This window comes from Pseudoxanthomonas sp. JC1303 (genome assembly GCF_058448525.1).
This window is the reverse complement of the sequence record NZ_CP185958.1, coordinates 563387-618656: the sequence shown is the minus strand read 5'-3', so window position 1 is coordinate 618656 and position 55270 is coordinate 563387. Positions and strand designations below refer to the sequence as shown.

Here is a 55270-nt window from a genome sequence, read left to right as displayed (position 1 = left end):
CGTGGAGCCGTCTTCGCCGTTGTAAACCAGGCTGTTGTAGGGCGTGGGCGCTACATTCGGTACACCCGACACCGGATCGTATGAGCCGAGGTAGTCATAGTAGTCGACCGTGTAGTACGAAGCGCTGGCTGCACGCAGGGCGACATTGGCCGCGATCGGCAGCGAATAGCGGCCCAACGAGCCGAACAGCTTGCTGTTGCCGTCGCCCAAGACGTCCCAGGCAAAGCCCAAGCGCGGCTGCCAGATGTCGTCCTGCTTGACGAAGCTGGCACCATTTCCGTTCTTGTTGTCGAACGAGTCGTTGCGGATGCCGCCGTACAGCATGAAGTTGTCGGTGATCTGCCAGTTGTCCTGCAGGTAGAAGGACTTCTGGTCGATCTCGACGCTGCCGCCGGTGCGGTAGTTGATGCGGTAGGCGTCGGGACGCGGCAGATCGTCTGCGTCAAGGTGATTCGGACGAATTACCCAGTATGCGCCGCCGGAATAAGCCGTGCCCTGCCGAGACTTCCAGGTTTCATCGCTATAGCCGAACGCGACCTTGTGGTCGCCCAGCTGCCATTCGAAGTCGGCCTTGTAGCTATCACGGGAGTTCTTGCCGCCATAGATATCGACGCGGCTGTTGACCGCGCAGCCGATCTTGCCGCCGTTATAGACCACGTACGGGCAGGCACCGTCCGGCGATTGGACGTTACCGTCGTAGTAGCTGTAGTCCCCGTCCGGACTGATGGTGAACTGCGAGGCTTGGTTGCGCATCTGACCGTACTGCAGTGCCATGGTCAGATTGTCGGTCAGGTAGCTGGTCCACTTGAAGATGTCGGTCTGGCCACCGCTCTTGCCAACCAGCTGACCGTTGTAGTTGGTCTTGGTGGGCAGGTTGTTGTCGCCGTACTGTGCGGTGTAGTAGTCGTAGGTGTAGCGACTACTGTTGTCAAAACCGGTGTACTCGAAGTGGTTGGCATCGTTGAGATACCAGTCGAGCTTTACCAACCAGTAGGGAGTCTTGTTTTCGTAGTCGTAGGCGGTTGCCGAACGGTCGTCGGCATACTCTTCGACACCAGTGCGCCCGCCGTAGCTGGTGCTATTGGACTGGTCGAATTCGCCCAGGGCAAAAATGAACAGCTTGTCCTTGATCAGCGGGCCGCCGATCCAGCCGGTGTAGGTGTTGGACGACTGGTAGTTGTTGCGGTAGCTGCGGAAGATCTCGCCATTGTTGTCGTTGACGTTGCCGACGTTCTCACGGCCCCAGCTCGGCGCACCGGTCCAGCTCAGGCCACCATGCCACTCGTTGGTGCCGCGCTTGACGTTGACGCTGGTGACGCCGCCTGTGGAGAAGCCGTACTGCGCGCCGTAGCCGCCAGTCTGCACGTCCAACTGGTCAATCGCCTGGAACGGCACCTCGGAAAACGAAAGGCTGTCATAGAGATTGGTGATGTTGAAGCCGTTGACGTAGTAGCTGTTCTCGGCGGCCGAGGCACCGCCGAAGGAGGCGTTGCCGAAGTAGCCTGAGCTCTTGACCGTGCCCGGAGTCAACAGCGAGACACTGGTGATGTCACGGGGGACGGGCAGTGCATTGAGCTTGTCGGCGGTGAATGTGGTGCGCGACTCGACGCTGGACAGGTCGATGCTGTTGACCGACGCCAGGCCCCGAACCTCGACGGTGTCCAGGCTGGTAGCGCCCGTGCCTGCATCGAAGCTCGCATTGGTGGTCTGGCCGGCGACCACATTCACTGTGCGGCTGCTGGAGACGCCATCGGCGCCGGTCATGGTCAGGGTGTAAGTACCGGTCGGCAGGGCCGCGGCGCGGAAGTGGCCGGACGCATCGACGGTGACATCACGTGTCACGCCAGACGAGTTACTCGTGATCTGGACCGTGGAGCCGGCTGCATCGGCGGCCGAGCCGGAAATGTTGCCCGAAGTGCTTTGCGCGTAGGCGGCGCCTTGGGTCAAGGCGGCGCCGAGGAGGACGGCCAGGGCCGTACGTCGCAGGGCGTGGCGTTGGTAGCGTTGGTTCATTGCGTGTGGCTTCCCAAAAAGAACAAAAAGGTCCCGCCAGGCACGTGTGAGCGCGCATCGGGCAGTGACAACGTCTGGCAAATGCCACTCCGCGTAACGCGACAGCAACGGAGCGGCAACGGGAAATTAATGCCGGTGTGCGACGTGGAATTGGCATTACGTGATGCCATGTGTCACGGCCGGCATATTCCGGGATATATGAATTCAAATGAAATGGTTAACGACCTAATCATGTGACAGCCGTCCAACTCATGCCGCGTGACGCTTGCATCCGGGGTTTTCAACAGTTCTGGCGTGGCGGTCCCCAGCGGAGTGACGTTTGCCCGCCCCGTTTGAGCGAGCCGCAGCCGGTGGCAGCCGGTGAGTCATTGGCATTGGCTTGCGCAATACCATGTGAAATGAGCACGCGCTGTTTGGAGACGCCCGCACCATGCGGGGGCTGCCGCAGGCCCACACGCGCCAAGTGCCCGCGCTAAAAGGAGCTGCGCTCCCTTACGGACCGGGCAAGCCAAGCATCGCTGCATGGCTGAAAGCTCTTTTGGGTGAATGAAAAAGGGCGCCATTCGGCGCCCTTAGAAAAGCGGATAGCGCGATTGCGCCCTCGCTCAGGCCTTGCTGTCCTGCTCGGCGTCGCGGGCGATGGCTTCGACCAGGATCTTCTTGGCTTCGTCGGCACCGCCCCAGCCGTCCAGCTTGACCCACTTGCCCTTCTCCAGGTCCTTGTAGTGCTCGAAGAAGTGGCCGATGCGCTCCAGCCAGTGACCACTGACCTGGGCGATGTCGTTGATGTGGGCATAGCCGCTGAAGATCTTGTCCACCGGCACGGCCAGCAGCTTCTCGTCGCTGCCGGCTTCGTCGCTCATGCGCAGCACGCCCACCGGGCGGCAGCGGATGACCGAGCCGGGCACCAGCGGCAGCGGCAGCACCACCAGCACGTCGGCCGGGTCGCCGTCGCCGCACAGGGTGTGCGGCACGTAGCCGTAGTTGCAGGGGTAGCGCATGGGCGTGGAGAGGATGCGGTCGACGAAGATCGCGCCGGATTCCTTGTCCACTTCGTACTTCACCGGCTCGGAATCCTTCGGGATCTCGATGATGACGTTGATCTCTTCCGGCGGATTCTTGCCGGTGGGGACGCTGCCAAGGCCCATGTACTGCTCCAGTTTCGATACGTGATTGTGGGCGGCATTCTAGCGCCCCGGCTGTTGCGCTGCAGCGTGCTGGGGTTAGGACAAATCCGACGGCGATATCGGACCACCGCACCGCCGCGTTGCGCCGTGCGCCGACGGCGTTCGGGCGAATGCCGGGACATCCTGTGATCTCACCGTTACTCGTAGGAGCAGGATCATGAAAAGGAAGACACGCAGCAGGTTGAGCGGGATGCTGGCACTCTCGGTATTGCTGTTGACGGGCGCCGCGTCGGCGCAGGAGCGGTATGTGGATGCGGTGGACTACCCGACCCCCAATGCGGGTTGGGAGGTCTTCCACGACTTGGAAAAGCGGCTGGAAGCCGATTTCGACCAGCTCTGCGGCGATACCTATTGCGAGGGTGAATACAGCGACTATCAACCCCTGCGCTATCGCTGCTCGGTGCGCCAGCGTGATGGCGTCATGGGGGAATGCGTCTGGACCTTTGGCGCCAGCGAGGCCAGCATCGACCCTGCCACCGGCCAGGTGCATGTGGACGCGCAACTCTGGCAATGTCCAACGCCTATCAGGAAGGGCACCCGCCTGAAGGCCTTTTACCTGGCCCTGGCCGGAGAGGGGCCGCTGCTGGCGCCGCTACCCCGTAGCAACGCCAGCATCAATGACGGGCTCATTGGCTGTCTGTAGCGGCTCTGGTGTCCGTTGCCAGTGCCCTTGGTCCCTGGCAACGGACTTTGACGGACGGGCCTGGCGGCCCGTCACCGCTATCGGTCCAGGTGCTGGCGACGGCTGTGCGCAGCTGCTGCGCGTGGCCGGGTGGGCTGCGGCGAGCGAGGGGCAATCGGGGGGAGGCAGTGTCCGCTCATAGCAGTGGCACCAGCAGCAGCGCCACGATGTTGATGATCTTGATCAGTGGATTGATCGCCGGTCCTGCGGTGTCCTTGTAAGGGTCGCCGACGGTGTCACCGGTCACCGCGGCCTTATGGGCCTCGCTGCCCTTGCCGCCGAAGTGTCCATCCTCGATGTACTTCTTGGCGTTGTCCCAGGCGCCGCCACCGGTGGTCATGGAGATGGCCACGAACAGCCCGGTCACGATCGTGCCGATCAGCATCCCGCCCAGCGCCTGTGCGCCGAGCAACAGGCCGACGAGGATGGGCACCACGACCGGTAGCAGTGAAGGCACGATCATCTCGCGGATGGCCGCGCGCGTGAGCAGGTCGACGGCGGCGTGATATTGCGGCTTGCCGCTCCCGTCCATGATCCCGGCGATCTCGCGGAACTGGCGACGCACTTCCACCACCACGCTACCCGCCGCGCGGCCGACGGCCTCCATCGCCATCGCACCGAACAGGTAAGGAATCAGGCCGCCAATCAACAGGCCGATGATCACCTTGTGATCGGACAGGTCGAAGGTATAGACCGAGCCGGGATGGGCCGCGCCCAGGTTGTGGGTGTAGTCGGCGAACAACACCAGGGCCGCCAGCGCCGCCGAACCGATCGCATAGCCCTTGGTCACTGCCTTGGTGGTGTTGCCGACGGCATCGAGCGGATCGGTGACCGCGCGGACCTCGGCGGGCAGCTCGGCCATTTCGGCGATGCCGCCTGCGTTGTCGGTGATTGGGCCGTAGGCATCCAGCGCCACGATCATGCCGGCCATCGACAGCATCGCCGTGGCGGCGATCGCGATGCCATACAGCCCGCCCAGCGCATGCGCGCCCCAGATCGCGATGCACACCGCGATCACGGGCATCGCCGTGGATTTCATCGACACGCCCAAGCCCGCAATGATGTTGGTGCCATGGCCGGTGGTCGAGGCGGCGGCCACGTGTTGCACCGGCTTGTACTGGGTGCCGGTGTAGTACTCGGTGATCCACACGATCGCGCCGGTCAGCGCAAGTCCGATCAGCGCGCAGCCATACAGGGGCATCGCGCCGATGGGCGAGCCGCCCATCAAGGCGGTGGTGACCGGATAGAACACGATGGCGGCAAGGACGGCCGAGACGATCACGCCCTTGTACAGCGCGCCCATGATCGAGCCGCCTGCCTTCACCCGCACGAACAGCGCGCCGATGATCGAGGCGATGATCGACACGCCCCCCAGCACCAGCGGATAGAGAATCGCGTTCGGTCCCGCCTCGCTGGCCATCAGGCCGCCGAGTAGCATCGTGGCGATCACCGTGACCGCGTAGGTCTCGAACAGGTCCGCCGCCATGCCGGCGCAGTCGCCCACGTTGTCGCCGACGTTGTCGGCGATCACCGCCGGGTTGCGCGGGTCGTCCTCGGGAATCCCGGCTTCCACCTTGCCGACCAGGTCGGCGCCCACGTCCGCGCCCTTGGTGAAGATGCCGCCGCCGAGCCGCGCGAAGATCGAGATCAGCGACGAACCGAAAGCCAGCCCGACCAGCGCATGCAGCGCCCGCTCCTGCGGGACGCCCAAGTGATGGGTCAGGAGCGCCCAATAGCCGGCCACGCCGAACAGGCCCAGTCCCACGACCAGCATCCCGGTGATCGCGCCGCCGCGAAAGGCCACGTCCATTGCCGCCCCGACGCCGTGGCGTGCGGCCTCGGCGGTGCGCACGTTGGCGCGCACCGAGACGTTCATGCCGATGTAGCCGGCCGCTCCAGACAGCAGCGCCCCCAGGGCGAAGCCGATGGCCGCCGGCCAGCTCAGGAAGACGCCCACCAGCACGAACAGCACCGCGCCGACGATGGCGATCGTCAGGTACTGGCGGTTGAGGTAGGCGCGCGCGCCTTCCTGTATCGCCGCGGCGATCTCCTGCATGCGCGCGTTGCCGGCCGGGCGCGAGAGCACCCAGCGTGAGGAAAGGATGCCGTAGACGATGGCGATTGCAGCGCAGGCCAATGCCAACGCAAGACCGTAATGTTCCAACATGACCCCTCCCAAGGCTGGTGGACAGGCGCTGCCCTGGCGGTCAGTGCCTGCGAGCTCCGTCCCGTCCCCAAGCGCACGGAGTCGGGCAAGAGTGCAGGCCACGGGGCTCCGGGTCATGACGCAGTGCCGCGCGGGCTCGCGTCAGGGCGGAGCGAGGGGAACGTGTCCCGCGCGCCCTGCCACGACCTGGGCGCGGGACGCGACAGGTTAGGCGCCGACCGTCTCGCCCAGGTCTTGCTGGGTCGGCGCCGTGTCCCGCTCAGGGACAGGCATGCTGTCCGGATCGGCCGAAGAGGGCTTGTTCTGCACGGCCTTGGCGTGGGTCAGCATCAGTTCGGTCGCGCCGTGCCAGCTCAGGACCTTGCTGTTGTCGATCAGGGCACGGTCATAGGCGAGTGCCCGCCGAAGCGCGGCGACGATGCTCTGGGCATCGCCCGGCTCGTAGGCCGCCATGTGGTCAGCGCTGGCGGCGAAGGTCGGGGCGATGATCGGCAGCCGGCAGTAGGTGTACTGCATCATCTTCATGCTCGACTGGCTCAGGTAGTCGGCATTGGGCGCCGGCCGGTAGGGCGCGATGCCGGCATCGGCGTGCTGGATGTAGGGCACGATGTTGTCAAACGGCACCTCGCCATGGGTGACGACGTTGGCCAGGGTGGTGTCCAGGCGGGCTTTCTTGCCGAACAGGTGGAAGTTCACCTCTGGCGCGGCCTGGGCCATGGTGGTGATGGCGTCAGCGTCGAAGAGCATGTCGCCCACGCTGACCACGTTGCGCGTGCCGGCCGGATAGGGCGAGATGCTGGACTCGTCGAACAGGGCCTTGTCCAGCCCGTGCGGGATGTAGCGGACGTTCTCGGCGTGCGGGTAATCGGCCACCATCACCTCGGCCGGCACACGGACCAGATCGAAATACGGCAGGGCCTGATGCTCGGCCTCGAAGATGATCGGGTGGTAGCGCAGCGTGGCGATCCGGTCGCAGACGCTGTAAATGAACGTGGCATTGGGGAAGCGCTTGGCCAGCGAGGGGACCAGGCACAGCCCAGCGCCGTTCTCCACGATGAAGACATCCACATCGGCGATGCCCTCAAGCAGATTGCGAGAGAGCAGCAGCGGATACAGTGAGAACAGCGGCTTGGTCAGCAGATCCACCGCAGCCTGGCCCAGCGACAGGGGGTGGAACATCGGGCGCCATAGGTGCTTGCGCACGCCGGGCGCCACATTGATCCAGGCGTTGTAAGGTCCCTGGAACTGTCGGGCCTGCGGCTTGAACTTGGTCAGTGGGCTCAACCCAATGGTGACGAAGTCCACCTCGTCGCCCCGGGAGGCCAGGACGTCGGTCCAGAAATGGAAATCCACCTTCCTGGCTGACGAAGCCTCGTGCACCGTCAACATGACTACTTTCATCGAGCACCGTTTGGATGACGCTGGGGGGGGCGACTGAAGGCACGCAGTCGCGACACGCCAGGCCGATCGGCCTGTTCGCGTCTGTAGATCAGAACGCAGAATACGTGAGAACCTGGTCACACTACGTCATCGGTTCCGTTCACTCGTGCTGGTCGGGCCGCGATGCCCGACGAACGGTCGCCCATACCGGGCATTCAGCAAGTCCCTGCCAGCCTGCCGGACCTTAGGTTCTTGCGCAGGAGTCGCCGATGTCCGCCCTGGTTCTACGTTGCTGCAGCTTGGTCTTTCTGCTCCCCGCCCTCGCGCTGGCCCAGGCGCAGCCTGAGATTCGGCGCCCGGTCGGCACGCCACAGGCGGTCGGGGCGCTGCACACGGTGCGGCAGATTCCCGAGGCCTGTACCCGGATCGAAGGCACCTTCACCGGAGATGCCGCCAATCCGTATGCAATGACCCTGGTCCGCACCAGTCCCACCTGCCAGGCCCGCGCCACTTTCATGGACTACGACAAGGTGCAGCCCAGCGTCGACACCGGTTGGAAGCTCAACGACATCATCAAGGTGCCCTCGGCCAGTTGCAGTGGCCAAGTGGCCGTGGTCCAGGTCTGGCGCAAACCAGCCGGGCAGGCGCTGAAGCTGGATGGCCAGGAGCGCGCCCGCATCTATCTGCAGGACGCCAAGGCGCAGGCCGCGGCCGGCAAGCTGGCCGCGCTGCCGGCGTATGCGGCCAAGCTGGAGATGGAGGGCACGCCCTGCCGCTGACCTGCCGCGGCGCGGTCAGCGGCAGGCGGCTCAGGCATCCCAGGCCGGGAGGATCTTCTTCACCGGCACGTTCTTCAGGGTCACGTAGCGGGGCAGGCCGTCGCTGCCGTAGGGCAGCGGGGCTTCGCCCTTGATCAGGGGGGCCAGGTAGGCGCGGGCCTTGGAGGTGATGCCGAAGCCGTCCTTGCGGATGAAGCTGGCCGGCATCGTCTTCTCGTGGTTGGCCACCTTGGACAGCGGCGCCGGCTCGATCTTCCAGCGGTACGGCGCGTCCGAGGTACGCACGATCACCGGCATCACTGCGTTCATGTCCTTCAGCGCGTATTGCACCGCCGCGTTGCCGACGGCCTGGGCTTGGGCCCAGTCGGTCTTCGAGGCGATATGCCGGGCCGAGCGCTGCAGGTAGTCGGGCAGGGCCCAATGCACCTTGTATCCCAGCGTCGCCTTGACCTTGCCGGCCAGGTAAGCGGCCACGCCGCCCAGCTGCGCATGGCCGAACGCATCGGCGCCCCCGCCCGCATCGGCCACGAAGCGGCCATCGGCGGTGCGGATGCCCTCGCTGGCCACGACCACGCAGTAGCCGACCTGCTTGACCACCTTGTCGACCTGGGCCAGGAACGCCGCCTCGTCATAGGCGCGTTCGGGGAACAGGAGGATGTGTGGCGCATCGGCCGGCGTCGGGCCGGCCAGGCCGGCCGCGGCGGCCAACCACCCGGCATGGCGGCCCATGGCCTCGTACACGAAGACCTTGGTCGACGTCTGCGCCATCGCCGCGACGTCCAGGGCCGCCTCGCGCACCGAGACGGCGGTGTACTTGGCCGCCGACCCGAAGCCCGGGCAGGTATCGGTGACGGCCAGGTCATTGTCGATGGTCTTGGGCACGCCCACGCAGGTCAGCGGATAGTCAAAGGCCTGGGCCAGCTGGGACACCTTCCACGCCGTGTCGGCCGAGTCGTTGCCGCCGTTGTAGAGGAACCAGCGCACATGATGGGCCTTGAGTACCTCCAGCAGGCGTTCATAGCGGGCACGGTCGGCCTCCAGCGATTTCAGCTTGACCCGGCACGAGCCGAAGGCCCCGCCGGGGGTATGGGCCAGGGCATTGATCGCCGCCAGCGACTCGCGCGAGGTGTCGATCAGGTCCTCGTGCAACGCGCCCAGGATGCCGTTGCGGGCGGCCAGGACCTTGATCTTGTGGCGCCTTGCCTCGCCGATGACGCCGGCGGCGGTGGCGTTGATGACGGCGGTGACGCCGCCGGACTGGGCATATAGAAGCGTGGGTTTCACCATCGTCCTACCTTGGGCGCATGACCGGATGGGGTAAGCTTCCCACATCGATGCGCCGGCCGCGTCGGCGCCGCCGCCAGGCTGGCAGCCCAGGCCCGCTCCCCAAGTTTCCTCATTGAATGTTTGGAGTGACACGATGCGATTGGTTCTCCTGGGACCCCCGGGTTCGGGCAAGGGTACGCAGGCCACGCGCCTGAAGGACTTCCTCAAGGTGCCGCATATTTCCACCGGCGACCTGCTGCGTGGCGAGGTCGCCGCCGGGACCGAACTGGGCAAGCAGGCCAAGGCCGTGATGGACGCCGGCAACCTGGTGTCCGACGAAATCCTGCTGGGCATGCTGGAATCGCGCCTGTCCCAGGGCGATGTGGCCAACGGCTTCATCCTGGACGGCTATCCGCGCAACCTGGCCCAGGCCGATGCCCTGACCCGGCTGCTGGAGCGCATCGGCCAGCCGATGGACGCCGCCGTGCAGCTGGACGTGCCGACCGATCTGCTGGTCGAGCGCATCGCCGGCCGCGCCAAGGCCGAAGGCCGCGCCGACGACAACCCCGAGTCGGTGCGCAAGCGCCTGGAAGTCTACGAAAGCAGCACCGCGCCGGTGATCAGCTTCTACAAGGACCAGGGGCGCCTGACCGTGGTCGATGGCGTGGGCGAGCTGGATGAAGTCACCAAGCGCCTGACCGACGCGCTGGCCACCGACAAGGCCTGAGTGGCGGATTGTCGGTGACGATGAAGGCGCCCGCGGGGCGCCTTTTTCGTTTGCGGCGGTCGTGCCGCTGGGCCTGATCGGCGACAATGCGTGCATGAGCAAACTGCATATCCTGGGCATCGCCGGCACCTTCATGGGCGGCGTGGCCGCGCTGGCCCGCGAGCAGGGCCACACTGTCGAAGGCAGCGATCAGGCGATCTATCCGCCCATGTCCACCCAGCTGGAGCAACTGGGCATCGAACTGGCCCAGGGCTATCTGCCCGATAACATCTCCCCCGATTGCGATGCAGTGATCGTCGGTAACGCCCTCTCGCGCGGGAATGCCGCGGTGGAAGCGGTGCTCGATGAGGGCCGTCGCTACACCTCCGGCGCGCAATGGCTCAGCGAAGCGGTGCTGCCGGGCCGCACGACGCTGGCGGTGGCCGGCACCCACGGCAAGACCACCACCACCACGATCCTGGCCTATCTGCTGGAAGCGGCCGGGCGTGCGCCGGGCTTCCTGATCGGCGGGGTGGCGGAAGATTTCGGCGTGTCGGCCCGGCTGGGGCGTCCTGTGGCTGAACCCGCATCCGGCGCTGCGCGCCTTTCTCTTTCGGAAGGAGAAGGAAGCAAAGTGCCGGCCCTGGCGGACCGGCCACTGTTTGTCGTGGAAGCCGACGAGTACGACACCGCCTTCTTCGACAAGCGCAGCAAGTTCGTGCACTACCGCCCGAGCGTGGCGATCCTCAACAACCTGGAATACGACCACGCCGACATCTTCCCCGACGTGGCCGCGATCCAGCGCCAGTTCCACCACCTGGTGCGCACCGTGCCGGCCAATGGGCGGCTGATCGTCAATGGTGCAGACGCGCGCCTGGACGAGGTGCTGGCGATGGGCTGCTGGACGCCGGTGGAACGCTTCGGCTTCGAGGCGTCGCTGGACTGGAGCGCGCGCCTGATCGCCGCCGATGGCAGCGCCTTCGCCGTGCTGAAGCAGGGCGTGGAAGTCGGTGAAGTGCACTGGCCGCTGCTGGGCCGCCACAACGTGCTCAACGGCCTGGCCGCCCTGGCGGCCGCCGCCGCGGTCGGCGTGGACCTGGCGTCGGTGATGCCGGCGCTGGCCGACTTCCGCGGCATCAAGCGCCGGCTTGAGGTGATTGGCCAGGCGCGCGGCATCACCGTCTACGACGACTTCGCCCACCATCCCACCGCGATCGCGACCACGCTGGAAGGCCTGCGGGCGAAGGTGGGTGACGCACGCATCGTGGTGGCGATGGAACCACGCAGCAATTCGATGCGCCTGGGCGCGCATGCCGAGGCATTGGCGCCGTCGCTCGCCGGTGCCGATGCCGTGGTCTTCCTGCATCGCGCCGCGCTGGCGTGGGATGCGGGGAAGGTGATCGATGCGGTGCGCGGGGATGCGCGCGCGGTGCCGGACAGCGATGCATTGCTGGCCGCGCTGGGTGAGGTGGCACGCACGGGCGACCATGTGGTCTTCATGTCCAACGGCGGCTTCGACGGTGCGCCGCGGCGGTTCCTGGCCGCGCTGCAGGCCTGAGGCGACGTCAAAACAACGTGCAGGACGCCTCCTGCGCGCCTGTTTACACTGAGGCCATGCCCGCGACCGAATCCTTGCCCCTGTTCCCGTTGCACACCGTGCTGCTGCCTGGCGCTGGGCTCGGGTTGCGTGTGTTCGAGCGGCGGTATCTGGATTTGATCCGCGAGTGCGGCCGCAGCGGCAAGGGCTTCGGCGTGTGCCTGATCCTGGATGGCGAAGAGGCTGGCACGCCGGCCGCGCCGGCCGCTTACGGCACCGAGGCCACCATCGAGGACTTCGGCACCGGTGAGGATGGCCTGCTCAACCTGCGCCTGCGCGGTGGTCGGCGTTTCCACGTGCAGCGCACCCGCGTGCGCGACAACGGGCTGGTCGTGGGGGAAGTGGACTGGTGCGAACCGGAGCCTGACGACGAGCTGCGGCCAGAACACGGCCTACTGGCCACCGTGCTGGAAAAAATTTTCGAGAAGGCCGGGGCGACCCCGCCGGGCATGACGCCCCGCGACCTGGACAGCGCAGCCTGGGTCGGGTGGCGCCTGGCCGAATTGCTGCCATTGAGCGATGCGCAGCGCCTGGCGGTGCTGCAGGAAGACGATCCGCATGCGCGGCTGGATCATCTGCTGGCCCTGATGGCCTGAGTCGCCCCTCGCGACCCGATCCTGCGCAGGCGTCAGGGCGGTGAGGTTCTGGCCTTGACCGGTGCCAGCACGGTCGCCGGCTCGCGGTCGGTGCGCAGACGCAGAACGGGCAGTCCGGTGGCCGGGTGCGGGGCGATGGCTTGCGGCAACCCTGAGACCGACGCGGTCACCGCGTCCAGCGAGGCGTTGGCGTCGGCCAACGGACGCCACAGGCCGACCAGGCCCAGCAGGGTCCGATGCTCCAGGGTCTGCGCCCCGCCGATCCACAGCGGAACCTCCCCGGGCTGCAGCAGCAGGGGGGTGGACCACAGCCGCAGCGCGTACTGCTGGTCCGGGCGCGGGCCGGGTTTGAGCATCAGCAGGCTTTCGGCGTGGGTGTCCAACGTGGCCGGCAGGACCGGATGCCCCTGTGGCGGCAGGTCGCCATCGAGCAGCTGCAACGCACGTTCCCAGCCGGCCTGCCGCTGCAGGCGCCAGCCATCGGCCTCCAGGCGACGCACCAGCGGCTGCAGCGGGCCGGCCATCTGCACGTCCAGCGGCCAGCGCTGTTCGTCGTCGAACTCGTTGCGGGTCGCCGGCAGGGTGCGCCATGCGTCGGCCCACCAAGCGTCCAGCGGTAGCGCGATGGGGGTCAGGGAGGCGTCGAACCGGTCCAGGGTCGCGTCCACCGCGCGTGGCGCATGCCATAGGGCGGCCAGCGCGAACACGCCGTAGAACATCCATGCGAGGGGCTTGATCCACAGGGCGCGGCTGGTGCGGCGGCGGTAGGCCACGCCCAGGATCAGCAGCCACACCACGCCCAGCAGCATCCCGCCGATCACGTCGCTCAGCCAGTGGGCGCCCAGGTAGACCCGGGCGAACCCGATCGTGCTGACCACCATCCCGGCGACCATGTAGGGCCAGGCCCGGTCGCGTCCGGGCAACTCGCGCGCGATCAGCACGGCGAAGAAGCCGAAGATGATCGTGCTCATGGTCACCGCGATGGAGGGGAACCCGAACCCGCCGCTGACCGTGGGCGGCTTGGGGATGTCCACCATCGCGCCCAGCCAGGCGGTCAGCGCCAGGCCAAAGGCGATGGCGGCCAGCCAGTGACCTGCCGCCAGCCAGCGCTTGCGCCAGGCCAGATAGCCAAGCACCGCCAGCGCGGCCGGGCCCAGTACATCGGCATCGCCCAGTGCGGCCACCGCCGCGAGCGGCCGGTCGGCCAATGGGTTGCGCAGGCTGTGCATCAGCTCGAACAGCCACAGGTCCACCCCCAACGGTTCGCCGTGGCCCACGACGATCACCAGGAAGGCGAACAGCAGCCAGGCCACCGCAAGCAGCGCGACCGCCAGGACGGCCAGCGAAACGGTTTCCCGACGGCCGGGATCGAAGATGGCTACCGAGTAACGGCCCAGCACCGGGTGCGCGCGCGACCACGCCAGGCCCCGGGCCAGCAGGCTGTCGGCGTGATCGGCAAACCACCGATAGCTGTAGAGCACCGTCGCCCAGATCGCGCCGAGCACGACCAGCAGCAGCCCCAGCACCACCGCCAGGCGGCCGGCCACCGCGGCCACCGCGTCGTAGGCCTGGCCCAGCAGCCAGCCCGGCAGCAGGAACAGCACCGCCCAGGACACCGCCGCGGCAGCGCTGGCCGGCAGATAGCGGCGCAGTGGCATGTCCAGCATGCCGGCCACCGCAGGCACGAAGGGCCGGACCGGTCCCACGTAGCGAGCGATGAAGATCGCCTTGAGGCTGTTGCGGCGGAACAGGCGCTCGCCACGTTCCAGCAACTGGGGATACCGCCGGAAGGGCCCGAATCCGCGCAGTTGGGTGCCCCAGCGTCGCCCCACCCAAAAGCTGACCCCGTCGCCGGCGAAGGCACCCAGCGCCGCACAGGCGATGGCGTAAGGCGCAGAAATCTTGCCTAGCCCGATCATGACGCCCACCGCCGTCAGCAGCGGCAACGCCGGGACGATGGCCCCCACGATCACCAGCGCATCGGCGAAGGCCACGAGCAACACCACCGCGCCGGCTGCGGCCGGATGTGCGGTGATCCAGTCCAGCAGTCCATCGAACCAGGAATCCATCGGCGCGATTATAGAAGGGCCAAGGTGTCCGCCCCGCTAGACTGTGCCGCCGCGGGGCATCCGGCTCCGGCGTGCTGAGGGAGCGTTCATGTCCAGTCTGTCCGGCAAGACCTTGTTCATTACTGGTGCCTCGCGTGGCATTGGCCTGGCCATCGCGCTGCGCGCCGCCCGCGACGGGGCCAATGTCGCCATCGCCGCCAAGTCGGCCGTGCCCAACCCCAGGCTGCCGGGCACCATCCATACCGCGGCGCAGGCGGTGAACGACGCCGGCGGGCAGGGCCTGGCCCTGCAGTGCGACATCCGTGAGGAAGACCAGGTGCGCGCGGCGGTGGCCGCCACGGTCGATGCCTTCGGCGGGATCGACATCCTGGTCAACAACGCCAGCGCGATATGGCTGCGCGGCACGCTGGACACGCCGATGAAGCGATTCGACCTGATGCAGCAGGTCAATGCGCGCGGCAGCTTCCTGTGCGCGCAGGCCTGCCTGCCGCATCTGCTGCAGGCCCCGAACCCCCACATCCTGACCCTGTGCCCGCCGCCGTCGCTGGACCCCAAGTGGTGGGGACCGCATACCGGCTACACGCTGGCCAAGATGGGCATGAGTTTCGTGACCCTGGGCCTGGCGGCCGAGTTCGGTCCACAGGGCGTGGCGGTCAACGCGCTGTGGCCGCGCACGCTGATCTCCACCGATGCTTTGAACATGATTCCCGGTGTGTCCACGGCCAATGGTCGCGCCCCGGCGATCATGGGCGATGCGGCGCATGCGGTGCTGGTGCGCGAGGCGGCCGGCTTCTCCGGCCAGTTCCTGATCGATGACGAAGTGCTGGCGCAGGCGGGCATCACCGATCTGTCCGGCTACGCGGTCGATCCGGATCAGCCGCTGCTGCCGGACCTGTTCCTGGACTGAGCGTTCGCACGGCGGCGCCTACACTGCACGGCCCGGCGGCGCCACGCCGCGTTCGAACGGAGTTTTGCGACACCATGAAATACCTGCACGCCATGATCCGCGTCCACGACCTGGACGCCACCTCGAAGTTCTTCACCGAGGGCCTGGGCCTGGTCCAGACCCGGCGCAAGGACAGCGAGGCGGGCAAGTTCACCCTGGTCTACTTCGCCGCGCCCGGCCAGCCGGAGGCCGAGATCGAGCTGACCTACAACTGGGGCTCGGACGAGGATTACGGCAGTGCCCGCAACTTTGGCCACCTGGCCTTCGAGGTGGACGACATCTACGCTACCTGCGCGCACCTGCAGGCCATGGGCGTGACCATCAACCGCCCGCCGCGCGATGGGCATATGGCCTTCGTGCGCAGCCCGGACCTGATTTCCATCGAACTGCTGCAGAAGGGTGCGGCGCTGGCCCCGGCCGAGCCGTGGTCCTCGATGGAAAACACCGGCGTCTGGTGAACCCGCCGTGCCGCTGCCTTACGGCATCGGCGCGTGCAGGGCGTGGCCGCAGCCGCGGCAGTGGCGGGCGTCGGGCTCATGGCCTTCCAGCCCGCACTCCGGGCAGCCGCGATGGTCGTGGTTGGCGCTGGCCTCGCGCAGGCCAGCGGCCAGTTCGGCGGTATAGATACCGGTGGGCACGGCGATGATGCTGTAGCCGATCAGGATCAGCAGCGAGGTGATGCAGCGTCCCAGCGTGGTCTGCGGGGCGATGTCGCCGAAGCCGACCGTGGCCATGGTGACGATGGCCCAGTACATGCTGGTGGGGATGCTGGTGAAGCCGTGCTCGGGCCCCTCGACCAGGTACATCAGCGCACCGAAGATCACCACCAAAGTCAGCACGGTGCTGACAAACACGGCCACCTTGCGCCGGCTGCGCCACAGCGCGCTCATCAGCACGCCGGACTCTTCCACGTACTGGGTGAGCTTGAGAATGCGGAACAGGCGCAGGATGCGCAGCACGCGCACTACCAGCAGGCTTTGCGCGCCGGGGATCAGCAGCGAGGCATAGCTGGGCAGGATCGACAGCAGGTCGATCACGCCCCAGATGCTCATCGCATAGCGCAGTGGCCGGCGGACCACCACCAGGCGCAGCAGGTATTCGACGGTGAACATCGCGGTGAAGGCCCACTCGACCACGTACAGCACCGTGGCATAGCGTCGATGCAGGTCCTGCACGCTGTCGACCATGATCACCAGGACGCTGGCGATGATGGCCACCACCAGCAGCAGGTCGAAGTTGCGCGAGGGCGCGTCGTCATGCCGGTAAATGATGTCGAACCAGCGCTTGCGCCAGCCGGTCTCGGTTGCCGGGTTGAGTTGGGGATTGGAGAGCAGTCGCATCAGAGCATTGTGGCGCGGGCTGGTCGAAGCGTCACATTTCGCACGCCTTGATCCTTCTTTAGACCGCGGGGCCAGGCTGCACGCAGGCTGAGTGGTCCGGCCGCGTGGCGCGGCCTGCGACCGTATGATGCGCGCCTGTTCGCGGTGCGGGGCTTGCGCCCTCGTGCTGACGCGAACTCCTCCCTCGCCCTGATCGACGCCATGCAATCCATGTCTTCCGCCACCGCCCGTGTGCGCTGGCCTGCCTTCGCTTATGCCGCGATCGTGCTGGTGGCCTGCGTATTCGCCTTCGTGCAGTTGGGTCGCAGCAACTACTGGGCCGACGAGTTGTTCACGGTGTTCGTGATCGGAGGCGACGGCGGTCTGCACGGACTGTGGCAGCGCGCGCTGACTGACGTGCATCCCCCGCTGTACTACGTGCTGCTGCAGGGCTGGAGCCGGCTGGGCGACCTGTCCGAAGCCTGGCTGCGTCTGCCCAGTGCGGTGTGTGCGGTCCTGGCGCTGCTGCTGACCGGCCGCCTGCTGTGGCGGCGCTTCAGCCCGATGGCGGTGGGCTACGCGCTGGCCGTGGCGGCGGTGTCCACGTTCTGGTTCGAACAGGCGCAGAACGCGCGCAGCTACGGCCTGTGCATCCTCATCGCCGCCGGGCTGATGGGCGTGGGCCTCTGGCTGCGCGAACACGCCGCCGCCCGAGTCCGCTTCCCGCTGCTGGCCTTCGCAGCGCTTGTCGTCTTGGGACTGGCCGGCAGTTTCGTGCACTTCTATCTGTTGCTGTTGACCGGCATGGTGATGGCCTGGCTGCTGGCGGTGCCGCGCCTGCGGTTGCCGGTGATCGCCGCCGGGCTGGCGATTCTTGCGGCGGTCGGGGGGTACACCTGGCTGTTGTGGCACGCCACGGCGCAAGACGTGGGGCACACCTGGTACCACGCCGATGTCGGGTTCTTCTGGTCCCAGACCCGCATGGCCAACAAGCACCTGGCCACCGCGGCCTCGGGCTGGGCGCTGACGGGCCTGTGCGTGGCCGCGTTGTGGCGACGGCTCCGCCACGGGCGCGGCAGCCTGAAGGCGCGGGTCCCTGCTGGGGGCTCGGCAGTGGCGCGGCTTTCACTGCTCGTGATGGCCGGCATGGTCGTCAGCGGGATCCTGGTGAGCTGCCTGCTGGCGCCGTCGTATTCGGCCCGGAACCTGCTGACTGCGTTGCCGTTCATTTGCGCACTGCTGGCTTGGCTGTACGACGCGGCCGGCCCGGTAAGCCCGACCCGGGCCAACCGGGTGATGGCCGCGCTGCTCGTGGTCGCGGTGGGCGCGCAGCTTTGGCTATTGAGCGGCCGGTTCGTGCAGCGTAATGAGCCCTGGCGTGACACTGCGGCTTTCGTGGCGGCCATCCCCGGCTGCGCGGGGCAGGTCGTGCCGGTGATGCATCCCTACAAGTTCGGACCGCCGACGCCCGCGTTCCGTCAGTTGGCCGAACGCGATTTCTTCGGGCATTACGCGCCGCCCGGCATGTCGATCCAGTCCTGGATGCCAGGGGAGCTGACCGGCCGTCGCCCCGTCCCGGCGCTGGCCGCGCTCCTGGCCGAGCGTGCGGCCGCCGCGGGCAGCGGTGCCTGTCCGCTGCTGGCCTGGGCAGTGCATGACCTGGACGACGAGGGTGCGCGGCTGCTGGCCCAGGACCTGGCACGCGCACCGGGGATCGCACCGCGCCGGGTGGTCCTGCAGACATTCCTGCGGGCCCGGCGGCATACCGCCGGCTGGCGTCCAACCGAGGACGGCTTCGTGTTCTATGTCCTCCCGCCGGCAGCACCTGGCGTGGCGGCGGTCGATCCCGGTCCGCTGGTGGACATGCCGGCTGGTGTACTGGGCGAACGCGACGTCGTCACCCTGCTGGATCCGCCGACGCAGACGCCGCGCGGCGTCCTGGATCACTTCTTGGTCCAGGCCTGGTCGGATGGTCATCTGCTACGCAGCCAGAGCGTGGCAGCGCGGCGGGTCACCTGCACCGGCCCACTGCGCGCCGACGATGACATCCGTCCGGCCCCAGACTCACCGGCCTGTACAGGCGACGCTGTCCGCTGAAGCGCCGCCCGCGGCCACACGCTGGCCGCGCCGATGCGCGACAATGCCGGGTTCATCCCCCTCGTCAGCACAAGGTTCACCGCCATGACCGCCGCCTCCGACCTCATCGCCTCCGCCAAGCAGTACACGCTGAGCGTGTATCGCCAGCGCGAACTGGTGCTGGAGCGAGGCCAGGGTGTGCGCGTGTGGGATACCGACGGCCGCGAGTACATCGACCTGTCCGCCGGCATCGCCGTGTGCGGCCTGGGCCACAACGACCCGGACCTGACCGCGGCGCTGATCGAGCAGGCCGGCAAGCTCTGGCATACCAGCAACATCTTCTACAGCGAGCCGCCACTGCGCCTGTCGCAGGAACTGGTGGAGGCCTCGCGCTTCGCCAGTCGCGCCTTCCTGTGCAACTCCGGCGCCGAGGCCAATGAAGCGGCGATCAAGCTGGTCCGCAAGTGGGCTGCCGAGCAGGGGCGCGGTCCGGACAAGCGCGTGATCGTGACGTTCCGCGGCAGCTTCCATGGCCGCACCCTGGCCACGGTCACCGCCACCGCGCAGCCCAAATACCAGGAAGGCTACGAGCCGTTGCCGGGCGGCTTCCGCTACGTCGACTTCAACGACCTGGCCCAGCTGGAAGCGGCGATGGCGCACGGCGACGTGGCCGCGGTGATGATCGAGCCGGTGCAGGGCGAGGGCGGCGTGGTCCCGGCCGCGCCAGGCTATCTGAAGGCCATCGAGGCGCTGTGCCGCCAGCACGACGCGCTGCTGGTGCTGGACGAGATCCAGTGCGGCATGGGCCGCACCGGCGCGCTGTTTGCGCACTGGCACGACGGGGTCACCCCCGACATCGTCACCCTGGCCAAGTCGCTGGGCGGTGGCCTGCCGATCGGCGCGATGCTGGTCGGATCGCGTGTGGCCGAGGTGATGCAGTTCGGCGCGCATGGCACCACCTTCGGCGGCAATCCGCTGGCCTCGGCGGTGGCGCGCGTGGCGCTGGCCAAGCTGGGCTCTGAGGCCATTGCGCAGAACGTGGCGCGCCAGGCCGAGGCGCTGCGCGCGGCGCTGGCCAGGATCGATGCCGAGTTGGCGTTGTTTTCCGAGATCCGTGGCCGTGGCCTGATGATCGGCGCGGTGTTGCGCCCCGAGCACGCCGGCCAGGCCGCGGCGATCCTGGACCAGTGCGCCGCACACGGCCTGCTGCTGCTGCAGGCCGGCCCGGACGTGCTGCGTTTCGTGCCGGCGCTGAACCTCACCGAGGCCGAGCTGGCCGAAGGGCTTTCGCGCTTCGAGGCCGCGCTGGGCGCCTGGAAGGCCGCGCGCTGACCCCAACGAAAAGCGCTGGCGCTGAATGGGTGTGAGCCGCCACGGCGGCGATGAAGCTTTCCGGTCAAACCCCATCGCCGCGGTGGCGGCTCGCCCATCCTCCAGTCGATGTCATCCGTGCCTTGGCTGGTAGAATCCCGTTCTTCCAGGTCCGCGATTCCCAGAGTCCGCCATGAGCCAAACCGCCACCGCGCCGGCCAACGCCGAAAAGCGCTACACCGTGTCCCGCGCCGACCTGCCCTTGAGCTGTCCGCTGCCTTCGATGGTCTTGTGGAACTCGCATCCGCGGGTCTACCTGCCCATCGAGGACGAGCCCAACGGCGAGACCCAGTGCCCCTACTGCGGTTCGCACTTCGTTCTTGTCGACTGACAGCGCCGGGCCGGCACGCCGGCTGACGGTTCTGCAACTGCTGCCGGCGCTGCAGTCCGGCGGCGTTGAGCGTTCCACCCTGGAAATCGCCGCTGCGCTCGTCGCTGCCGGTCATCGCGCCATCGTTGTCTCCGCGGGAGGGCGTCTGGTGCCGGCACTGCAAGTCAGTGGCGCGCAGCACATCTGTCTGGACATCGGGCGCAAGTCGCTGGCGACGTTGCGTCATATTCGCGGGCTACGCGCCGTGCTGGCTGCCGAGCGGCCCGACATCGTGCACGCCCGCTCGCGCTTGCCTGCCTGGCTGGGCTGGGCCGCGTTGAAGCAGCTGCCGGCCGGTACGCGCCCACATTGGGTCACTACGGTGCACGGGCTCAATTCGCCGGGGCGCTACAGCGCCATCATGGCCAGCGGCGAGCGCGTGGTCTGTGTGTCGGACACCGTGCGCCGCTACGTCCTGGCGCACTATCCGCGTACCGATCCGGCGCGGCTGCGCGTCATCCCGCGTGGCATCGACCCCACGCAATTTCCACGCGTCCGCTGGCCAGATGGCGCGATGCGTGCCGAGCTCGCTGAACAGATCCCCGCATTGGGCGGCGAAGGGCCGCTGCTGCTCTTGCCTGGCCGCGGCACCCGGCTCAAGGGCCATGGCGATGCATTGGCCTTGCTGGCGGCGGTGCGCGCCGCCGGCCGCGATGCGCGCCTGTGGCTGCCCGGTGCGCGCGAGCCCGGTCGGGAGGCCTACATCGCCGAGCTGGAAGCCCAGGCCGCGCAACTGGGCGTTGCCGGCGCGGTGGCCTTCACCGCGCCCACCAGCGCCATCGCCCGTGCCTACGCCGCCAGCGACCTGGTGCTGCAGCTCTCGCGCAAGCCGGAGGCGTTCGGTCGGACCGTGGTGGAGGCGCTGTCGGTCGGCCGTCCGGTGCTGGGCTGGGCCCACGGCGGGGTCGGCGAGCTGCTGGCCGAATTGCTGCCGCGAGGCGCCGTGCCGCCGTTCGACCTGCAGGCGCTTATGGCCACCGCGCTGGGGCTGCTGGACGATCCGCCCACCCCGCCAGCTACCATGCCCTACACGCTGTCCGCGATGCAGGACGCCACGCTCTCGCTCTACCAGGAACTCGCGACCCCATGACCGCCGCCACCGAGCTTCGCACCGCCCCGCGTGCCGATGGTTGGCGGTGGGCGCCGGCCTGGATTCTGGTGTTCGTGGCATTGTGGCCGGCGCCGGGCTATGCCGAGGGCGTGCTCGCTCTGGGAGCGCTGGCCGCGCTGGTGCAACTGGTGCTGCAGCGGTTCCGCAATGGCACCCGGCTGCTGAGCAACGAAGCTTGGGCACTGACCAGCGTGATGTTCTTCGCCTACTGGGTCCCGCAACTGGTCTCGGCCTTCGACGCGGTGGACCCGGCGCACGCCTGGAGCAAGGTGGCCACCGATATCCGCTACCTGCCCTTCCTGTGGCTGGTCGCCTCGGCAGTGGCCAACGACCGGGGCCGCAGGGTCACCTTCGGGGGACTGGCGATCATCGTGGCGATCTGGACGGTGGACGCGCTGGCCCAGGCCATCTCCGGGACCAGTCCGCTGTTCTTTGGCATCGACCAGCTCAAGCACGTCATCAGCGGCCACGGCATGTGCACCGCGGCCGAGACCGCGGCGGTGGATCGCCTCAGCGGCGTGCTGGGACCGTGCAACCTCAAGCTGGGCCTGGTCCTGGCCAGTCTGTCGCCGTTTGCGCTGTTCGCGGCCGGGCGCAGGTTCGGCATCCTGGGGTGGTTGATCGCGGCGGCGGCCGTGGGCGTGGTCATCCTGCTGGCCGGCGCGCGGGCTGCATGGGTCACCTATGCACTGGTGCTGCTGTTCTCCGGCTGGCGCCTGCTGGGCTGGAAGCGCCTGCTGGGCGTGGGACTGGTGGGCTTGTTGGCCCTGGCCGGGCTTGCGGTGGTCTCCCCGCAGGTGCGCGAACGGGTCCAACTGACCACCACGGCGATGAGCGCCGACGAGACCGGAGTGGATACGGCGCTGTCTGGCCGCGCGCGAATCTGGGAAGCCGCTGGTTGCATGATCCGCGCCCATCCCTTCAACGGGGTTGGCGTGCGCGACTTCCGCGAGGTCTTCCCCGCCTGCGATCCCACGCCGGGCGTGGCTCCGGCCTGGGGCGCGGGCCCGGCCCTGCATGCGCACCAGATCGTGCTGGAGATCCTGAGCGAGACCGGCGCCCTGGGCCTGCTGATGTGGCTGGCCGGCGCGGCGATGGCCTGGCGGGCATGGCGCTATTCGCCCATGGAGGCGCGGGACCGGGCCCGGCCGGCGATGCTGGCCCTGGCGGTGACCGTCTTCCCGTTCAACACCCACCTGGCGTTCTATTCAACATTTTGGGGCGGGCTGGCCCTGATGCTGGCCGCGCTGTATACGGGCAGCCTGCTGGCCCGCCACGATGTCGCCCCGGACTGAGCCGCGCTGCTGGTTCGTCGCGCCTGCCCGCTGGGTATGCCGGCGAGTGGCGCACTGGCCGCAGCGACGTCTGCTGCGTTGGGGAGGCGTGCTGGCCGGCGTGCTGACACCGCTGCTGGCCGGCCGCCGGCGCATCGCGCGGACCAACCTGGCCTTGTGCTTCCCCACGCTGGACGAGGCGGCGCGCGAGGCGCTGGTGCGCGCGAACACCCGGGCCAGCGTCACCGGGCTACTGGAAATGGCGCGGGCCTGGTACGCACCGGCGCGCGCGTTGCGCGGCCTGGCCGAGGTCGAGGGGCTCGAACATCTGCAGGCTGCGCGTCGAGGCGGACGCGGTGTCCTGCTGCTGACCGCGCACTTTCCGCATCTGGACCTGGGCGGGCGCCTGCTCGGCGAAGCGCTGGGCGAGCCGCTCTCGTGCATGGTCCGGCGCGTCGACGGTTCCTGCGGCGAGCGCCTGATGCAGGATGGACGTCAGCACGCCTTCGCCAGCGTGATCGGCAAGAAGGACGTGCGCGGCCTGTTGCGCACACTTTCCCGGGGCGGCCTGGTGGCGTATCTGGCCGACCAGAACTTCACCTACAACAGCGCCTTCGTCCCGTTCTTCGGCGTGTCGGCGGCGACCCTGACCACCACACCCGATCTGGCCCGCCGCGCCGGCGTGGAAATCCTGCCGTACTGGTGCCAGCGCCTGCCCGACGGACGCTATCGCGTGCGCATCGACCCGCCGTGGGAAGAAGCCCGCAGCGCCGATCCGGCTGCGTTCGCCGCGCGCTACATGCGCGAGCTGGAAGCGGTGGTGCGCGCCCATCCCGAGCAGTACCTGTGGTGGCACCGGCGCTTCAAGACGCGGCCGGCGGGTGAGGCTTCTCCCTATTAGCGAGGCGTGAGTGAAGGGACGTGAGGAGCGAGCGAAAGCCGCTTCTGCTCACGCGTCGCTTCGCTCCGCGCACGCCGGTTCGATGATGCGGCGCGGCGGGCTTGTCGTGTGGTTGGCGGGCCACAATCGAACCAGTGTGGCGCCAGGGGATTGGGCATGCCGTTGCGCAGAGTGTCCGCGCTCGTGTGGAGCATGGCCGCGCTGGCCTGTGTGCCGGCCGGTGGGAGTGAGGCCACGCAGGCCGGTGTCGCCGAGCCGTCCGAAGAAGCGGAGGTGCCGTCCTGGACGGTCGCAGCGCCGGTGCAGGAGCGTTATCTGGCCGCGCACGGGTTGCGCGGCTTTGCCGGCGGCTACGGCAGCGATGGACTGGAGCTGTGGAGCTTCCCGGTGCAGATCGCATCAGGCTATCGGCTGGAATTCCTGCGCGGCGATGGCACGCCGTTGGCCGCCGCGGAGGCGCCGGCCACGGCCACGGTCGATCCGTTCGGTCTGACGCGGTCGTACATCGCGCCGGGGCTGCGCGTGTCCGAGCGGATCGAGGCGCGCGATACGCTGCCCGGTGTGCGCGTGCGGCTGCGGGTGGAACGGGCGCCGCCCGAGCTACGCATCCGTGTGCATCTGGTGCCTTCGCTCAACCTGATGTGGCCGGCCGGCATCGGCGGGCAGGAGTTCGCCTGGGATGCGGCCGCGCGCGGGCTGCTGCTGCAGGAACCCAGCGGCCGGTTCCGCGCGCTGATCGCCTCGCCGCAGGCCGGCGCGCACAGCGTGCCCAACAACGACCGTCGCGGCAGCGCGTTCGGCCAGCCGCTGTTCCTGGACCTGGTGCCGACCGCCTGCGGCGGCGCGTGCTGCGCGGAGTTGGCGTTCGCTTCCCAGAGCGAGCCTGGCGAGGACGTGCACGACACCGTGACCGCACTGCTGCAGGCGCCCGAAGCGCCGGCGCCGGCGGACGTGAAGCGCCTGGCCCGGGCCACGCGCCTGCGCATCGTCACCCCGGACGCGCAGGCCAACCGGGCGTTGCGCTGGGCGCAGGTGGCGCTGGAACAGGCCTGGTCGTGCAACGCGCGGTTGGGCTGCGGCATGGTCGCTGGCTACGGGCCCTCGCACGGCGCGCGACGGCCGCAGTACGCCTGGTACTTCGGCGGCGACGGGCTGGTGAGCACGCGCGCGCTGGTAGCCAGCGGGCAGTTCGAGCGCGCCGCGGCACAGCTGGCGTTCGAGCTGCGCTACCAGGATCCGGACACCGGCATGCTCTGGCACGAGCTGTCGCAGAGCGCGGGCTTCCTGGAGTGGGTGCGCGACTACCCGCACATGTACGCGCACGTGGACATCGCGTTCGACTTCCTGGCGGTGACCGCCGAGTACGCGCGTGCCAGCGGCGATGTCGGCTTCCTGCGCGCGCATTGGCCACAGTTGCTGGCGGCGTGGCGCTACTGCCGCTCGCTGATCGATGCCGGCGACGGGTTGCCACGCGTCCCCGCGGGCAAGATGAGCGGCAACGAACAGGACGCGCTGACCGACGAGCTGACCCTGTCGGCGGCCTGGGTGGACGCGGCGCAGTCGATGGCGGCGATGGCCGACACGCAGGGCGACGCGGCGCTGGCGACACAGGCGCGCGCCGATGCCGAGCGCGCCCGCCTGGCAATCCGTGTGCGCTATCGCGACCCGGCCGCGACATCCTGGATCAGCGGCTTTCACCGCGATGGACGCCGCGGCGAATCCTTCAGCGGGGCGGACCTGGCCGCCATCGGCAGCGGCGCGGCCACGCCGCAGGAGGCTGCGGCCCTGTTCGCGCAGCTGGCTTCCCCCGATGTGCTGACCGACTGGGGGCTACGCAGCAAGCCGGCGAGTGCGCCCGACTACGATCCGCAAAGCTATGCGGGTGGCAGCGTGTGGGGCCTGGGCAGCGCGGCGGCGGCCGAGGCGCTATGGCGCGCGGGCCGTGGCGCCCAGGCCGCCGACCTGTGGCTGCGGCTGGTGCCCTGGGCCGCGCAGGACGCGCCCGGGCATATGCACGAGGTGCAGTCGGGCGCGGCGTTCGTGCCGCAACGCGAGTCGGTGCCAGAGCAGACGTGGTCGTCGGCCACCTTCTTGTCGGCCGCCCTCGGCGGATTGCTGGGCCTGGAGGCGGACGGCGCGCATCGTCGGCTGGCCTTTGCGCCGCAGCCACCGGCGGGCTGGGACTGGCTGCGCGTCGAAGGCGTGCGGGTGGGCGCCAGCGGCGGCACGATCGATCTGGCCTGGCGCCGCGAGGCGCAGCGCGCGGTGCTGGACCTGGACAACCACGGCGAACCATTCGTGCTGACCTGGCGCCAGGTGGGCCAGCGGGCCACGGCTCCGCTCGAGCGCCGCATCGGCCCGGGCCGCACGCGCCTGGTCGTGCCTTTGGGCGAGGAGTGAGCGCAAGAAACGAGAAGTGAGTGGAGAGGAATGAGACGTCGGGAAAGCCCGCTTCTGCTCACTCCTGCCTCACTGATACAGCGCGCCGCGCCCGTCCGGCTGGCGCTTGAAGCGCCTGTGGATCCACAGGTATTGCGCTGGCACCGCGCGGATCATCTCCTCGATCGCGGCCATCACCCGGGCGGTATCGGCAGTGGCGTCCTTGGACGGGAAATCCGCGAATGGCGGCGACAGCCGCAGCGTATAACCGCCATCCGGGCGACGCTCGTGGGCGAAGGCGATCACCGCCGCGCCGGACAGCCGCGCCAGCTGGTGGGTGGAGGTCAAGCTGTAGGCCGGGCGGCCGAAGAACGGCACGAACACGCTGTCCCCGCGCCGGGTGTCCTGGTCCGGTGCGAACCACAGCAAGCCGCCCTGCTTGAGGTGCTTGAGCGCCGGACGCAGCTCTTCGCGACCGAACATCGCCGTGGCATAGCGCAGGCGGCCGCGCTTGACCGCCCATTCCATCGCGCCGGTGGCATGTGGCCGGTACATGCCAGCCAGCGGCGCGTAGTCGCACATCAGCCGCGCGGACAATTCGAGCGTGGTGAAGTGCCCGGAGATCACGATCACCCCGCGCCCGCCCGCCTGCGCGGCCTCGAGGTGCTCCAGGCCTTCCACGCGCAGGTTCTTGCGCATCGGCGCCACATCCCCCCACCAGGCGCGGGCGAACTCGAACATTCCCACGCCCAGCGCGGTGAAGACCTCGTCCAGCAGACGCGCGCGGGTCGCGGCGTCCGCTTCGGGAAAGCACAGCTCCAGGTTACGCGCGGCCACCTTGCGGCGAGAGGCCAGGGCGAGCTTCAGCAGCGCGCCCAACGGACGGCCGAGCGCGCGCTGCAGGCCCCAGGGCAGGCGCGCGACCAGCGCCGAAACGCCTACGCCGAGCCAGGTCGGCCAGGTCGAGGGCTGCAGGGGTGGCGGTCCGGGATCGAATGGAGTGGCCTGGCGCGCAGGCGCGTCGGCGGGGCGCTGTGTCATGCGGTCATTGTAGCCGGGCGCCTTTTACGTATCCTTGCCCCCCGATGCGTCGTGACCTGACCGAAACATGGTTGCGTGCCCTGTATTCGGCCGTGCTCTACGTGCTGACGCCGGCCACGGTCTACCACCTGATCTGGCGCGGCTTCCGCGTCCCCGGCTATTTCCAGCGCTGGGGGGAGCGTTATGCCGCCTGGAGCGGGCCGCCGCATCCGGTGGATGTGTGGGTGCATGCGGTGTCGGTCGGCGAGGTCAATGCCGCCGCGCCGGTGGTCGATGCGTTGCGGCGTCACTATCCGCATCTGCGGCTGCTGGTCACCACCATCACCCCGACCGGATCGGACCGGGTGCGCGCGTTGTGGGGTGACGAGGTGCTTCACGTCTACGCGCCTTACGATCTGCCCGGCGCAGTCGGGCGCTTCCTGCGGCACTTCGAGCCCGGCGTGGCCCTGGTGATGGAAACCGAGCTGTGGCCCAACCTGCTGCTGGGCTGCAAGGGCAGGGGGATCCGCACCTACATCCTCAACGCGCGACTGTCGGCGCGCTCGCTGCGCGGCTATCGCGTGCTGGCCCCGCTGATCCGGCGCGTGGTGGCCAGCGTGCACCGCATCGGCGCGCAGTCGGTGGCCGATGGCAAGCGGTTCGTCCATCTGGGCGCGGCGCCCGAGGCGATCGTGGAGACCGGCAACCTCAAGTTCGACATCGCCATTCCCGCCGGCCTGGAGTCGCTGGTGGGCAGCTTCCGCGAGCACGTGGGCGGGCGCCCGGTGTGGATCGCCGCCAGCACGCACCCGGACGAGGAGGCGGCGGTGATCGCCATCCATCGCCAGCTGATGGCGCGTTTCCCCGACCTGCTGCTGCTGTGGGCCCCACGTCATCCCGAGCGTTTCGGCCGTGCGGTGGAACTGGCCCAGGACGCCGGCTGGCAGGTCGGCCGCCGCAGCGTGGGGCGCTGGCCGGCGGCTGGCGATGCGGTGTTCGTGCTCGATTCGCTGGGTGAGCTCATGGGCTTCTATGCCTGCGCGCAGGTCGCCTTCGTCGGCGGCAGCCTTCAGGCCATCGGCGGGCACAACCTGCTGGAGCCGGCCGCGGTCGGCACCGCGATGGTCACCGGCCCGCATCTGCACAACTTCGTGGAGATCTCACGCCGCCTGTCCGAGGCCGGCGCGCTGGAAGTGGGGCGCAACGCGCGTGAGGTCGGTGACCTGATCCTGGCCCTGCTGGCCGAGCCGGGACGCCGCGAGCAGATGGTCCAGGCCGGGCGCCTGCTGGTCGAACGCGGCCGCGGCGCGTTGGGTCGCACCCTGGAGATGGTGGCCTCGGACCTGCGCGCGGCGCCCTGAGCGGTGTTGGCGGCGTCAGTGGGTGCGGGAGCGGCCCGCGTGCAGGTCGATGAGCTGATCGCGCAGGTCCTGGGCGTCGGGCGCCTTGGGGACCAGATTCAGGTAGCGGGTCAGGTCGGCCTGCGCCCCCTTGCGATAGTCCAGGTTGAGATAAGCCATGCCGCGGTCGCGCAGCGCTTCGGGCTGGTCGGGCACCAGCTTGAGCACCCGGTCCGCGCAGCGCGCCGCGCGGTCCCATTCGGCGCGTTCGGCATACACGCCGTGCAGATTGCGTAGCACGCGCACCAGGATGGCCCGATGCGGCGCCGGGTCGAGGATCTGCAGCAGGACGTTGTCGTCGGGTACGTCGCCGCCCAGATGCGGTCTGGCGCGCTCGCGCAGTTCATCGGCCCCCAGCGGCCGACCGCCGTTGAACGGATCCATCACCAGGAGTCCATCGTCCACCGGCAGGCGGACCAGGAAATGCCCGGGGAAGGACACGCCGTCCAGCGGCACGCCCAGCCGCCTGGCCACTTCGATCTGCACCATCGCCAGCGAGATCGGGTTGCCGAGCCGGCGTTCGAAGACCTCGTTGAGGTAGCTGTTGCGCGGATCGTAGTACTCGTCGTGGTCCCCGGCATAACCGAGTTCCTCGAACAGGTGGCGGTTGATCGCGGCCATCTTCAACGGCCAGGACGCGATCTGCTCGATCTCCTGGCGCAGGTGTTCGGCGTGGCTCTGCAGCAGGGTGTCGTAGAGGTCGGCGTCCAGGTGCGGGTATTCGTCGCGCGCGATCAGCAGCGCGGTGCCAAGCAGTGGCAGGGTGTCATCGGCATGACTGGCCAACGAACCCCAATCAGGAAGTGTCAGTCGATCCCCCATGGCCCAAGACTGCAGCCATTCGTGCGGGGGATCAAGCCCTGCGCGCGGTCAGTCGGGCTGGGCCTTGAGCGTCACGTCCGGATCGACCTTGAGCACCTCGCCGAGCTTGAGCCCGAGGCGATCGGCCTGGCCGGCATTGAGCTCCAGCACGTATAGCGCGGCGGCGTGGCTGGGGTAGGCCGGACAGGCGTTGCCCGCCGAGCACGGGGGCACGTTGCGCTGCTGGCCGACCAGTTTGAGGGCGTGGTCGAAGTACAGGATGTCCAGCGGGATGTGGGTGTTCTTCATCCAGTACGAGATCGGCTCCTCGTATTCGTGGATGAACAGCATCCCGTGGTCTTCGGCCATCTGGTCGCGAAACATCAGACCGCGCGCACGTTCGACCTCGTCATCGGCGACCTCGATGCTGTAACGGTGGCCGGCGATCTCCACCCAGCGTGTGGGCGCGCATCCGGCGATGCCGGAGAGCAGCAGGACCGAGAGGAGGCAGACGCGCGCGAGCATGGGACTTGGTCGATTGATCGTCAGCGCGAGACCATGGTGCAAGGCGCTGGACAGGTCAAGCGATGCGGCGGTGCCCGTGGTCATAGGGGCTGTGCTCAGCCGAGTTGATAGGCATGCTTGATACCGCTGTACTGACCCAGCGTACGCCGCAACAAGCAAGACGTGGCTGCCTCCGTCGGACGCCGGGACGACTGGCTGATCAGGACCGAGGTCGCTGCCAGCAGGCCCAGAGGATCCTCGACGCTTCGGCTTGCCAACGCGGCTCGATCGTAATGTGGGAAACGTCGCTGGAGCAGTGTGGCGAGCAAGTCTGCCTGACCATCCCCGATGATGCCGGCCTCCTGGGCCTGTTTCGACAACAGCCACAGCGGAGGCGGTGGCGTGCTTTTGCTGTTGCTCGCTTCTTCCTCATCGGCCCGACCGCCCTGGAGATGGTGCAAGGCGAATTGAGAAAGCCAGACGCGGAAGACAAACAGCTCGAGCAGGCAGGACTGCGGGTTGGCATGTCCTTCCAGCACCGCTGCGTAAGCCTGCCGGTAGTCGATCCATCGGTAGGAAGCTTCGATCGCAAGATGGAGTGGGTTGGCTTGCATGCGACGTCCTGTCGTTGATGAGGCTTGCGGCATTGCGGGACTTGCCTTCCTGTCTGCTTAAGCGGAAGCCACGCCCCTTCAAAGTAAACTTTACTTTATTTGAAAGTTAATTACGCAAGTTCGTCGATGGAGGCCCGCTACCGTCCACGGATGGACATCGCACGCAGACGGGAGGATTTCGCCAGCCGTTTCAACAGGGCCCTGCAGGCTTCCGGCCGTTCCGAACTCAGTGACGGAGAGTTGCTGAAGCTGTTTGGTCGCCATGGCATCGCGGTGACGACCCAGACCGTCTCCAACTGGCGTCATGGCAAGCACATGCCGCGGCTCGAGCAGATCGAGGGCCTGGCGGCCGCATTGGGAATCGAGGCCGCCGAATTGGCATTCGGCAAGCTGCGCGTGGGTGAGAGCCGCGCGGCGTGGCCAATGCAGAGCACCGAGGAGCGGGCCCTGGTCGAGGGGCTTGCCCTGCTGGATGAAGAACAGAAAGCGCTGGTGCGCGAACTGGTGCGCGTGCTCGGGCAGCGGCGAGCTGGCCAGCGCAGCGGACGACGCAAGCGTCCCTGACGCGGCGCCGGTGCGCGCTCATTGCCCGGTCGGTTGGGCCGTCGGGCAAGTCACGACGGACCTTATCGCCAGTCCACGGGGCAGCCTGAGTCGATGCCAGTGACGATGTGGTCCGCCGCGGCGGCGGCCATGCCTGGTGCGCTCAGAGCACCTGCGGTGGTTGTCCGCCGACGATGACCACATCGGCCGGCCGGCGGGCGAACAGGCCCACGGCGACCACGCCGGGGATCTGGTTCAGCGCGGTCTCCACCGCGACCGGATCGGTGATGGACAGGTTGTGCACGTCCAGCACCACGTTGCCGTTGTCGGTGACCACGCCATCGCGCCACACCGGCTGGCCGCCGGTCAGGGCCAGGATCTCGCGGGCCACCAGGCTGCGCGCCATGGGGATGACTTCCACCGGCAAGGGGAACTTGCCCAGGACCGGCACCTGCTTGGAGGCGTCCACGATGCAGACGAATTGCTGGCTGGCCTGGGCGATGATCTTTTCGCGGGTCAACGCGGCGCCACCGCCCTTGATCAGGCACTTGCGCGGGTCGCACTCGTCGGCCCCGTCGACATACAGCGACAGGGTGCCGGTGTGGTTGAGATCCAGCACTTCGATGCCATGGGACTGCAGCCGCGCGGTGCTCTGCTCGGAGCTGGAGACCGCGCCCTTGATGCGTGTCGGGTCGCGGCCCAGGGCGTCGATGAAATAGGCGACGGTCGAGCCGGTGCCGACGCCGACGATCATGCCCTCCTCGACGTATTCGATGGCTTTTTCGGCGGCCAGGCGTTTGGCTTCGGACATGGTCAGGCGATCACGAAAAGGGGAAGTGGATGGAGTGGGCGCGCCTGGTCAGGCGGCTTCGAGCGAGAGCAGCAGCTTCCACTGCGCGGCGGTGACCGGCAGCACCGACAAGCGCGTGCCCTTGCGGATCAGGGCGAAGTCCTCGCCCAGCGCCTCGGCATGCTGGCGGATGGTGTCCAGGGCGATGCCGTGGGCCAGCTTGCGCTCGAACGCCACGTCCACCAGGAACCAGCGCGGCTGCTCGGCCGTGGCCTTCTCGTCGAAGTATTTGGATTTCTTCTGGAACTGGGTGGGATCGGGATAGGCCGTGCTGGCCACGCGCGCGATGCCGTAGATGCCCGGCACCTCGGTGTTGGAGTGATAGAACAGCACCCCGTCGCCCACGCGCATGCCGTCCTTCATGAAATTGCGCGCCTGGTAATTGCGCACGCCGGTCCACGGCTCGGTGCCCACGCGCTGCAGGTCGTCGATGGAGAAGTCCTCGGGTTCGGACTTCATCAACCAGTAGCGGGTTCGGGTGCTCATCGGGTTCCAGGGGTCAGGGTGTGGGCTTCGGTGCAGATCGCGTCCGGAACGACATCCCAGTCCCGGGCCACCAGGGCCTCGCAGCGCTGGGCCTGGAATGCAGCGCCGACCAGCCAGGGGGGTGCAGCGCTCATGCGCCGAAACGCGAAGCTGCGATCGTACCAGCCGCCTCCCATGCCCAGCCGCTGGCCGGCGTCATCGAAGCCCACCAGCGGCATCACCACCATCGCCATCTCGGTCGGTTCGAGCGCCGAGCTCGGCGACACGTCCGGTTCGGGAATGCCGAAGCGATTGGTCACCAACGGGTCGCCCGCGCGCCAGGGAGCAAAACGCAGCTCCTCGCCATGCAGCACCGGCAAGCAGTAGACCAGGCCGGGCGGCAGGCGCAGCTGGAAGACGTGCAGGCCGATTTCGCCGTCGGTGGCCCAGTAGCCGGCCACATAGCCGCGCGTGGGCAAAAAGGGCAGGGCCAGCAGACGCGTGGCGAGTGCTTCGGCGCCGGCGATGCGTTGGGCGGCCGGCAGTGCGCGGCGGCGTTGGCGCAGTTCACGGCGCAGTTCGGGCAGGGCGTCGCTGTCGCTCATGAAAAAAGAATGCCGCGTCCTGGTGGGGCGCGGCATTCTAGAAGATTGAAGACATCCTCCGCCAATGGCGATGCGGCGAAACGACCTTGAACCCGGGGTTCAAGTGGGCCGGCTTTGGGGCCATCGGGCTTCCCGCTACGAAGGCGGACTTGCGCTCCCGGCTTCCGTTTCCGTCCCGGTGTCGTTTTTAAGGGACAAGGCGAATGTTTTGCACGCTGTCGGACACAGCAGAGGATGCGCGATCAGTATAGCCACGCGCGGCGCTTTGCCTAGTCCGTTTGTCGGCGCGGTTCAGGGCGCAGTGTTCAACACGAGGATCGTGTCAAGGTTCAACGCGGCTCGAGCCAGCCATCCAGGCGACGATGCAGGTCGCCCAGCGTGCGGGTGAACTCGCTTTCGCGCGCGGCCTGCTGGTCGCGCAGTTGCTGAAGCTCGTGTGCCAGGTTGAGCGCGGCCAGGACCGCGACACGGTCGGCAGCGGCCATCTTGTGTGCGCCGCGGACCTCGCGCATGCGGGTGTCCAGCAACTTGGCGGCGGCCATCAGGCTGCCGCGTTCACCTGGCTCCACGCCGATGGTGTATTCGCGGTCCAGGATGTGGACATTGACGACTTCGCTGCTGCTCACGTGTGCTGCTCCAGCGAGCGCAGGCGGGTGATCATGGCTTCGACCCGCGAGCGCGCCAGCTCGTTCTTGGCCAGCAGCTGCGCCCGCTCGCTGGACAGCTGCTCCTGCTGCACGCGCAGGCTGCGGTTCTCGTCGGACAGGCGCTGGCAGCGATCGGCCAGCTCCTGCAGGCGTGCAGCCAGAGCGCGTAGCTGTTCGATCGAGTCGGGCTGGTCCATGTCGATCACGATAGGCACGCCCGTGGCGGACGGTCAAGCAGCCGATGTCGCGGCATCGGGCAACGCGGATCAGGCGCTGGCCAGGATGTTGCCGGCGCCATCGTGCATGCGGATGAACGCCAGGCAGTCGGCCGGTTCCAGCGCGCGCGAGACATGGTGTCCCTGGATCTCGTCGCAGCCACGCAACTGCAGGAAGGCCAACTGCGCGGCGGTCTCCACGCCTTCGGCCACCACGTGCAGGGACAGCGACTGGGCCATGGCGATGATCGCGCTGGTGATGGCCTCGTCCTCGATGTCGTGGTTGATGTCGCGCACGAATTCCTGGTCGATCTTCAGCGTGTTCAGCGGCAGGCGCTTGAGGTAGGCCAGCGAGGAATAGCCGGTGCCGAAATCGTCGATCGCGATCGACACGCCCAGGGCGCGGCAGGCCTGCAGGACGCGGCTGTTCTGTTCGGGACTGGCCATCAGTACGCTCTCGGTCAGTTCCAGTTCCAGGCGCGAGGCGTTGACCCCGGTCTCGGCCAGCACGCGGGCGACCACGTCGGCCAGGTCGCCGCGCTGCAGCTGCAAGGACGACACGTTGACTGCCACGCTGAGGTGGTCCATGCCCGCGTCATGCCAGCTGCGCAGGGTCTGGCAGGCCTGGCGCAGGGTCCAGATGCCGATGTCGACAATCAGTCCGCTTTCCTCGGCGAGCGGAATGAACTGGGCCGGGGAGATCTCGCCCAGCTCGCGGCTCTCCCAGCGCAGCAGGGCCTCGGTCCCGGTGATCTGCTGGCGATGCAGCGACAGCCGGGGCTGGTAGACCACGCGCAGCTCGTCGCGCTCCAGCGCACGCCGCAGCGCGCTGGTCAGGATCGCCCGGTGCCGGGTCTTCTCGTCCATCTCTTCCGAGTACACCGCCCAGGTGTGGCGGCCGGCGGACTTGGCCTGGTACATGGCCGTGTCGGCGTGCTTGAGCAGTTCGGTCGGGACCTGGGCGTGTTCGGGGTAGAGGCTGATGCCGATCGAGGGCGAGACCGCGATTTCAAGCCGGTCGCCGAAGGACAGCGGTTGGGTGAAGGCCTGGATCACCCGTTCGGCCACGCGCTCTGCGTCGGCCGGCGCGGTGATGCCTTCCAGGACCACGGTGAACTCGTCGCCGGCCAGGCGCGCGACGGTGTGCTGGTGGCCGACGGTCTGCTGCACGCGCGCGGCGGCCGCACGCAGGATGCGGTCGCCCGTGGCATGGCCCAGCGAATCGTTGATGTCCTTGAACCGGTCCAGGTCGATGAACAGCACCGCGACCCGGGTGCGTTCGCGGCGGGCGCGCACCACCGCGCGCGACAGGCGCTCGGACAGGAGCGAGCGGTTCGGCAGGCTGGTCAGGGTGTCGTAGTTGGCCAGGTAGCGCAGTTCCTGTTCGGCGCGCTTCTGCTCGGTGATGTCGTTGAGGACCAGGACGACCATCAGGCGCTGACCGCTGGCGTCGGGCACCACGTTGGTTTCGATCCGGCACAGGATTTCCTCGCCGTCCTTGCGCACCTTCCAGGCCTCGCCGGACCAGCGGCCTTCGCGCTGGAGCTGGGTGCTCATGCGCGCGGTGCTGTCGCTGGTGTTCTGGCGGCTGTCGAGCAGGCTGAGGGGCTGGCCGGCCACTTCGGCCCCGTCGTAGCCGGTCATGCGGCTGAAGGACGGGTTGACCGTGATGAAGCGGTATTCGGCATCCAGGACCGCGACCGCTTCGCTCATGCTGCGCATGACCTCGCTGGCCACGCGATGCTCGTATTCGGCGTTGCGGCTGGCGGTGATGTCACGTGCGGTGCCGGCCAGGCGCAGGGCGCGGCCCTGTGCATCGTGTTCGACCACCCGGCCGCGCGCGCGCACCCAGGTCCACTGGCCGTCGCCGCGCATGTCCATCCGGTGCTCGGACATGAACAGCGGCGCTTCGCCGCGCAGATGGCTGCGCAGGCGCTGGGTCACCAGCGGCAGATCATGCGGATGGATCTGGGGGATGTCGCCGACCCGGGTGAGCATGGTGATGGCGTGGCTGGATGGCGAGTGCTCGTCCGCCCGCAGGCGGTGCAGGCGGCGACCGATCAGGTCGTAGTCCCAGAACACCTCGCCGGAGGCCCACAACGCCAGTTTGAGATGGTCGTCGCCGGATGGCACGACAGGTGGTTGCGGCAGCCGCCGCTGCAGGGCGGGGAGCCACAGCCGGCGCGTACCGGCCAGGACCACCAGGATCAGCGCCAGCGCGGCCACTCCCATCCAGGCAAGGCGCGCCGCATCGGGAGCCGGTGTCGCGGCCATCAGCAGGGGGAAGGGCAATGATGGCATCAGCTCGAAACGGCTCCGTGACATCCGCCAGCGCAAAGGATGCGATCGAGTGTAGGCGTGCGATGCGTCACGCAACAAGCGGATTTCGGCCTTTGCGACTACACTTTTGGGCATGCAACCGTCTGATTCCTTTGATCGCCGGCAGGGCATCGCCCGATGAGCCTGCCGACTCTCGAGGACGTCGACCAGGCCGCGCGCGGCCTGGGCCTTGGCGCCTCCCCCTTTGAACTCCACGGCGGCCTGTGCGGCTGGCTGTCCGGCGCCGGCGACAACGCCGTGGACTGGCCGGCGCGCGTCCTGGCCGATCCGGCCCTGCCTGCACCGGCGGCGGACAGCGCGCTGGATGAATTGCGCACCTCCACCGTCGCCCAGTTGGAGGACCGCGCCTTCGGCTTCGAACTGCTGTTGCCCGATGCCAGCGCAGGCCTGGAAGAACGCGCCCAGGCGCTGTTCGACTGGTGCCGTGCCTTCCTGGGCGGTTTTGGCCTGGCGGCGGCCAGCGATGCCTCACTGTCCGATGACGGGGCCGAGGCCCTGGCGGATCTGGGCAAGCTGGCCCAGGCCAGCCCGGAGCTGGGCGAAAGCGAGGAAGACGAAGACGCTCTGGCCGAGATCGAGGAATTCGTGCGCGTGGCCGTCCTGCTGCTGCACGGCGACTGCGTGTTGGCGCCGCGCCACCGCCAGCGTTTGAATTGATGAAGGCCGCCACCGGGATCAGCGCCGCCGAATTCGCGCGCAGGCGCAAGCAGCTCATGCGCATGGTCGGCGAGGACGCCATCGTGGTGCTGCCCGCCGCGCCCGAGCGGGTACGCAGCAACGACAGCTACTATCCGTATCGGCAGGATTCGGACTTCTGGTATCTGAGCGGATTCCCCGAGCCGGACGCGGTGCTGGTCCTGATTCCCGGCCGGCGCCATGGCGAGGTGATCCTGTTCAACCGCGACCGCGACCCGGCGCGTGAGATCTACGACGGCCCGCGCATCGGCCAGCAGGGCGCGGTCGACGATTTCGGCATGGACGACGCCTATCCCATCGAGGACATGGACGAGATCCTGCCGGGGATGCTGGAAGGCCGCTCGCGGGTGTACTACCACTTTGGCCGCCACACCGAGTTCGACCTCAAGCTGATCGGCTGGGTCAACCAGGTGCGCGCCCAGGTCCGTCGCGGCGCGCAGCCGCCGCACGAGTTCCTGGAGCTGGGCCACCTGCTGCACGAGCAACGCCTGTTCAAGTCCAAGGAAGAGCTGCGCCTGATGCAGCGCGCGGCCGACATCAGCGTGGCCGCGCACTTGGCGGCCATGCGCGGCGCCCATGCCGGGGTGCACGAATACCAGCTGCAGGCGGTGCTGGAGTGCGTGTTCCGCGCCAGCGACGCGTGGCCGGCCTACGGCAGCATCGTCGGCGCCGGCGCCAATGCGGTGACGCTGCATTACGTGGCCAACAGTTCGCAGGCCAAGGCCGGCGACCTGGTGCTGATCGACGCTGGCGCCGAATACCGTAACTACGCGGCCGACATCACCCGGACCTTCCCGGTCGATGGCCGTTTCACCACGCCACAGCGCCAGCTGCACGACTTGGTCGGCGCCGCCCAGGCGGCGGCGCTGGAGCAGGCGCGCCCCGGTGTGCCCTACGAGGCCGGGCACGATGCGGCGGTGGAAACGCTGACCGAAGGCCTGCTGCAGCTTGGCCTGCTCAAGGGGACGTTGGAAAAACGGATTGCCGACGGCAGCTACAAGCGCTTCTACCGCCACAAGACCGGCCACTGGCTGGGCCTGGACGTGCACGATGTGGGCGACTATCGCCTGGCCGGCGACTCACGCCTGCTGGAGCCGGGGATGGTCTTCACCATCGAGCCAGGCCTGTACATTTCGGCCGACGACACCAGCGTCGATTCCAAATGGCGCGGCATCGGCATCCGCACCGAGGACAACGTGGTTATCACCGCAGACGGCCATACGATGCTGACCGCCGAGTTGGCGCGCAGCGCCGAGGAGATCGAGGCGGTGATGGCGAACGCCGAGTAGCACAGGCGCCGTCCATGCAAGCTTGCAGTGGCTGGCGTGGGAGTCGCCATGGCGACGACGCGCTTTCCCAAGGAAGCCTCATCGCCGCCATGGCGGCTCCCACGACCGGTCTCAGCCGGCAGCGAACGCCGGGCGTGTGAGGTTGTCAGCGCCGGTCTCGGTGCACAGCACTTCGTCCTCGATGCGGATGCCGCCGAAGGGCTTGAAGTGGGCCACGCGGTCCCAGTCGATCGCCGCGCCATGGCCGGCGGCCTTGGCGTCTTCGAGCAGCATGTCGATGAAGTACAGCCCCGGTTCGATGGTCACCACCATGCCCGGCGCCAGCACACGGGTCATGCGCAGGTAGGGGTGACCCTCGGGACGTTCGATGCGACCGCCGCGGTCGGAGGCGGCGAAGCCGGCCACGTCGTGTACCTGCAGGCCGATCGAATGGCCCAGGCCATGCGGGAAGAATGCTGCCGACACGCCACTGGCCACCGCGGCCTCCGGCGAAACGGTGATCACCCCGAAGTCCTTGAGGATGCCCATCAGGCGCAGGTGCGCATCGACGTGCAGCTGTTTGTAGTCCACGCCCGGGCCCACGGCCTGGCCCATCTGGATCTGCGCGGCGTCGACGGCGTCGATCATCGCCTGGAATTCGCTGCCGGCGTCGGCCGCGTAGGTGCGGGTGATGTCGCTGGCGTAGCCGGCCGCGCTGGCGCCGGCATCGATCAGGAAGCTGCGCGACTGCGCGGGCGGCTGTCGAGCCAACTCGGTGTAGTGCAGGACCGCGGCGTGCTCGTTGAGGCCGATGATGTTGCCGTAAGGCAGTTCGGCCGCGTCCTGGCCGACGGCCGCGCAATAGGCCATGTGGATGTCGAACTCGCTGGCGCCGTTGCGGAAGGCGGCTTCAGCGGCGCGATGCCCGCGCACCGCCATGACCTGGGCCTGGCGCATCAGGGCGATTTCGTAGGGGGTCTTGAAGGCGCGGTGATAGGCGAGGTAATCCACAACGTCCTGCGGATTGTTGGGGGCGTACTCGCCCAGGGTGCTGTGCGCCTCGCCCAGGATCGCGCAGTGCGCGGCCGGCTTGGGCAGCAGGGCGGCGGCCTCCTCTGCGTTACGGATCACCTGGATGTCGAAGTGCTCCACCCACCAGCCGCTGGGTGCGTCGGGGATAACGTGCCAGTAGTCGCGCGGCTGCAGGAAGATCAGGGTCGGGCGCCGGCCTGGCGTGTACACCACCCAGCTGTCCGGCACGCGCGTGAGCGGCAGCCAGGCCTTGAACTGCGGATTGACATAGAACGGGTAGCCCAGGTCATCGGCGTGTTGATAGTGCAGACGGCCGCTGGGGATGACCAAGTGGTCCAGGCCGCCGCGCGCCAGCGCTTCATCCGCGCGCGCCTTCAGCGTGGCCAGGTGGTCGGCGTAGAGCGGAGCGGGATCGGGCAGCGTCATGGCGAAGGCTCGTGTTGCGAAAGAGCCCCCCATTTTGCCGGATCGGCTGCAATCCCGCCTAACCGCCCACCCAGTCGCGCAGGGCTTCCAGATGCGCGGGGGAGACGGTGAGGAAGCGCAGGCCGGCCAGCGCGTGGCCCGGCGTGTTGGCCGCGCCGGTCCACAGCAGGTGCGCGCCGACCTCGATACTGGTCTCGCGCGTGGTCGCGCTGGCCGGCAGGGTGAACTGGAGCTGGTACAGCGCGTCTTCGCGCACCGGCGTGTTGGCGACCAACAGCATGCCGGCCTCGGAGACGTTGCCGACCCGGCCGATGATGCGCCCGGTCATGGTGTCGCTGACGGCGATGGCGCCATGCGGATTGCGGCGTGGCGCGCGGCGGGCTTCGGTGATGCTCATGCGTCGGCTCCTGCCAGTTCGCGCAGCTTGCCGACCGTGGCCTGCCACGCGCGGTCGATCAGGCGCGCGCGCTCTTCGCTCAGCACGCGGGCCTGGCCCCGGGCCATCAGGCGCGCCACGCCGTCCAGGGTGTGGTCGCCGACCTTCTGCCCACGCTGATTGACGAACAGGGCATGGCCGCTGTTGGGGTTGTACCAGGACAGGCGCAGCCGACGGACGTCGCCCTGCTGGTTATGGACGAACTCGAACCAGGTGCCATACGGCAGCTTGCGCAGGATGTCGTAACTGGCGTCTTCGTTGGCGCTGCGCGGGGCCAGCGCGGGTTTGGCCGGCGATTCCTGCGCGGCGATGCGCGCACGCGTCTGCACGCGCGCGGCCAAATCGGTGCCGCCGTGTGGCGCGGTGTCCTCGCCCGAAAGGCGCTGGGCGATGACCGCGGCCTCGTCGCCGTGATAGCCCACCTGCACCAACGCCTTCTCGATCCTGGGGGCCAGGGCGGGATCGGGCGTTGGCGCCTCGCCGGTGACCGCCCGTGCGATCTCCCCGGTCATGGTGGCCACCTCGGCCCACTCGCTGGAATCCTCGCCGTTGCGCAGGCGGGTCAGAGTCAGCACGTCGGCCCAGGCCTGGGTGAGCAGCGCCTGCACGAAGGGGATGGGCAGGCGTCCATCCAGGGCCGTTTCGATCGTCTGCGCGGCGCCGCGCTTGGCCATGTCCAGGCGGTCACGGCCACGGGCGGCCTCCACGTGGCGGCGTTCGGCGATCTCGGCCTTGCGCGCGGCGACCTGAAAGTGGTCCTGGACCTCGCGGTGGGCCTGTTCGAAGACCGCCTCGTCGCCCTTGTACTCGGAGAGCACCTTGGTGACCGCGGCCTTGAGCTTCTGCATCAGGACCGGATCGACGTCCTCCTCGCCCATCCAGTTGGCGCCCGACTCGGCCACGGCGTTGAGCAGTTCGCGCGCAGGATGCTGCGGTCGCAGGAAGAACTCGCGGTCGCTCAGCGCGGCCTGGACCACCGGGACCTGCAGTTCGCCCAGCAGGTCCGAGGCAGGCCCCTTGCGCACCTCGCGCCCGATCTCGTGGTAGAGCAGGTCCAGCAGCTCGAAGGTGTCCTCGTCCTGGCGCGCGAGCTGCGCGTCCGGGCCGTGGGCACGACGCAGGCCGGCCAGGGTGCGCTCGCGAATCTCGCCCAGCGAGGTCGGCGCCTGTGGCACCTGGCCCTGGGCCACCTGCAGCTGCAGGGTTTGCAGGGTGCTCAGCAGCTGGGCGGTCGGGAGCGGGCTGGCCGCCGTGCCGGCACCCGCACTTGCGGCAGCGGCCGGCAAGGGCTTGGGCGCTGCGCCCTGCGGCGCGGTGGTCGACGTGGACCTGGCCGAGGCAAGCCAGACCGGCATGCCGGCGTCCGCGGCGATCTTCGGATTGGCGCTTGCGCGTGCATGTCCGGCCGAAAGCAGGCGCTGCAACGCGGCAAACGTGGACGCGCCGTCCGGCGGGTGTTTTGCCGCTGGCGGACGGGTCCAACTGGGAGCAGTGGCGGGTGGAGCGGGCGGCTTGACCGGGGGCTTGGCCGGCGGCGGGGCCGGGACGTCGGGGGCCTGGGTCTTGCGGGTCACCGGGACGCGGCCGGACGGGGTCCGCGCACGTTGCGGCGCGAAGACCAGGCCCGGCAGTACGCCCTGCTGGCCGAGCAGCTCGCTCAGTTCGTCCACCAACGCACCGTAGCTGGCCATCCCGTGCTGCTCGAACAGGCGATAGAACTGCAGCTGGCTGGGCAGGTCCACGTCCAGCGCGATCACCGCCGTGCGCACGGCCCGGCACAGCGACTGGGGCGAAAGCGGCTGCTGGGTTTCCTCCAGCGCGGGGCTGCCGGCCAGCACGCCAAAGCGCTGGGACAGCAGCGTCAGGGCTTCGTGGTGGCGATGCTCGTGGCGACGCGCGACTTCCTGCAGGACGATGTCCTGGTCGATGTCGTCATTGGCCACCAGGGTCAGCATCGAGGGAATGTCTTCCGGCGCCTGTTCCGGCACGGCCCGCGGGGTGCGGATCTGGGCCAGCTCGCACTCCAGCGCCGCGGACATGCGCGGCAGCAACTGGGCGCGATGCTTGCGCAACTGCTGCAGGTTGGCCAACTGGGTGGCCTGCAGCTCGTTGCTGCGCGCGCGCTCGGCCTGGGTAAATAACTCCTGCTCCAGCGCATCGGCGGTGGCCTCCAGGCGCGTGGCCAGGTGCGGCTGCAGGTGGGCCAGCAGGACCTCCAGGATGTGGCGCACGCGCGGCGGAAGGGCCGACGCGGCCAGCGTGTCGGCACTCAACATCTCGGGTGAAGCAGCCCCTGGAGCAGCCATCGGGTTCCATTGAGAACAAGCGCTGTGCCCGGGGGTTTTAACACACCTGTCAACATGCGCTGTCGCATGCGGCGTAGTGGGGCTTTCACTCGTCCAGGAACAATGACATCACGTCATTGGCGAAGCGTTGGCCCAGCTCGGTGGGCCGCAGGCGGTCACCTTCGCGCACCAGCCAGCCCTGCGACTGGGCCTGTGCCAGCGGCGCGGCGATGCGGCCGGCCTCCAGTCCGGTGCGCACCTGGAAGTCGCGCAGGGCGAAGCCTTCCTTCAAGCGCAGCACGTTGAGCATGTATTCGAACGGCCGCCGTTCCGGGGCGACGAGGTCATCGCCACCGATGCCGGCCGGTGTGCCGGCCTGGGCCAGGTAGGCGGTGGGGTGCTTGGGCTTCCAGCGGCGCAGGATGGACTGCCCCGCACCGGAACTGATCTTGCCGTGCGCACCGGCGCCGATGCCCAGGTAGTCGCCATAGCGCCAGTAGTTGAGGTTGTGCGCGCACTGCCGATCCGGACGGGCATAGGCGCTGATCTCGTATTGGGCATAGCCGGCTGCGGCCAGCGCGGTCTGGCAGGCCTCCTGCATGTCCCAGGCGGCGTCTTCTTCCGGAATGCCCTGTGGCGGCCTGGCGTAGAAGACCGTGTTGGGTTCCAGGGTCAGCTGGTAGTGCGAGACGTGCGCCGGGTTTAGCGCGAAGGCGCGCTCCAGGTCGGCCAGCGCCATCTCCAGCGACTGGCCGGGCAGGGCGTACATCAGGTCCAGGTTGAGGTTATCGAAGCCAGCGTCCTGGGCCAGCTTCACCGCCGCGTCGGCCTGGGTGCTGTCGTGGATGCGGCCCAGGCGCTTGAGGCAGCCGTCGTCGAAGCTCTGGACGCCGAAACTCAGCCGGTTCACGCCCGCCGCGCGGTAGGCATCGAAGCGACCATGCTCTGCGGTGCCCGGGTTGGTCTCCAGGGTCACCTCGCACTCGGGCGCGAAGCGCAGCCGTGCGCTGGCGGCCTGCAGGAAGCGGTCGATCTGTTCGGCCGGGAACAGGCTGGGCGTGCCGCCACCGAAGAACACGCTGTGGATCGTGCGGCCCCATACCAGCGGCAGGTCCTGTTCCAGGTCGCGGATCAGCGCATCGACATAGTCGCCGAACGGCAGCGCGCCCTTGCCTTCGTGCGAGTTGAAATCGCAGTACGGGCACTTGCGCACGCACCAGGGCAGGTGGACGTACAGCGACAGGGGCGGTGGGATCAGCATGAAAGAAATTCGAGGAGCGCTCGCAGGTGCGTGGTGTAGCGCCGAGCTTGCTCGGCGGCGCGTTGTTGCAAGGTTGGCGAGTAGCACCGAGCTTGCGTGGCAGGGCTTTGCCGGGAACGCCCCGACGAGCAAGCTCGGCGCTACGGAAAGCCGATCGCGCGCGTGGCCCTCTACTGCATGAGGGACAGCAACTGCTGGTTCAACGCCGCAAGCGCACGGGCGCGATGGCTGAGCCGATTCTTCAGTGCAGTCTCCATCTCCGCCGCGGTCAGCCCGTGGTCCGGGTCCAGGAACAGCGGGTTGTAGCCGAAACCGCCGTTGCCGCGCAGCTCGCCGATGATGCGGCCTTCCCAGGCGCCTTCGGCGATCAGTGGCTGCGGGTCTTCCGGGTGTCGCAGCAGCACGATCACCGCATAGAAGCGTGCGCGACGCTGGTCGTCCGGAATCTCGCGCATCGCTTCGAGCAGCTTGGCGTTGTTGGCCGCATCGCTGGTCGGCTGGCCGGCATAGCGTGCGCTGTACAGGCCAGGCGCGCCGCCGAGGGCATCGACGATCAGGCCCGAATCATCGGCCAGCGCGGGCAGGCCGGTGACGGCGCTGGCGTGGCGCGCCTTGATCAGCGCGTTCTCGACGAAGGTCAGGCCGGTTTCCGGGACATCTTCGACGCCCAGTTCCTTCTGCGGGACGATGTCGTAGGGCAGATGCGCCAGCATGGCCTTGAATTCGGCCAGCTTGCCGGCGTTGCCGCTGGCCAGGACGAGACGGTTCATCACTTGGGCTCCAGCAAATCCCATTGGTTGCCATAGGCGTCGCGGAAGACGGCGACGGTCGCGTAAGGCTCATGCCGCGGCGCTTCGAGGAACTGCACGCCCCGCGCGGTCATCGCCGCATGATCGCGGGCGAAGTCGTCGGTGTGCAGGAAGAAGCCCACGCGCCCGCCGGTCTGGTCGCCGATGCGCGCGCGTTGTTCGTCGTTGCTCGCGCGGGCCAGCAGCAGTGCGGTGGCATCGTCGGCATGGGGCGCCACGCGCACCCAGCGCTTGCCGCCGTCCAAGGGTGTGTCTTCCAGCAGGACGAAGCCAAGATCGTTGGTGTAGTGGGCGATGGCCCGGTCGTAGTCGTCGACCACCACCGTGACCAGGGCCAGGGTGCGCTTCATCGGGTGTGCGCCGTCAGCTGGCCAGCGCGTCGCGCTGGGCCTGGACGAGCTGGTCGATGCCGGCCTGGGCCAGGCCCAGCAGCGCGTCCATTTCCTCGCGACGGAATGCATGGCCTTCGGCCGTGCCCTGGACCTCGATGAAGCCGCCGCCGTCGTTCATGACCACGTTCATGTCGGTGTCGCAGTCGCTGTCTTCGGCATAGTCCAGATCCAGCACCGGCACGCCCTTGTAGATGCCCACCGATACCGCGGCGATCGCGCCGAAGATCGGGTCGCGCTTGATCTCGCGGCGCGCCTTCAGGCCGTTGATCGCGTCGACCAAGGCCACGTAGGCGCCGGTGATCGCGGCGGTGCGGGTGCCGCCATCGGCCTGCAGCACGTCGCAGTCCAGGGTGATGGTGCGTTCGCCCAAGGCCCCGCGATCCACGCAGGCGCGCAGGGAGCGGCCGATCAGACGCTGGATCTCCAGGGTGCGGCCCCCCTGCTTGCCGCGCGCGGCCTCGCGATCGGAACGGGTGTGGGTGGAGCGCGGCAGCATGCCGTACTCGGCCGTCACCCAGCCCTCGCCCTTGCCGCGCAGGAAGCCCGGCACGCGGTTCTCCACGCTGGCGGTGCACAGCACACGCGTGTCGCCGAAGGACACCAGTACCGAGCCCTCCGCGTGGCGGGTGAAGCCGCGCTGGATGGACACGGGACGAAGCTGGTCGGCGGCGCGACCGCTGGGGCGGGAGAACGTCATGGGAATTCGCTTTGGAAGTGAGGCGCGCCGGTGCGATCGACCGGTCGGCGCAGCGCGCTAGGGTACCATCCACGCCCCTTTTCCCCAGGACATCGCCCGCCGTGATCCGCAGCATGACCGCCTACGCCACCGTCGAGCACCAGGTCGAGGGCGCCACGCTCGGGGCCGAGTTGCGCTCGGTCAACCACCGCTTCCTGGAGCTGAGCATGCGCCTGCCCGAGGAACTGCGCGCGCTGGAGCCGGCGTTGCGCGAGCATGTGGCCGCGCGCGTGGCCCGCGGCAAGCTGGACCTGGTGGTGCGCCTGCGGGTGGCCGAAGGCGACGAGGGCCTGCACCTGGACCAGGCGCGGATCCAGGCCCTGGCCCAGGCTGGGCAGACCCTGGGCATGCACTTCCCGGGCCTGAGCACCAGCCTGACCGAACTGCTGCAGTTTCCCGGCGTGGTGCGCAGCCGTGCGATCGATCCCGAAGCCCTGCAGGCTGCCGCGCTGACGCTGATGGAGGCGTTGCTGGATCAGTTCGTCGCCGCACGCGAGCGCGAGGGCGACAAGCTGGCCCAGGCCATCGCCGAACGTGTCGATGGCGTGGAAGCCCATGCCGCCGAGGCCCGCACTCTGATCCCGCAGATCCGCGCCGGCCAGCGCCAGAAACTTGAGGCGCGCCTGGCCGACCTGGCCCAGCCGGCCGATCCCGGACGCCTGGAGCAGGAACTGGTGCTGTCCCTGCAGAAGTTGGACGTCGACGAGGAGCTGGACCGCCTGGCCAGCCACATCAAGGAAATCCGCCGTGTGCTCAAGGCCGATGGTGCGGTCGGTCGGCGCCTGGACTTCCTGCTGCAGGAGTTCAACCGCGAAGCCAACACCCTGGGCTCCAAGTCGGTGGACGTGCGTACCACCAACATCGCCGTGGAGCTGAAGGTGCTGATCGACCAGATCCGCGAGCAGGTACAGAACCTGGAGTGACCCTTGCCGCGCCCCGAGCGCGGCTTTGCTAGACTTGCGCGCCTTTTCACGGACGCCCCGCCCCAAGGCGGGCGGCAGCCAAAGGCCAACGCCATGCGCGGCACCCTGTATATCGTCGCGGCCCCGTCGGGCGCCGGAAAGAGCAGCATCGTCAACGCCACGCTGGCACGCGATCCGCGCATCAGCCTGTCGATCTCCTTCACCTCGCGCGCGCCGCGCCCGGGCGAGCGCCACGCCCAGCACTATCACTTCGTCAGCGCCGAGGAGTTCCAGCGCATGATCGAGGCGGGCGACTTCTTCGAGTACGCGCGCGTGCATGGCGACTGGAAGGGCAGTGCGCGCCAGTCGGTCGAGCCGCAGCTGGCCGCCGGCCAGGACGTGTTGCTGGAGATCGACTGGCAGGGCGCGCGCCAGGTGCGCGAGAAGGTGCCCGAGGCGGTGAGCGTGTTCATCCTGCCGCCCTCGCGCGATGCGCTGGAAGAGCGCATGCGCAAGCGCGGCCAGGACAGCGAAGCGGTCATCGCCCAGCGTCTGGCCGCCGCGCGCGAGGAGATGTCGCATTACGGAGAGTTCGACTACGTGATCGTGAACGAGGTCTTCGACCAGGCCGTGGACGAGATGTGCGCGATCTTCACCGCCAGCCGCCTGCGCCGGGAACGGCAGACCGCCGCACATGGCGCCCTGATCGACGCGCTGCTGGCAGACTGATCCGCCCGCGCCCTTGAACGTCCTGTTCGTCTGCAGCCAGAACCGGCTGCGCAGCCCGACGGCCGAGCAGGTGTTCGCGAACTGGCCAGGCATCGAGGTTGCCTCGGCCGGCCTGAACCACGATGCCGAAAACCCGGTGACGCCCGAACTGCTGGCCTGGGCCGACCTGATCCTGGTAATGGAAAAGGCGCAGCGAAACCGTCTGTCGCAGAAGTTCCGCCGGCATCTCGATGGCGTACGCGTGGCCTGCCTGGATATCCCGGATGACTACGCGTTCATGGATCCTGCGCTGATCCGCCTGTTGCAGGCGCGCGTGCCGCGGCATCTCCCGCGGCGCTGATGCGTTTCGCCGGGCTTAAGCATTTGATTTGCAAAGGGTGTCTTGCAAATGGAAAGGCCTGCCCCTAAAATCCGCGGTCCCTTTCCGCTAGTCGCGCGGCCCACCTGATCCGGTGGCTGGCCGCCAGGAGCCCACATGGCCCGCATCACCGTAGAAGATTGCCTGGAAGTCGTCGACAACCGTTTCGAGCTGGTCATGATGGCCGCCAAGCGCGCGCGTCAGCTGGCCAACGGCGTTGAAGCCACCCTGGACAACGAGACCGAAGACAAGCCGACCGTCCTGGCGCTGCGCGAGATCGCCGCGCGCAAGGTCGACAACGAGCTGATCGACCGCGTCGAAAAGGCCGAGCGCGAGCGCGCCGAGCGTGAAGCCCTGGAATGGGCCGCCGCCGAGGTCGTGGCCGACGAGGACATGTCCAAGGGCGACGACTGATCGTCTGGACCGACCCTCAGGTCTACATGGAACGGCCCGCTTGCGCGGGCCGTTCTGCGTTTTAGCGGTGCTGTGGGCGCGACCGCTCAGCCGAGCGCGTCCAGCACCTGGGCGTGGGTCGGCGGATCGGCGCCGGGCCGGCTGCAGGTGATGCCGGCGGCGGTGGCGGCGAAGATGAGCAGCCGCTGCATCGCCTGCGCCTCGGCGGCGGCCGCCTCCAGCGCAGCGCGGTCGGGCAACTGGTGCAGCAGTGCGGCCTGGAAGCTGTCCCCAGCGCCGACCGTGTCGGCCACGGTGACCGGTCGGCCCGCGACCCGGGTCTGCGCCTGGCGGCTGAAGCCCAGGGCGCCTTCGGCACCCAGCGTGACCACCACCAACTGCGTGCCACCGTCGAGCCAGCGCCGCGCGGCGGCTTCGACCGGTTCGCCGGGGTAGAGCAGCCCCAGGTCTTCCTCGCTGACCTTGATCAGGTCGGCCTGCGCGGCCAGCGCGCCGACGCGGCTGCGCCAACGCGCCATGTCCGGCTCGACGGTGGAGCGGATGTTGGGGTCCAGCGAGATCAGTCGTTCGCTGCGCGCCTGGGTGACCAGGCGCAGCAGGGTTGAGGCGGTGGGCTCGGCCACCAGCGTGTAGGAACCCACATGCAAGCCGTGGACGTCCGCGCCCAGCGCGGGCAGGTCGGCGACTTCAAGTGCGCGATCGGCGCTGTGCTCGCCATAGAAGGTGTAGTGCGGGACGCCTTGCGCATCCAGGGCCACCAGGCTGAGCGTGGTGCGTTCGTCGCGCGCGATCAGATAGTCGGCGCACACGCCTTCGCGCCGCAGGATGCCGGCCAGGTGCTGACCCAGCATGTCGCGCGAGAGCCCGCCCAGCAGTGCCGAGGGGCTGCCCAGGCGCGACAGGCCGATGGCCACGTTGAACGGTGAGCCGCCGGGGCGCGCCAGCATCGGGATCGCGTCGCCTTGCGGCGATTGGGTGAACACGTCGAACAACGCTTCGCCGCAGATCAGGAACATCGAGGTCAGGCTCCAGGAGAAACGTCGGCCATTTCGCGGCGCAAGGTGCGGTCCAGGGCCTGCATCGACTGGTAGCCACGTCGCTTCGCGGCGTGGAACCGGATCAGTGCCGCAGGCGTCGGCTCGGTGCTCGCGCCCAGCGCGCTCATCGCGCCCATCGCCGCCGGCAGATCGGCGAACCCGCCACTGGCGACCGCCCCGATCATCGCGCTGCCCAGCAGTACCGGCTCGGCGGTGGCGGCGACCTGCACCTGGACCCCGCTGGCATCGGCCATCAGCTGGCGCACCAGCCGGCTCTGGCTTGCGCCGCCGCTCATGATCACGCTGTCAAAGCGCACGCCTTGCGCGCGCAGGGCGTCGATGATGTCGGCCAGGCCGTAACCCAGGCCGCACAGGCCGGCCACGTACAGGGCTTCCAGGCCCTGCAGGTCGTGGTCGATGGTCAGTCCGGCGATCATCGCGCGGGCGTTGGGATCGGCATCGGGCGAACGGTTGCCCAGATAGTCGGGCAGGACGTGCAGGCCGCGGGCGAGCAGGGCGGCATGCGAGGCGGACTCGGCCTTTGCCAGCACGCGTTCCTCCAACCAGCGCAGCACGTCCTTGCCGTCGGCCTGGGCCTGGGCGCTGGCTTCGGGATAGCCGGGATGCGAGCGGACCAGGGTGTCGATCGCCACGCCGGCTGCCGACTGACCGCCCTCGTTGAGCCACAGGCCTTCGATCATGGCCGCGCCGTAGGGGCCCCACACCCCGGGGGTGAAGCAGGGCTCCTCGGTGCTGGCCAGCACACAGGCCGAAGTCCCCAGGATGTAGGCCAGGCGCGCCGTGGGCGGCACCGGTGTCCCCTCGGCGTCCGGACTGGAAATCGTGCCGATGGCGCCGGCGTGGGCGTCGATCAGCGGGGCGCCCACGGCGGTCCCGGCCGGCAGGCCGAGTTCCTGCGCCGCGCGTGCGTTCAGGCCGGCGCCCAGCGCCGTGCCGGGCGCGACGATGTCGGTGCCGATGCGGCGGGCATCGTCGTCCAACAGGTCGGCCAGGCCGATGCGTTCGAAGTAGCGCCGGCTCCAGCCGCCCTCGTGCTGCACGTAGGTCCACTTGCAGGTCACCGTGCACAGCGAGCGCGCGGTGCTGCCGGTGGCGCGCCAGGTCAGCCAGTCGGCCAGGTCGAAGAAGTGCGCGGCCTGCGCATAGCGGTCGGGCAGGTGCTCCTTGAGCCACAGCAGCTTGGGCGTTTCCATCTCTGGGGAGATCTGTCCGCCGACGTAGCGCAGCACCGGTTCGTCGGTGGCGTTGATGCGCGCGGCCTGCTCGGTGGCGCGGTGATCCATCCACACGATGACATCGCGCGTGGCCTCGCCAGTGGGACTGATGGACACCGGGCCGCCGTCGGCGTCGACGGCGACCAGCGAGCAGGTCGCATCGAAGCCGATGCCGGCCACCTGCGTCGGCGCGATGCCGGCCTCGGCGACCGCGCCGGCGATGGCCTGCACGCACGCATGCCAGATGTCCTGCGAGGACTGCTCGACCATGTCGCCGGGCAGATACCATATCTGGATGGCGTGGCGCGCGGTGCCCAGCAGCTGGCCGCGCGCGTCGAAGACGCCGGCGCGGGCGCTGCCGGTGCCTACGTCCACGCCGATGTACACCTTGTCGTTGGCCTGCATGGGTTGGCTTACCAGCAGGTGTAGCCGCCGTCGGCCAGCACGATGCTGCCGGTCATCAGGCTGGAGGCGTTGGAGGCCAGGAACAGCGCGACCGAGGCGATCTCCTCGACCTCGCCCAGGCGGGCCATCGGGGTTCCGTTGATCCAGGCGTCGTACATCTGCGGATCCTCCTTGACGAAGGCATTGAGCGGGGTGGCGATGTAGGTCGGGGCAACTGCGTTGACGCGCACGCCGCGGGCGCCCCATTCGGCGGCCAGCGACTTGGTCAGGTGATGCACCGCGGCCTTGGATGCATTGTAGTAAGCCTGGGCCTGCGGTTTGTTGACGATGAAGCCGGACATCGAGCCGACGTTGACGATCACCCCGTCGCCCTTGTCCAGCATGTGTTTGCCGAAGGCGCGGCAGCACCAGAAGGTGCCGTTGAGATTCACGTCGATCACGTTGAGCCAGTGCTCGTCGGCGACGGTCTCGGCCGGGGTCATGCTGCGCGCGATGCCGGCGTTGTTGACCAGGATGTCGACCTTGCCGTGCTGGGCGACCAGTTCGTCGGCCACCGCATTCACGCGCGCCGAGTCGGTCACGTCCATCTGCACGATCTGGGCGTCAAGGCCCTTGGCGCGCAGGGTCGCCAGGCCTTCCTCGGCCACGGCCGTATCGTGGTCGGCGATGATCACCTTGGCGCCGGCTTCGGCCAGGGCCTCGCAGATGGCCAGGCCGATCGCGCGACCGCCACCGGTGACGACGGCCACGCGGCCATCGAGCTTGAACTTGTCCAGATACATGGGGAGATCTCCTGCTGTGCGTTGCAATGGGGAAGGGGGTTAGCGCATCGCCTGCTGCTGGGCATCGAAGCGATGCAGGTGTTGCGGATCGGGCACCAGGGTCACCGTGTCGCCCTGTTGCACGCGCAGATCGCCGGTGCAGCGCGCATCCAACGTGCCCACGCCCGGGACATCCACGTAAACGAAGGTGTCGCTGCCCAGGTGTTCGGCCTGGGCCACGGTGCCGCGCCAGGCGTCGCCATCGGTCGCCATGTCGCCGCGATGCACGCGGATGTGTTCCGGGCGCACGCCCAGCGTGGCCGCGCCATGACGCTGGGCGATCTCGCCCTCGAGCAGGTTCATGCGCGGCGAGCCGATGAAGCCGGCGACGAAGACATTGGCCGGGCGCTCGTAGAGTTCCAGCGGCGTGCCGACCTGTTCGATGCGCCCGCCCTGCAGCACCACGATCTCATCGGCCATGGTCATGGCTTCGACCTGATCGTGGGTGACATAGACGGCCGTGGTCTTGAGCTGCTTCTGCAGGCGGGTGACTTCCAGGCGCATCTGCACACGCAGGGCGGCGTCCAGGTTGGACAGCGGCTCGTCGAACAGGAAGCCCTTGGGTTCGCGCACGATGGCACGGCCGATGGCCACGCGCTGGCGTTGGCCGCCGGAGAGCTGGCCCGGCCGGCGGTCCAGGTAGTCGGTCAGGTTGAGGATGTCAGCCGCCTGGTTGACCCGCTTGTCGATCTCGGCCTTGGGCACGCGCGCCATCTTCAGCCCGAAGGCGATGTTCTTGCGTACGCTCATGTGCGGATACAGCGCGTAGGACTGGAACACCATCGACAGCCCGCGTTTGGCCGGCGGCAGCTTGGTCACGTCCTGGCCGTCGATGAGGATGCGCCCGCCACTGACGTCCTCAAGCCCGGCGATCAGGCGCAGCAGGGTGGTCTTGCCGCAGCCGGATGGCCCGACGAAGACCACGAACTTGCCGTCCTCGATCTCCAGGTCGGCGCCGTGGATGACCTGGGTGTCGTCGAAGGATTTGGTGACACCTTCCAGTGTGATGCGTCCCATGAACCACCTATCGAATGTGTGTGTTGATCGCGCCGTGGCTTACTTCACGGCGCCAAAGGTCAGCCCGCGCACGAGCTGCTTCTGGCAGAACCAGCCCAGCACCAGGATCGGCGCGATGGCCATCGTCGAGGCCGCCGACAACTTGGCCCAGAACAGCCCTTCGGGACTGGAGTAGGAGGCGATGAACGCCGTCAGCGGGGCGGCCTTGGACGAGGACAGATTCAACGACCAGAAGGCCTCGTTCCACGCCAGGATCACGTTGAGCAGCAGCGAGGAGGCAATGCCCGGCACGGCCATGGGGGCGAGGATGTGGAGGATCTCCTTGCCGATGGTGGCGCCGTCCATGCGCGCGGCTTCCAGGATGTCCTTGGGGATGTCCTTGAAGTAGTTGAACAGCATCCAGACCATGATCGGCAGGTTGCTCAGGCACAGCACGATCACCAGCCCCAGCTGGGTGTCCAGCAGTCCCGAATCGCGGTAGAGCAGGTAGATCGGCACCAGTACGCCCACCGGCGGCAGCATCTTGGTGGACAGCATCCACAGCAGGATGCCGCGGGTGCGCTTGGTCGGTGAAAACGCCATCGCCCAGGCCGCCGGGATGGCGATGGCCAGCGCGATCAGGGTGGAGCCCAGCGAGACCACCACCGAGTTCCATGCGTGGCTGAAGTAATTGCTGCGTGCCTGCACGGCGGCGTAGTTCTCCAGCGTCCAATGGAAAAACAGGAAGCTGGGCGGGGTGGAGAACGCATCGATCTCGGTCTTGAAGCTGGTCAGCAGCATCCACAGGATCGGAAAGAAGATCACCCCACCCACCAGCCAGGCGGCGATGGTGGTGGCGATGACCTGCGGAACGGGCGTGCGGCGGGCCATCAGGACATGTCCTCCATTCCCGGGCAGGTCGCGCCGTTCCTGCGCGTGCTCGGGGCAAGGAAAAGGGAGGAAGTGGACGTCCGTCCACGACCGATCGGTGACGCGGTTCGGGACGCGCGCAGGAACGGCCCGCTGGGTTGGGCCTGGGAAGCCGCCAGCCGGCGTTGCACAACTTGGCCTGACGGCCAGTCAGGCGCTGCGTCGCGCAACACCCCCTGCCGGCTTCCCAGGTCCAACGCGGCCTGTTCGTGAATGGAGGACATGTCCTAGGTCTCCAGGTTCTTGCCGACGATGCGGACCAGGAAGATGGCCGCGATGTTGGCCAGCACCACGGCGATCAGACCGCCGGCCGAGGCCGCGCCCACGTCGTACTGCAGCAGGGCCTGCGAATAGATCAGGTAGGCCAGGTTGGTGGTCTGCATGCCCGGGCCGCCGCCGGTGGTGACGTAGATCTCCACGAACACCGTCAGCAGGAAGATTGTCTCGATCAGGATGACGATGGTCAGCGGACGCGCCAGGTGCGGCACGGTGAGATGGAAGAAGCGGTCGAACACGCCGGCGCCATCCATCAGCGCGGCTTCTTGCTGCTCCTCGTCCATCGACTGCAGCGCGGTGAGCAGGATCAGCACGGCGAAGGGCAGCCATTGCCAGGCCACGATCAGGATGATCGAGAACATCGGGTACTGGGTGAACCAGTCGATCGGAGTCAGCCCGAACACCCGCCACAGCCAGGCCAGCAGCCCGGAGACCGGATGCATCAACAGGTTCTTCCAGACCAGGGCGCTGACGGTGGGCATCACGAAGAACGGGGCGATCAGCATCAGTCGCACGATGCGACGCCCAACGAAGACCTGGTCCAGCAGCAGCGCGATCAGCGTGCCGAACACCGCGGTGATGCCTAGCACCGAGCCGACCAGCAGCAGGGTCTTGCCCAGTGAGGACACGAAGGCCGGATTGCCGAGGAAGTAGGTGTAGTTGGCGATCCCGACGAAGGTCTTCTCGGGATTGAGCAGGTTGTAGTTGAGCAGCGAGAACCACACCGTCATCGCCAGCGGCACGATCATCCACAGCAGCAGCAGGATGACCGACGGGGCGATCAGGAACCTCGCGAGTTTTTGGGTCTGTTGCGTGGCCATCGGAGCTGTCCGTTGGGGCGCGCGCGCGCGGGCATCGGGTCAGTCAAGACCGGGCGGTCATGCCCGCATGGTCGCGCGGGCATCTGTCAGGCTGCACCGGGCATCCGGGGCGGGGAGGGGGAGGCCACGCCGGATGCCCGCTGCAGCTTCAGAAATCGAGGCTGACCTGCAGGCCCAGGATCGTGGCGCTGTCGGCATCGGCGTATCCACCCGGATGGCGGATGTACTGGATGCTCGGCATGAGCTCGATCCCGCGGTAGGCCGCGATGTTGTAGTTCAGCTCGATCGGATACTCGTAGTGCTGCACGCCGATCGGCGTGGCGCCGGCCGGCAGGGTGCGGTCGTACAGGCGCTGGGCGTCGGTGAGCTTGTCGCTGACCGCATTGCGGCCGAAGGCCAGGCCGATGCGGTCGTCCGGACGGCTGGGCAGGAAGCCCTTCCAGAAGCCGCCCACCGCGAGCACTTCACCCACGGTCGCCACGTCCTGGTCGGCGCGGATCATGCTGGCGAACAGGCGCAGGCCGCCGCCGGCGCCGTTGCTGGTCACCTGCTGCTCGAAGTTGAAGTAGAACGCGTTGTCGGTGTTCTGCACGACGGCGGCGTTGTCGGTCAGGCTGGTCGGCAGCCCGGTGACGTCATAAACGCGGGTGCGGTTGCTGCTGTTGCGGGTGGCGCCGATCTTGTAGTCGCCGTCGATGCCATTACCGTAGTCGGGCTTGAACTCCACTTCGGCGGCCATCAGCGTGCCGCTGTCGTCACCCGAGGTGCCCAGTTTCAGGCCCTGGTTCTTGGAGAGCGTTTCTGGGTTGGTG

At 68.3% G+C, this 55270-nt stretch carries 53 protein-coding genes and 1 other RNA gene (2 of these 54 cut by a window edge); 22 read left to right on the top strand and 32 right to left on the bottom strand.

Annotated elements, in window-relative coordinates; all coding sequences use genetic code 11:
• Positions 1-2013 carry the 5' portion of a TonB-dependent receptor gene (locus ACORQU_RS02870; RefSeq protein WP_491643297.1) on the bottom strand. The gene continues 1008 nt to the left of window position 1, outside the view, so the window shows 2013 of its 3021 coding nt (coding positions 1-2013); its start codon is at positions 2011-2013; its stop codon lies beyond the left edge, outside the window.
• A 605-nt stretch (positions 2014-2618) separates the two neighbouring features.
• Positions 2619-3161, bottom strand: a complete 543-nt coding sequence (gene ppa, locus ACORQU_RS02865; RefSeq protein WP_271646870.1) for an inorganic diphosphatase — start codon at positions 3159-3161, stop codon at positions 2619-2621.
• Positions 3162-3357: 196 nt separating this feature from the next.
• On the opposite strand from ppa, the gene ACORQU_RS02860 reads away from it, so the two are divergent.
• Complete coding sequence (locus ACORQU_RS02860; RefSeq protein WP_491643295.1) at positions 3358-3843, top strand: hypothetical protein; 486 nt, start codon at positions 3358-3360, stop codon at positions 3841-3843.
• Positions 3844-4018: 175 nt separating this feature from the next.
• Here ACORQU_RS02860 and ACORQU_RS02855 read toward each other — a convergent pair whose 3' ends face one another.
• Both ACORQU_RS02855 and ACORQU_RS02850 read right to left on the bottom strand, forming a co-directional pair.
• Positions 4019-6049 (bottom strand): sodium-translocating pyrophosphatase, encoded by a 2031-nt coding sequence (locus ACORQU_RS02855; RefSeq protein WP_491643293.1) that lies wholly within the window; start codon positions 6047-6049, stop codon positions 4019-4021.
• 207 nt (positions 6050-6256) lie between these two features.
• Entirely contained in the window at positions 6257-7438 is a 1182-nt protein-coding gene (locus ACORQU_RS02850) for a GumK N-terminal domain-containing glycosyltransferase (RefSeq protein ID WP_491643291.1), read from the bottom strand.
• 260 nt (positions 7439-7698) lie between these two features.
• On the opposite strand from ACORQU_RS02850, the gene ACORQU_RS02845 reads away from it, so the two are divergent.
• Positions 7699-8208 (top strand): hypothetical protein, encoded by a 510-nt coding sequence (locus ACORQU_RS02845; RefSeq protein ID WP_491643290.1) that lies wholly within the window; start codon positions 7699-7701, stop codon positions 8206-8208.
• 30 nt (positions 8209-8238) lie between these two features.
• Here the strand turns inward: ACORQU_RS02845 and ACORQU_RS02840 are convergent, their stop codons facing one another.
• Positions 8239-9495, bottom strand: coding sequence for a 6-phosphofructokinase (locus ACORQU_RS02840; protein WP_491643288.1), 1257 nt, complete (start codon positions 9493-9495; stop codon positions 8239-8241).
• 133 nt (positions 9496-9628) lie between these two features.
• Here ACORQU_RS02840 and ACORQU_RS02835 point away from each other — a divergent pair, with 133 nt between their 5' ends.
• The 3 genes from ACORQU_RS02835 (at position 9629) to ACORQU_RS02825 (ending at position 12373) form a co-directional block, all read left to right on the top strand.
• Entirely contained in the window at positions 9629-10201 is a 573-nt protein-coding gene (locus tag ACORQU_RS02835; RefSeq protein WP_271646864.1) for an adenylate kinase, read from the top strand.
• 94 nt (positions 10202-10295) lie between these two features.
• Positions 10296-11738 carry a UDP-N-acetylmuramate:L-alanyl-gamma-D-glutamyl-meso-diaminopimelate ligase gene (gene mpl, locus ACORQU_RS02830; RefSeq protein ID WP_491643285.1) on the top strand — a complete coding sequence of 481 codons (1443 nt, stop codon included), beginning with the start codon at positions 10296-10298 and terminating at the stop codon, positions 11736-11738.
• 56 nt (positions 11739-11794) lie between these two features.
• Positions 11795-12373, top strand: coding sequence for an LON peptidase substrate-binding domain-containing protein (locus ACORQU_RS02825; protein ID WP_271646862.1), 579 nt, complete (start codon positions 11795-11797; stop codon positions 12371-12373).
• A gap of 32 nt (positions 12374-12405) precedes the next feature.
• Here the strand turns inward: ACORQU_RS02825 and ACORQU_RS02820 are convergent, their stop codons facing one another.
• Positions 12406-14442, bottom strand: a complete 2037-nt coding sequence (locus ACORQU_RS02820) for a bifunctional DedA family/phosphatase PAP2 family protein (RefSeq protein WP_491643283.1) — start codon at positions 14440-14442, stop codon at positions 12406-12408.
• Between the two features lie 88 nt (positions 14443-14530).
• Between ACORQU_RS02820 and ACORQU_RS02815 the strand changes: the two genes are divergently transcribed.
• Together ACORQU_RS02815 and ACORQU_RS02810 are read left to right on the top strand one after the other, a co-directional pair.
• Positions 14531-15349 carry an SDR family oxidoreductase gene (locus ACORQU_RS02815; protein WP_491643281.1) on the top strand — a complete coding sequence of 273 codons (819 nt, stop codon included), beginning with the start codon at positions 14531-14533 and terminating at the stop codon, positions 15347-15349.
• A gap of 74 nt (positions 15350-15423) precedes the next feature.
• The gene (locus tag ACORQU_RS02810) at positions 15424-15846 is read left to right on the top strand and encodes a VOC family protein (protein ID WP_491643279.1); all 423 of its coding nucleotides are present in this window, start codon (positions 15424-15426) and stop codon (positions 15844-15846) included.
• An 18-nt stretch (positions 15847-15864) separates the two neighbouring features.
• Here ACORQU_RS02810 and ACORQU_RS02805 read toward each other — a convergent pair whose 3' ends face one another.
• Positions 15865-16728, bottom strand: a complete 864-nt coding sequence (locus ACORQU_RS02805; protein WP_491643277.1) for an ion transporter — start codon at positions 16726-16728, stop codon at positions 15865-15867.
• Positions 16729-16938: 210 nt separating this feature from the next.
• On the opposite strand from ACORQU_RS02805, the gene ACORQU_RS02800 reads away from it, so the two are divergent.
• The 7 genes from ACORQU_RS02800 (at position 16939) to ACORQU_RS02770 (ending at position 26210) form a co-directional block, all read left to right on the top strand.
• Positions 16939-18804 carry a hypothetical protein gene (locus ACORQU_RS02800; RefSeq protein WP_491643276.1) on the top strand — a complete coding sequence of 622 codons (1866 nt, stop codon included), beginning with the start codon at positions 16939-16941 and terminating at the stop codon, positions 18802-18804.
• Positions 18805-18888: 84 nt separating this feature from the next.
• Positions 18889-20115 (top strand): acetylornithine transaminase, encoded by a 1227-nt coding sequence (locus ACORQU_RS02795; protein WP_491643274.1) that lies wholly within the window; start codon positions 18889-18891, stop codon positions 20113-20115.
• 172 nt (positions 20116-20287) lie between these two features.
• The gene (locus tag ACORQU_RS02790; protein ID WP_271646855.1) at positions 20288-20485 is read left to right on the top strand and encodes a zinc-finger domain-containing protein; all 198 of its coding nucleotides are present in this window, start codon (positions 20288-20290) and stop codon (positions 20483-20485) included.
• The gene (locus tag ACORQU_RS02785) at positions 20475-21614 is read left to right on the top strand and encodes a glycosyltransferase (protein ID WP_491643272.1); all 1140 of its coding nucleotides are present in this window, start codon (positions 20475-20477) and stop codon (positions 21612-21614) included. The genes ACORQU_RS02790 and ACORQU_RS02785 overlap by 11 nt, the downstream gene beginning before the upstream one ends.
• Positions 21611-22930 (top strand): O-antigen ligase family protein, encoded by a 1320-nt coding sequence (locus ACORQU_RS02780; protein ID WP_491643270.1) that lies wholly within the window; start codon positions 21611-21613, stop codon positions 22928-22930. Before ACORQU_RS02785 ends, ACORQU_RS02780 begins: the two co-directional genes overlap by 4 nt.
• Positions 22914-23810, top strand: a complete 897-nt coding sequence (locus ACORQU_RS02775) for a lysophospholipid acyltransferase family protein (protein ID WP_491643268.1) — start codon at positions 22914-22916, stop codon at positions 23808-23810. Before ACORQU_RS02780 ends, ACORQU_RS02775 begins: the two co-directional genes overlap by 17 nt.
• 156 nt (positions 23811-23966) lie before the next feature.
• The gene (locus ACORQU_RS02770) at positions 23967-26210 is read left to right on the top strand and encodes an amylo-alpha-1,6-glucosidase (RefSeq protein ID WP_491643266.1); all 2244 of its coding nucleotides are present in this window, start codon (positions 23967-23969) and stop codon (positions 26208-26210) included.
• Between the two features lie 69 nt (positions 26211-26279).
• Here the strand turns inward: ACORQU_RS02770 and lpxL are convergent, their stop codons facing one another.
• The gene (gene lpxL / locus ACORQU_RS02765) at positions 26280-27230 is read right to left on the bottom strand and encodes an LpxL/LpxP family Kdo(2)-lipid IV(A) lauroyl/palmitoleoyl acyltransferase (protein ID WP_491643264.1); all 951 of its coding nucleotides are present in this window, start codon (positions 27228-27230) and stop codon (positions 26280-26282) included.
• Between the two features lie 44 nt (positions 27231-27274).
• Here lpxL and waaA point away from each other — a divergent pair, with 44 nt between their 5' ends.
• Positions 27275-28570, top strand: a complete 1296-nt coding sequence (gene waaA / locus ACORQU_RS02760; protein WP_491643263.1) for a lipid IV(A) 3-deoxy-D-manno-octulosonic acid transferase — start codon at positions 27275-27277, stop codon at positions 28568-28570.
• 15 nt (positions 28571-28585) lie between these two features.
• Here the strand turns inward: waaA and ACORQU_RS02755 are convergent, their stop codons facing one another.
• From ACORQU_RS02755 to ACORQU_RS02745, 3 genes are all read right to left on the bottom strand, one after another.
• Positions 28586-29431, bottom strand: a complete 846-nt coding sequence (locus tag ACORQU_RS02755; RefSeq protein WP_491643261.1) for a SirB1 family protein — start codon at positions 29429-29431, stop codon at positions 28586-28588.
• Between the two features lie 48 nt (positions 29432-29479).
• Entirely contained in the window at positions 29480-29935 is a 456-nt protein-coding gene (locus tag ACORQU_RS02750) for a DUF192 domain-containing protein (RefSeq protein WP_491643259.1), read from the bottom strand.
• Positions 29936-30030: 95 nt separating this feature from the next.
• The gene (locus ACORQU_RS02745) at positions 30031-30528 is read right to left on the bottom strand and encodes a hypothetical protein (protein WP_491643257.1); all 498 of its coding nucleotides are present in this window, start codon (positions 30526-30528) and stop codon (positions 30031-30033) included.
• A gap of 126 nt (positions 30529-30654) precedes the next feature.
• Here ACORQU_RS02745 and ACORQU_RS02740 point away from each other — a divergent pair, with 126 nt between their 5' ends.
• The gene (locus ACORQU_RS02740; protein WP_491643255.1) at positions 30655-31092 is read left to right on the top strand and encodes a hypothetical protein; all 438 of its coding nucleotides are present in this window, start codon (positions 30655-30657) and stop codon (positions 31090-31092) included.
• A gap of 142 nt (positions 31093-31234) precedes the next feature.
• Here ACORQU_RS02740 and rpiA read toward each other — a convergent pair whose 3' ends face one another.
• The 7 genes from rpiA to ACORQU_RS02705 all read right to left on the bottom strand — a co-directional run bounded on the left by rpiA (position 31235) and on the right by ACORQU_RS02705 (position 36154).
• The gene (rpiA, locus tag ACORQU_RS02735) at positions 31235-31882 is read right to left on the bottom strand and encodes a ribose-5-phosphate isomerase RpiA (protein ID WP_271646845.1); all 648 of its coding nucleotides are present in this window, start codon (positions 31880-31882) and stop codon (positions 31235-31237) included.
• A gap of 48 nt (positions 31883-31930) precedes the next feature.
• Positions 31931-32407, bottom strand: a complete 477-nt coding sequence (locus ACORQU_RS02730; protein WP_491643253.1) for an EVE domain-containing protein — start codon at positions 32405-32407, stop codon at positions 31931-31933.
• Positions 32404-32991, bottom strand: a complete 588-nt coding sequence (locus ACORQU_RS02725) for a 5-formyltetrahydrofolate cyclo-ligase (RefSeq protein WP_491643252.1) — start codon at positions 32989-32991, stop codon at positions 32404-32406. The genes ACORQU_RS02730 and ACORQU_RS02725 overlap by 4 nt, the downstream gene beginning before the upstream one ends.
• Positions 32992-33042: 51 nt before the next feature.
• Positions 33043-33228, bottom strand: a non-coding RNA gene (ssrS, locus tag ACORQU_RS02720) — 6S RNA.
• A 92-nt stretch (positions 33229-33320) separates the two neighbouring features.
• Complete coding sequence (locus ACORQU_RS02715) at positions 33321-33617, bottom strand: cell division protein ZapA (protein WP_271646842.1); 297 nt, start codon at positions 33615-33617, stop codon at positions 33321-33323.
• A complete protein-coding gene (locus ACORQU_RS02710; protein WP_271646841.1) occupies positions 33614-33835 on the bottom strand; it encodes a TIGR02449 family protein in 222 nt (73 codons plus the stop codon). Before ACORQU_RS02710 ends, ACORQU_RS02715 begins: the two co-directional genes overlap by 4 nt.
• Before the next feature lie 69 nt (positions 33836-33904).
• Entirely contained in the window at positions 33905-36154 is a 2250-nt protein-coding gene (locus tag ACORQU_RS02705; protein WP_271646840.1) for a putative bifunctional diguanylate cyclase/phosphodiesterase, read from the bottom strand.
• A gap of 156 nt (positions 36155-36310) precedes the next feature.
• Here ACORQU_RS02705 and ACORQU_RS02700 point away from each other — a divergent pair, with 156 nt between their 5' ends.
• Together ACORQU_RS02700 and ACORQU_RS02695 are read left to right on the top strand one after the other, a co-directional pair.
• The gene (locus ACORQU_RS02700) at positions 36311-36850 is read left to right on the top strand and encodes a UPF0149 family protein (protein ID WP_491643249.1); all 540 of its coding nucleotides are present in this window, start codon (positions 36311-36313) and stop codon (positions 36848-36850) included.
• Positions 36850-38178: an aminopeptidase P N-terminal domain-containing protein gene (locus ACORQU_RS02695; protein ID WP_491643247.1), complete on the top strand. Its 1329-nt coding sequence runs from the start codon at positions 36850-36852 to the stop codon at positions 38176-38178. Before ACORQU_RS02700 ends, ACORQU_RS02695 begins: the two co-directional genes overlap by 1 nt.
• A gap of 111 nt (positions 38179-38289) precedes the next feature.
• On the opposite strand, the gene pepQ is transcribed toward ACORQU_RS02695, so the two are convergent.
• From pepQ to rph, 7 genes are all read right to left on the bottom strand, one after another.
• On the bottom strand, positions 38290-39615 hold the full coding sequence (pepQ, locus tag ACORQU_RS02690) for a Xaa-Pro dipeptidase (protein ID WP_491643245.1): 1326 nt from the start codon (positions 39613-39615) through the stop codon (positions 38290-38292).
• A 58-nt stretch (positions 39616-39673) separates the two neighbouring features.
• A complete protein-coding gene (locus tag ACORQU_RS02685) occupies positions 39674-40012 on the bottom strand; it encodes a PilZ domain-containing protein (RefSeq protein ID WP_271646836.1) in 339 nt (112 codons plus the stop codon).
• Positions 40009-42357, bottom strand: a complete 2349-nt coding sequence (locus ACORQU_RS02680) for a DUF1631 domain-containing protein (protein WP_491643243.1) — start codon at positions 42355-42357, stop codon at positions 40009-40011. The genes ACORQU_RS02685 and ACORQU_RS02680 overlap by 4 nt, the downstream gene beginning before the upstream one ends.
• Before the next feature lie 85 nt (positions 42358-42442).
• A complete protein-coding gene (gene hemW / locus ACORQU_RS02675) occupies positions 42443-43597 on the bottom strand; it encodes a radical SAM family heme chaperone HemW (protein ID WP_491643241.1) in 1155 nt (384 codons plus the stop codon).
• A 170-nt stretch (positions 43598-43767) separates the two neighbouring features.
• Positions 43768-44367, bottom strand: a complete 600-nt coding sequence (gene rdgB / locus ACORQU_RS02670; protein ID WP_491643240.1) for an RdgB/HAM1 family non-canonical purine NTP pyrophosphatase — start codon at positions 44365-44367, stop codon at positions 43768-43770.
• The gene (locus ACORQU_RS02665) at positions 44367-44756 is read right to left on the bottom strand and encodes a VOC family protein (RefSeq protein ID WP_491643238.1); all 390 of its coding nucleotides are present in this window, start codon (positions 44754-44756) and stop codon (positions 44367-44369) included. Before ACORQU_RS02665 ends, rdgB begins: the two co-directional genes overlap by 1 nt.
• Before the next feature lie 13 nt (positions 44757-44769).
• Positions 44770-45495 carry a ribonuclease PH gene (rph, locus tag ACORQU_RS02660; RefSeq protein ID WP_491643236.1) on the bottom strand — a complete coding sequence of 242 codons (726 nt, stop codon included), beginning with the start codon at positions 45493-45495 and terminating at the stop codon, positions 44770-44772.
• A 101-nt stretch (positions 45496-45596) separates the two neighbouring features.
• On the opposite strand from rph, the gene ACORQU_RS02655 reads away from it, so the two are divergent.
• The 4 genes from ACORQU_RS02655 to rpoZ all read left to right on the top strand — a co-directional run bounded on the left by ACORQU_RS02655 (position 45597) and on the right by rpoZ (position 47937).
• On the top strand, positions 45597-46457 hold the full coding sequence (locus ACORQU_RS02655) for a YicC/YloC family endoribonuclease (RefSeq protein WP_491643234.1): 861 nt from the start codon (positions 45597-45599) through the stop codon (positions 46455-46457).
• A gap of 93 nt (positions 46458-46550) precedes the next feature.
• Positions 46551-47165, top strand: coding sequence for a guanylate kinase (gene gmk, locus ACORQU_RS02650; protein WP_491643232.1), 615 nt, complete (start codon positions 46551-46553; stop codon positions 47163-47165).
• A gap of 13 nt (positions 47166-47178) precedes the next feature.
• Positions 47179-47505 (top strand): low molecular weight protein tyrosine phosphatase family protein, encoded by a 327-nt coding sequence (locus ACORQU_RS02645; RefSeq protein WP_491643230.1) that lies wholly within the window; start codon positions 47179-47181, stop codon positions 47503-47505.
• 135 nt (positions 47506-47640) lie between these two features.
• Positions 47641-47937 carry a DNA-directed RNA polymerase subunit omega gene (gene rpoZ / locus ACORQU_RS02640; protein WP_271646827.1) on the top strand — a complete coding sequence of 99 codons (297 nt, stop codon included), beginning with the start codon at positions 47641-47643 and terminating at the stop codon, positions 47935-47937.
• A gap of 86 nt (positions 47938-48023) precedes the next feature.
• Here rpoZ and ACORQU_RS02635 read toward each other — a convergent pair whose 3' ends face one another.
• The 7 genes from ACORQU_RS02635 to ACORQU_RS02605 all read right to left on the bottom strand — a co-directional run.
• Positions 48024-48953, bottom strand: a complete 930-nt coding sequence (locus ACORQU_RS02635; protein ID WP_491643229.1) for a carbohydrate kinase family protein — start codon at positions 48951-48953, stop codon at positions 48024-48026.
• 5 nt (positions 48954-48958) lie between these two features.
• Entirely contained in the window at positions 48959-50614 is a 1656-nt protein-coding gene (locus ACORQU_RS02630) for an FGGY-family carbohydrate kinase (protein WP_491643228.1), read from the bottom strand.
• 8 nt (positions 50615-50622) lie between these two features.
• On the bottom strand, positions 50623-51396 hold the full coding sequence (locus tag ACORQU_RS02625) for an SDR family NAD(P)-dependent oxidoreductase (RefSeq protein ID WP_271646824.1): 774 nt from the start codon (positions 51394-51396) through the stop codon (positions 50623-50625).
• Between the two features lie 39 nt (positions 51397-51435).
• Positions 51436-52452, bottom strand: coding sequence for an ABC transporter ATP-binding protein (locus ACORQU_RS02620; protein ID WP_271646823.1), 1017 nt, complete (start codon positions 52450-52452; stop codon positions 51436-51438).
• Between the two features lie 39 nt (positions 52453-52491).
• On the bottom strand, positions 52492-53322 hold the full coding sequence (locus ACORQU_RS02615; RefSeq protein ID WP_271646822.1) for a carbohydrate ABC transporter permease: 831 nt from the start codon (positions 53320-53322) through the stop codon (positions 52492-52494).
• A 266-nt stretch (positions 53323-53588) separates the two neighbouring features.
• A complete protein-coding gene (locus tag ACORQU_RS02610) occupies positions 53589-54458 on the bottom strand; it encodes a carbohydrate ABC transporter permease (RefSeq protein ID WP_271646821.1) in 870 nt (289 codons plus the stop codon).
• A gap of 148 nt (positions 54459-54606) precedes the next feature.
• Positions 54607-55270, bottom strand: partial view of a carbohydrate porin gene (locus ACORQU_RS02605; RefSeq protein ID WP_491643225.1) — the 3' portion only. It continues 638 nt past the right edge of the window; only the last 664 of its 1302 coding nucleotides appear in the window; the start codon falls outside the window, past its right edge; its stop codon occupies positions 54607-54609.

Bases quoted from the DNA above. Each gene is read 5' to 3' on its own strand.
- waaA (WP_491643263.1), top strand. From the start codon at position 27,275: ATGCGTCGTGACCTGACCGAAACATGGTTGCGTGCCCTGTATTCGGCC.
- ACORQU_RS02685 (WP_271646836.1), bottom strand. From the start codon at position 40,012: ATGAGCATCACCGAAGCCCGCCGCGCGCCACGCCGCAATCCGCATGGC.
- ACORQU_RS02710 (WP_271646841.1), bottom strand. From the start codon at position 33,835: ATGGACCAGCCCGACTCGATCGAACAGCTACGCGCTCTGGCTGCACGC.
- ACORQU_RS02780 (WP_491643270.1), top strand. From the start codon at position 21,611: ATGACCGCCGCCACCGAGCTTCGCACCGCCCCGCGTGCCGATGGTTGG.
- gmk (WP_491643232.1), top strand. From the start codon at position 46,551: ATGCGCGGCACCCTGTATATCGTCGCGGCCCCGTCGGGCGCCGGAAAG.
- ACORQU_RS02630 (WP_491643228.1), bottom strand. From the start codon at position 50,614: ATGCAGGCCAACGACAAGGTGTACATCGGCGTGGACGTAGGCACCGGC.
- mpl (WP_491643285.1), top strand. From the start codon at position 10,296: ATGAGCAAACTGCATATCCTGGGCATCGCCGGCACCTTCATGGGCGGC.
- ACORQU_RS02705 (WP_271646840.1), bottom strand. From the start codon at position 36,154: ATGCCATCATTGCCCTTCCCCCTGCTGATGGCCGCGACACCGGCTCCC.
- ACORQU_RS02750 (WP_491643259.1), bottom strand. From the start codon at position 29,935: ATGCTCGCGCGCGTCTGCCTCCTCTCGGTCCTGCTGCTCTCCGGCATC.
- ACORQU_RS02805 (WP_491643277.1), bottom strand. From the start codon at position 16,728: ATGCGACTGCTCTCCAATCCCCAACTCAACCCGGCAACCGAGACCGGC.
- ACORQU_RS02745 (WP_491643257.1), bottom strand. From the start codon at position 30,528: ATGCAAGCCAACCCACTCCATCTTGCGATCGAAGCTTCCTACCGATGG.
- lpxL (WP_491643264.1), bottom strand. From the start codon at position 27,230: ATGACACAGCGCCCCGCCGACGCGCCTGCGCGCCAGGCCACTCCATTC.
- ACORQU_RS02620 (WP_271646823.1), bottom strand. From the start codon at position 52,452: ATGGGACGCATCACACTGGAAGGTGTCACCAAATCCTTCGACGACACC.
- rpoZ (WP_271646827.1), top strand. From the start codon at position 47,641: ATGGCCCGCATCACCGTAGAAGATTGCCTGGAAGTCGTCGACAACCGT.
- ACORQU_RS02790 (WP_271646855.1), top strand. From the start codon at position 20,288: ATGAGCCAAACCGCCACCGCGCCGGCCAACGCCGAAAAGCGCTACACC.
- ACORQU_RS02825 (WP_271646862.1), top strand. From the start codon at position 11,795: ATGCCCGCGACCGAATCCTTGCCCCTGTTCCCGTTGCACACCGTGCTG.
- ACORQU_RS02625 (WP_271646824.1), bottom strand. From the start codon at position 51,396: ATGTATCTGGACAAGTTCAAGCTCGATGGCCGCGTGGCCGTCGTCACC.
- ACORQU_RS02845 (WP_491643290.1), top strand. From the start codon at position 7,699: ATGTCCGCCCTGGTTCTACGTTGCTGCAGCTTGGTCTTTCTGCTCCCC.
- ACORQU_RS02635 (WP_491643229.1), bottom strand. From the start codon at position 48,953: ATGTTCCTGATCTGCGGCGAAGCGTTGTTCGACGTGTTCACCCAATCG.
- pepQ (WP_491643245.1), bottom strand. From the start codon at position 39,615: ATGACGCTGCCCGATCCCGCTCCGCTCTACGCCGACCACCTGGCCACG.
- rph (WP_491643236.1), bottom strand. From the start codon at position 45,495: ATGACGTTCTCCCGCCCCAGCGGTCGCGCCGCCGACCAGCTTCGTCCC.
- ACORQU_RS02800 (WP_491643276.1), top strand. From the start codon at position 16,939: ATGTCTTCCGCCACCGCCCGTGTGCGCTGGCCTGCCTTCGCTTATGCC.
- hemW (WP_491643241.1), bottom strand. From the start codon at position 43,597: ATGCTGATCCCACCGCCCCTGTCGCTGTACGTCCACCTGCCCTGGTGC.
- ACORQU_RS02680 (WP_491643243.1), bottom strand. From the start codon at position 42,357: ATGGCTGCTCCAGGGGCTGCTTCACCCGAGATGTTGAGTGCCGACACG.
- ACORQU_RS02855 (WP_491643293.1), bottom strand. From the start codon at position 6,049: ATGTTGGAACATTACGGTCTTGCGTTGGCATTGGCCTGCGCTGCAATC.
- ACORQU_RS02850 (WP_491643291.1), bottom strand. From the start codon at position 7,438: ATGTTGACGGTGCACGAGGCTTCGTCAGCCAGGAAGGTGGATTTCCAT.
- ACORQU_RS02770 (WP_491643266.1), top strand. From the start codon at position 23,967: ATGCCGTTGCGCAGAGTGTCCGCGCTCGTGTGGAGCATGGCCGCGCTG.
- ACORQU_RS02795 (WP_491643274.1), top strand. From the start codon at position 18,889: ATGACCGCCGCCTCCGACCTCATCGCCTCCGCCAAGCAGTACACGCTG.
- ACORQU_RS02840 (WP_491643288.1), bottom strand. From the start codon at position 9,495: ATGGTGAAACCCACGCTTCTATATGCCCAGTCCGGCGGCGTCACCGCC.
- ACORQU_RS02755 (WP_491643261.1), bottom strand. From the start codon at position 29,431: ATGGGGGATCGACTGACACTTCCTGATTGGGGTTCGTTGGCCAGTCAT.
- ACORQU_RS02810 (WP_491643279.1), top strand. From the start codon at position 15,424: ATGAAATACCTGCACGCCATGATCCGCGTCCACGACCTGGACGCCACC.
- ACORQU_RS02615 (WP_271646822.1), bottom strand. From the start codon at position 53,322: ATGGCCCGCCGCACGCCCGTTCCGCAGGTCATCGCCACCACCATCGCC.
- rdgB (WP_491643240.1), bottom strand. From the start codon at position 44,367: ATGAACCGTCTCGTCCTGGCCAGCGGCAACGCCGGCAAGCTGGCCGAA.
- ACORQU_RS02700 (WP_491643249.1), top strand. From the start codon at position 36,311: ATGAGCCTGCCGACTCTCGAGGACGTCGACCAGGCCGCGCGCGGCCTG.
- ACORQU_RS02665 (WP_491643238.1), bottom strand. From the start codon at position 44,756: ATGAAGCGCACCCTGGCCCTGGTCACGGTGGTGGTCGACGACTACGAC.
- ACORQU_RS02860 (WP_491643295.1), top strand. From the start codon at position 3,358: ATGAAAAGGAAGACACGCAGCAGGTTGAGCGGGATGCTGGCACTCTCG.
- ACORQU_RS02835 (WP_271646864.1), top strand. From the start codon at position 9,629: ATGCGATTGGTTCTCCTGGGACCCCCGGGTTCGGGCAAGGGTACGCAG.
- ACORQU_RS02820 (WP_491643283.1), bottom strand. From the start codon at position 14,442: ATGGATTCCTGGTTCGATGGACTGCTGGACTGGATCACCGCACATCCG.
- ACORQU_RS02730 (WP_491643253.1), bottom strand. From the start codon at position 32,407: ATGAGCACCCGAACCCGCTACTGGTTGATGAAGTCCGAACCCGAGGAC.
- ACORQU_RS02695 (WP_491643247.1), top strand. From the start codon at position 36,850: ATGAAGGCCGCCACCGGGATCAGCGCCGCCGAATTCGCGCGCAGGCGC.
- ACORQU_RS02610 (WP_271646821.1), bottom strand. From the start codon at position 54,458: ATGGCCACGCAACAGACCCAAAAACTCGCGAGGTTCCTGATCGCCCCG.
- ACORQU_RS02725 (WP_491643252.1), bottom strand. From the start codon at position 32,991: ATGAGCGACAGCGACGCCCTGCCCGAACTGCGCCGTGAACTGCGCCAA.
- ppa (WP_271646870.1), bottom strand. From the start codon at position 3,161: ATGGGCCTTGGCAGCGTCCCCACCGGCAAGAATCCGCCGGAAGAGATC.
- ACORQU_RS02775 (WP_491643268.1), top strand. From the start codon at position 22,914: ATGTCGCCCCGGACTGAGCCGCGCTGCTGGTTCGTCGCGCCTGCCCGC.
- ACORQU_RS02740 (WP_491643255.1), top strand. From the start codon at position 30,655: ATGGAGGCCCGCTACCGTCCACGGATGGACATCGCACGCAGACGGGAG.
- ACORQU_RS02815 (WP_491643281.1), top strand. From the start codon at position 14,531: ATGTCCAGTCTGTCCGGCAAGACCTTGTTCATTACTGGTGCCTCGCGT.
- rpiA (WP_271646845.1), bottom strand. From the start codon at position 31,882: ATGTCCGAAGCCAAACGCCTGGCCGCCGAAAAAGCCATCGAATACGTC.